The sequence below is a fragment of the Streptomyces albospinus genome, from assembly GCF_014648695.1.
Taxonomy (GTDB): domain Bacteria; phylum Actinomycetota; class Actinomycetes; order Streptomycetales; family Streptomycetaceae; genus Streptomyces; species Streptomyces albospinus.
This window is the reverse complement of the sequence record NZ_BMRP01000005.1, coordinates 63,369-118,463: the sequence shown is the minus strand read 5'-3', so window position 1 is coordinate 118,463 and position 55,095 is coordinate 63,369. Positions and strand designations below refer to the sequence as shown.

Sequence of the window (55,095 nt, the reverse complement as noted above, 5' to 3'; positions counted from 1 at the left end):
GCCCAGCAGGACGCCGCCGTCGTTCCGGATGACCGTGCCAGCGCGCCGAGTGGTCCGGCGCGGGCACGGCGCCGCGCGGCAGCCGCCGCCTGGCAGGCGGTCCTGATCATCGACCACGGCTCCGACCACCAGGCCGCAGCCCTCATCGCGGCGGCCGGTGAAGTCCTTGACGCCCTCGCCAAAACCTCCGCCGCCCACACCCGCAAGCAACTCCAAGAGGCGGCACGCGCTTTCGAGCGCGCCTCCCGCTCCCACGTACAGGCCGAGCGCGGCCACGACCGGGCCCTGCGCCAGACCGCCCGCGACCTCGTCTACAGCGGGCCTGCCCTGGGGCGCGGCGAGGACGGCGCCACCACCGCCATGGTGATCGACATGGTCGCCTTCCTGGTGATCGCCGCGGCCCATTGGCACGGCAAGAAGAACCACGCCCAGCAGGCCGCTGCCGCCCGCCAGGCCGCCGAACACCTGCGCGCGGCCTACCAGTCCGCAGCTCAGCACCCGATGGCCGTCCTGCGCCACCGTGGCCGCCGCCTCTCCCAACCGCTGCAGCGCCGCCAGGCGGCCCACCTGCGCCAGGCGGTTCCGGAGCTGGCCGAGCAGATCCTCACCGAGCCCGGCTGGCACGCGCTCGCCGCCACCCTCGCCGATGTTGAAGCCGCCGGCCACGAGCCTGCCGCCCTGCTGGCCGAGGCCGTCGCACGACGCGAACTCGACACGGCCGAGTCGGTCAGCGACGTCCTGGTCTGGCGGCTGCGGCGCCTGGCCGACCTGCCCGCCGACGGCTCCGTCATGTCCGAGGCCGGCACCGCCACACCGCAGAGCGCCGAGCGGCCGAAGCGGACCTCCCCAGGGCGCAACACCCCTCCCAGGAAGGCGAGATGATTCCCGATTGTGCAAGTTGCAGCAGGTCAGGGACCTGGGGCACTGTCCGTGTGGCCGATGAACGACGAAGAGGGGGACATATGTTTCGACGCCGCGCGGACCGCGAGTTCCATGACGCCCAGCTCGCCGGCCAGGCGATGCTGCAGATGCACGCGAACTGGCCGGCGCCCGACCTCACCGCCCCGGCCGCCGAGCCCGCGGCTCCCGCCCACGGCGGAGGCATCGAGGAGGTGCCCGACTTTCCGCCGCCGGACCTTCGCGTGCCCTCCCGCCACGAGGTCGAGGGACTGATGATGCGCTGGGAGCAGCCGCTCGTCGTCGACGGCGAGGTCCGCGAGTGCCCGCAGTGCGGCGCCTATCGGGACTGGATCGTGTTCAGCATGCGCGACGACACAATCTGGCTGCGCTGCCGCGCCGGCCACAACACCGCCGAGCCGCGTCTGGACCCGGCCTGGTACAACCGCAACTCCGGTCCGGTGGACCACTTCCACCCCACCCTGGACGACGGCCTGCGCCACCTGGGCCACTGACATGCCCCCAGCCCCTCCCCGCCGGCAGCAGATTCGTGTGTCGGCCCCAGTCAGACCGTCCGCTCCGCATACCAGGGGGTTCACTTGCGTCACCACACCACGGCCGCCCTTGTCCTGACCGCACTCACTCTTACCGCCTGCTCCGCCGACCCCTCCGGCACGGTACCGACGGCGTCCTCCTCGCCCCGCGGCGGAAGCGACGCCGCCGTCGCCAAGCCGCTGTCCTCGGCCGCGCTGAGCACGCGGCTCCTGACCGAGAAGGACCTGGGCGAGGGCTACGTACGCACAGCCGAGCACACTCAGCACAACGACGACGTCGCGGTGATCGGCTGCCCCGCCCTCGCCAAGCTCGGAGGGGACGCGGCGACCGGCCAGAGCCTCGACTTCCCGAACAAGGCGAAGGCCGCGTTCATCTACAGCGGCGGCAGCGACTCCGAGGTGGCCGAGGAGCTGTACAGCGACAGCGCGCAGAAGCTGTCCGACGGCGTCGGCCGCATCTTCGAGGCGATGGCCTCCTGCCCGAAGTACCAGGTCGTCTCGGGCAGCACCGCCATCGACATGACCACCCAGGCGACCAGCGCTCCCCAGCTCGGTGAGGAGCGCTGGAGCCAGCTGCTCACCTACTCCACGGGCGGTCAGCGCAGCATCGTCAAGCAAACGGCGATCCGTAACGGCAACGTCCTGGTGATCGTCTCCGGCTCGCCCGGACTCGTGGACGCACATCTGGACAAGGCGTGCGCCAAGGCCGCCGTCTAGCCCACCATCGCCTCAGCTTCGCAGCCAGCACCAGGGTGGGGAGCCGGAACCGAAGGCTGGTGCCGGGCCTGCGCCGCGAGAGAAACGATGGTGTCGCGCAGATTGACCAGACTCTGCAAACGTTCCTCGTGCTCCTCACGAGTTAGAGTGCCGTCGGCGGGCAGGGCGAGCGTTGCCGTGCTCACCGCGGTCAGTGCCGCCTTCAGCGACGCGACGGCCGCCGGGTTCCTCTCCTCCATCTCCCAGCGGGCGCATCGCAGCTGCGCTTCGGCCAGGAGCTTGTAGCGGCGCATCTTCTCCAGGGCGGGCGGCAGCAGGGTCTCGTCAGGGGTGGTCATGCCTGTCACCGTAGAGGGGGTCTGCTCTGCCCTTCCAGTAGATCTCCACACCAGTGCCCGTGATCCGGTACCCACACCAGGTACGCACGGGAGTTGGCGCCACCTGCCAGCAGTACGCCAGGCCGGGCAGATTGGGCCCTTCCTCTAGCTGCCGCCCATACCGCCATACCGAGCGTGATCACAATCTGGGGTTCTCGATGGGCGTTCCACAGAGAATCCCAAGCTCCCATTCGAGGAAGTGAATGGCGGCGTCGACCCGCTCACTGTATTGCCCCGTTCCCTGGCCGCGCGGGCCTCCACGCGGAGACAAGTCCGCACCGGCCTCGGTGAGCAGGGTGTGGACGAAGCCATAGCTCCGGCCGCAAGTGTCCGCCAGAGGCCGGATCGGAACTCCCTGGTCGTATGCCCGAAGCAGAGCGGTGCGCAGGCGCCTTCTGGACTGACCCATGATCGGGATACGGCTGCTAAGCATGATGCCCCTTACTCGCTCGCGTTTGCCTGAGGATCTTGGCGCACGTGAGCCCCCAACGGTTGCGGGGCGGAAGCCCCGACAACCACGTCACTCAATGAGCGGAGCCCGAGCCGAGGGGCGCGGGGAAGGCCCGCGGCGGCTCCGTAAGCCCCAGTTCGGTTCGGTGGCTATGGGGCCAGATCAACTCCGTACCCCGCTGGTCCCCGAGAACGTCCGTGCGCTGGTGCCGAACAGGTGCCTACAGACACATGGGGATGCAGCGGAGTTTCGTGAGTGCTCCGCCCCGGGTACGCGGTAGTGGACCCCGATACCACCCGCCATTCCCCAAGGTCCGTCATGGGCCGATGCCGACGGCTCGCCACGCCGCGAACAGGTCGTCGCGCGCGGAACGAAAGTCGTCATCCCGCTCGGACTTGAGGAGCAGCGTGACGGCCACCGTATGGACTGCGGGAATGTCCAACGACAAGACGGCCAGGACGCGCTCCATGTCGGTAACCACCTCGTCGACACGGCGCGGCGGGAGGAGGCAGTGCATTGCGTAGTCGCGTACGAGGTCCAAGACCTCGGCGGCGTCCTCGTCCGCGTCCCGTGCACGCTGCAAGACGCCCAGGACCTGCCACAGAGCCTCCAGTTGGAATGCCGGCAGGGCCATCAGAAACACGGCGCCGGGGCGAGCGGGTGGCATGTCGGCCCGGATCTGGCCGATGGTGTCAGCCGCTACCCGGAACGGAAGATGCGGCAGGACGTACTTCTCGGGCTCTCCGTAGTCGTCGGCGACCGCCGCTGCGGCCGCAAGAGAGTCGAGGATGTCCTGCGCGTATCGGGCATCGTGGATCCAGGCAGAGTCTCCCGGCAGCACACAAGGGTGATCCGCTCGTTGCTTCGTCACCCGCCTACCCTGCCCGTGCGGAGCACCGGCAGAACTCGCTCAGCGTATTCGACTGCTCCGTCGCCGCGCTGAGCCAACCCCGCCGGCGCCCCGGAAAAGTGAAACAGTTACGAGGCGTAAGGCTGTTCCACCAGCAGTTTGCGCCCTCGTTATCGTGGGGTGGGCGCCGACTCCGAGCGTCTTGGGGACAGGACCGGGCCCAGGCGCCCACGACCTGAGGGGCCGCCGTGCCGCACCGCGACACCGACGATGTTCGGTTCATACTCCTGGTGACCCTGGCGGTCGGAGGTGTGCTCGCCGGTTGGTTCCTGCCGACCCCCGGCTCGTACGTGGCCGTCGTGATGACGACGATCTGTATCGCGGGGATGACGGTGATCCACGCGGATCTGCTTGACAAGATCAAGGAGGAGCGCCGGAAACAGATGCGCCGGGAACTGCGCGAACGCTCCCGGCACGACCCGGATATGTGACCGCCGCACGGGCTGGGAACCCCAGCCCCTCCATCTGATTCATCGCGGCACGCCGTACGGCAAAAACCCGGTGGCCGAGCCATCGAGGCTCGGCCACCGGGCTGGGATGAGCCGGGGCAACTACGGAACGGGCGGCGTGGGCTGGGGCATCACGGCGGCTACGTACGAGGGGCGTTGGATGGCCACCAGGCGGTCGCGGTGCACCCGTACGTCGGCGATCCGGTCGTCGGTCGGCAGGTAGACGACGAGATCCCGGTGGCTTGCCCGGATACGGTCGGCCGCGGCCACGACATGATGCGTCTCGGCGCAATCCGACAGCGAGTAGGCGTCGCCGACTTGCAGAGCGTCGGCGCGGTCGTCGAAGACGTCGAGGTCGCGCTCCTGTCTCTGATGCCACCAGCGGGCGCGTTCACGGGCGCGGGGCAGCGTGTAGGTCTGGCGGGTGACCTCGGCCTCCTGCCAGATGCGTCGGCATGCCGCGCACTCGTGGGAGGCATCGGTGTTGGGCCCGGAGAGCTGCTGCGCGCACCAGGAGGTGCCCACGAGCGGATCACGGCGGTGGCCCGTGACGAGGTTGCCCCGCCCGCTCGCGACCCACAGGACGCTGTCGTCCACATGGCACGGCGTTCCGCTGGGCAGCACCAGCTCGTCGGCGGTGTGGTGGAAGCGGTCGAGGGCGGTGCTGAGTCCGGTGCAGTTGGCGCAGACCCGGCGCGCGGTGGATGCCCGGTCGTCGAGCGGCTTGCCGCAGTAGCCGAGCAGATGTCCTGGGATCGGCCGGTGCGCGGCGGCGCTCTTGCCCGCGCCGGCGGCAGGGCGGGAGTCCGGCTCGCCGCTGGGGTGCGGCGCCGTGGTGAGGATGAGCCAGACGCGTGTGCAGCTCTGGCACAGGGTGTGGGCCGTGTTCTCTCCGATGGGCTGAAGGTCGGGCGAGCGCGTGGCGCACGCGGTCAGCGGCTGGGCGCCATTGAGCAGGACGCCGTAGTGGGCGGTGCCGTTCGTACGGCCGATGGCGAGCCGGACCATGGGTAGGGGCAAGGGACCTCCGTGAGGTAGGCGGCGGGGAGAAGGCGGTCAGGCGCGTACGGCGCACAGGCCGTCGTGGTCGGTGGTGAGGGCGCAGCCGTCCTCGCAGGGGTGACCTGCGCGAGCCTGGGTGGTGTCGGCCCGCTCGTGACAGCTGATGCACCAGGCGGGCGAGGGGGCAAGGTCGCGGTTGCGGGCGAGGAAGCCGGCGGAGCCGCAGCGCTCGCAGCACTGCGCGCCGGGAGAAGGGGATGTGTTCGTGACGTGCACCTCTTCCAGGGCTGAGGCGGGAACGCGGCCCGCGGAGGGCAGGGCCCGGCCGGTGTTGCCGGCCGGGCCCCGGCGTCAGCCGCGGTGGACGATCGTGAGGCGGTCTTCCGCGCTGTGCGGCAGCCGGTGGCGTGCCACCGGGACCGGGGAGGCGAGCGAGGCAGCGAACGCGGCGACCAGCTCGTTGGGGACGCTCGGGCTGAAGTTCGCGCACCACAGGTAGGGGGCGCCGAAGGTGGGTTCGGCCCATGCCTGCCAGCCCATCAGGTCCTCCCGCAGGTCGGCATCCGCGATCAGGTCCGGCAGCATCTCGAGCGAGACGTGCGAGGCGAAGCCCGGGTCCGTGGCGGCGGTGCGGGGGCGGTCCACGTCACGGATCCAGCCCTGCGCGCTGAGCGCTGCCACCACTGCCTCGGGCTCCTCGAAGCCGGTGTCGGGCACCGCGCTGGCGTCGAGCGCGACGAGGAAGTCGTGCAGTGCCTCGTGCGGTACGCCGGTGGTGAAGTAGGCGTTCCACTGCACCAGGGCGCTGCTGGCGTCCGGGCGGGCGGAGATCTGCAGGGCCGCCCGCAGTCCGCCGAGTGTGAACGGGCTGCTGGCCAGGATCCATTCGGCGCCGCGCAGCTCGTCCGGGCTCACGTACAGCAGGGTGTCGCGGGAGGTCGGCCACATGCGCCAGCCCAGACCGGTGAGGGTGTCGCCGATCCGCTCGGCGAGGACGTCGTCGTCGCCGGCCAGATGGCGCGGGGTGACCCAGTTCACCGGGTGAGGCGAGAGGGGGGAGGAGGAGTCAGAGCGATGGTGCGGGTGCAGGGGCGCCTCCGTGGGCTCGGGGGTGGTTCACTGCCCGCCGCCGGGGCGGGTGCCGCGCCGGCGGCGCGGCGGGGCCTCGGTCGGTTCGTGCCAGGCCAGTGCGACCGCGACGTGGGGCAGGAGGGGGCCGAACTGTTCGGCCTCGTCCTCGTCCGGCTCGGTGAGGAACAGCACGGGACGGTCCTTCTCGTCGCGGGCACCGGCAACGGGGCCCGCACGGTGGGCCATCGGGAAGTCGGGGTTGAGGGCGAGCTGCACGACGGCATCGCGGTCGCACGCCGACAGCTGGTCGAGCAGGTCACCGACGGTCGGCTCGGGCAGCGTGCCGAGCGACTCGGTGTCCTTGGCCTCGGCGATGAACACCACCGGCCGGCCGGCGTCGTCACGGGTGGGGACCACGCCGCCCAGGCGGCGGGCCGTACGGGCGAAGGGGTTGATCCACAGGCGGACCACCACGTCGCGGTCGCTGGCGGACAGGCTCTCCAGCAGCTCGCCGACGCTCAGCTCCGGGGCCAAGGCGTTCTCCTTGCAGTAACGGGCGCCCCAGCAGGGGTCGAGGGAAGGGTACGTGCCGGACGTGAGCAACAGATCCGAGCCGCGCGGTGACAGTGGTTCACAGCGGCCGGGAAGTGGCCAGCACGCGCTGGACCGTGGCCGCGACGATCTCCGCCGGCGTTTCCGTGTCGAAGCGGATCCGGTAGCCGGGGACCTTGGCGGTGCCGGTGACGGCGAGCGTCCAGCCGTCGCCGTCGGTGCCGGGGCGCCCCAGCGGGAACCATCCGAGGTAGAAGCGGCCGTCCTTGCTGCTGACGTGGACATCGGCCCGGTCGTCCACGACGAGGTGGAAGAACTCCGCCTTGAACAAGTCAGTGACCATCGTCGGCTGGCCGGGACCCAGCTGCCACGAACGCAGCCGCAGGGCCTCGGCGGTGGTGGAGAATCCGGGCGTGGACGCGTCCACGGTCACAAGCATCACCTCTCTGACCTGGCACTTCGGGGAAGGTCGTCTACGTTGACATGCCCCTGGCGGCTTCCACCAGTCCTTTCGCGATCTTTCCTGTCTGCCCCCGGCGAACTACCGAATCCGGCTGCCGCAGGGCACCCGACAGACGGTCGAGCAGCCGCCTATGCGCGGGCCGTCGCCGCCCAGGCGGCCCCGAGTTCCACGAGCCTGCGGCGGAGCTGGCCTCGCTGCTCCTCCAGGACCAGGGAGGTGGGCGACAAGACAAAGACATTGTCGCGGTAGGGGAGGAACCCGATCCGTTCCCAGCCCTTGGCAATCTTGGCTGTGACGCGGTCCCATTCCGCTTCGTTCCGCAGCCGGTCCGCGCCCAGGTCTGAGACTCCGGGCGCGCACGCCACGGCCCGGCACCCGGGCATCAGCCGGAAGATGGCTTCGGCGGCCAGGATCACACCCAGGCCGTGGCCTCTCCATTCCTCATGCAGGGCGACGCGGTCCATGACGAGCAGGGCAGAGCCGCTGTACTCCAGCAGCTCGCCAACCTCGTCCGCGTAATAGCCCGTGCCGGGATCAAGGAGGACGCGTGCGATCTCGTAGAGGTCCTCCGATTCCTCTGCCATGGCCGCGTACGCGTTGCGCCCACGATCAAGGTGCACGCGGAAGAAGGTCATCGAACCCGCAACGTGGTCGCCTGCGGCGTACGCCGGGCAGTCTCCTGCCTCGCACGCGCCCGTTTCCGTCAAGCAACGGCTGTCGTCGTGTACCCCACGGCGATGGAGGATCTCCACGCTCCACCTTTCCAGCGTGTCCGCGTCAAGGGTGTCGCTGAGCGTGTCGGAGTAGGCGATACGCAGGTGCAGCTCGGATGGGTCACCGGGGAGCGGCGAGTACTCGATCACCGCGGCAGCCTAACTACCCGGAGGGCCGGAGCGGCTCGACGTGACACAGCAAATCGAACGCACGTAGGCGCGCAGGTCAGACGACATGGGCGTTACTGCCCGCCGGACCCTGCGTTCGCCGAGAGCTGGGAGGACGGGATGCAGTGCCTCTGCACCCTCCGAACCGTCGAGGTCATGAGGTCTGGTGTCTTCCCAGGTCGGCGGTGCGGTTCAGCGGTGACCGATGACGGAGTAAATCAGGAGTTGCACCGCGCCGCTGGCGAGTGCCGTGCACGCCCCTCCGATCATCTTCATGGTGAGGACCCGTCGATATCGGCGGGTCCGGGAACGGTACTGATCGGGGACGGACGGCTTGGAGTCGGGGTGCATGGAAGGCTCCGTTGCTGAGATGGGTCAGGACGTGCGGGAGCACTCCGCAGGGCCTGGCCGCCAAGCTTCTGGCCTGCGGGATTGATCCCGTTTCCGACGCTAGACCGCGTCCACCCCTTGTGTCCGCCGCCAACGGCCCCACGCTGCTGCGGAGTTGGTGTAATTTCTGAGCGTGGAACGCCCTTGGGAGCAGGTGCACGGGCCGGGCACCTTGGATGACCTGCTGGAAGATGCGCGCGAGGCTGGCTACGAGATCAGCAGGCGAACGATCCACGACTGGATCTCGCTTGGGCTGCTCGACAATCCTCAGCGGCGCGGGGCCGGCCGCGGATCCCGGCCGGGGCTGCACTCGACGAACCAACGCAAGTTGTTCCTCCTCCTGCTGAGCAAGCGCGTGGAGATGCCGAAGATCCCGGCGCTGGCCCTGGTGCCATTCGGGATCTGGTTGTGGTGGGGCGAGGAGTGGTTGCCGACCCGGCAGGCGCTCAAGGCATTCCGAACCTGGTTCGGCGATGGGCTGCGCCGCAAACAGGTGTGCGTGGAGGCGGCGCGGGCCACGCTGGAGCAGATCGACCACCCCGCCGCCACCGAAACCGCCCGCAACCGGTTCGTCCGTCTCTTCGCGGAAATGAGCTACCAGGGCGGCACCACCCCTGAGCTCCGGAACGAGCTGGAGGACGCGGCGCGCGCGGTGTTCGAGCCGCCGAGCGTCTTCACGACCAGCAGTCTGGCTCGTGCCGTCGGCCCCGCGAGCATGCCATGGACCCTTGAGATGCTGCTCGACCGGATCGACTCCACCACCAGCGCCATGCAGGCCGTCCGCGACAACAAGGTGGACGAAGAACTGCTGGTCCGCTCTCGGGCCCTCTACCTACAGACCAAGCACTGGTATGAGGATCTGCGCCCAGGTCTTGCCGCGCAAGCAGTCGGCCCCTTCGTGGGTTTGTACCGCGAGCAGAACCTGGACGATCACTTCAACAACATCGGCTACGAAGTGTTTACCGCCATCGCGATGTTGTTGGTCAGCCCAATCGCGCAGGCGCAGTTCCCGCCGAGTGGGTAGGGATCCCTCGGGTCCTGATCGAGTACCCGGCGTCCGACTGCCCCGTCGGCCCGTTCACGGCTCAGTTACTGGCCCTAGGCCAATCAATCGGTGGCACAGGACATCTCCTGCCGGAAACCCGAGAGGGTGTAGCTCGGGACGGCGGCCGCCCCGTACCGTGCCATAGAGCTGACCAGCGAGGGAGCGCCATGCCGAGTACAGAAGCCCAGCAGGACGTCCGCTACCGAGTGGCGGACGGCGCGGAATTCCACCACTCGCAGCCGGGCCACAGTTCGCAGATGCCGATCGAGTGCAGAACTTGCGGGGCCCGCCAGGACCTGACGTTCTTCACCCGCGACGGCAAGGCTTTCCTGGAGTGCCCCCAGGAGCACCAGCAGCAGGACTGGCGCCTGCACCCGGAGAGCGTCCGCCAGGGTGCAGCGCACGCGGTGGACGGGGTGGTCACCAAGATGTTCTTCCCGGTGCGGACCGAGCCGCAGGTGCTGCCCGGATACGAAGACATCATCTGACCCGCCCCCGGACAGCCGGGATCTCAGGGGTAGGCGGTTTCCAGGGACTTGGCAAAGTGGCGGACGGCCCGGCGGGCTTGGCGACGGCGCCCATCTTGTCGAGGAGCACGCTGGCGTGCAGCACGTTGGCCTCCCGGTCATCCCTACATATCGGCGCTCCAAGGCTCTGCCGCCGACGAAGCCTTCCGGTTGGGTCGTACGTACGCCCCGATCCGCGACGCCGGGCGGCGGCACGCTCGTGCATGAGGCCCCGTGTCGACGCGCGGTCGGCGAGGGGAGAGAGACGGGCGCTCTGGAAGCCCTGGACGCTCTGATGCGTCCCGGCGCGAAAGCCTGCCACGACTGTGCCGCCACCGAAGTCCTGCTCCCCGCCATGGAGTTGGGTCAGGGGTACGGCTAGCCGCCACGTTGCGCGCGGCGTGACCTGCCGCTTTGGGGAACGAGGGCCTGCGATGCCTCGCTGGACATGACGAAGCCCCCCGAAAGCGCGAGGATTCCGGGGGGCCGGGTTCGAGAGGGTGTGTCGTTAGCTCTCGGCGGAGCCGTCGTGATCGGCGTCGTCCGTGCGGCGTCGGCGAGTCACGAGGAGAGCGCCTCCGCCGGCGGCGAGGAGGAGGCCGGCGCCGCCGAGCAGCCACGGGGTGGCGTCAGCGCCGGTGTGAGCGAGGGAGCCTTCCGGGGTGGGCGCGGTGGTGCTGGAGGCGGTTTCGTCGGGGGTCGGTGTGGCGGAGGCCGGGGTGGATGCCGACGGCTTGGTGTCCGGGGTCGGCTTCTGTGTGGGGGTGACCGGTGGCGTGGTGGGCGGCTTCGTCGGCGGGATGGTGGGCGTCGGGGTCGGCTCTTCCTTCTTGGTGTCGGCGACGGTGACGGTCTCCGGAGCGCCGGGCTTCGCCGTGAAGTCCTTCGGCTTGGCGTCGAGCTGGTAGCCCTCGGGCGCCTTGGTCTCGGTGGCGGTGTACTTGGTGCCGTTGCGGGAGGAGACCGGGAGCTTGGCCTTGGCGATGCCGTCCTTGCCGGTGGTCAGGGTGACCGGGTCGCCGCCGGTGGCGGGGGTGATGTTGATGACCGCGCCCGCCAGGGGCTGGCCGGTGGCCTTGTCGGTCTTCTTGACGGTCACCTCGGCGGGCTTGAACGGGTCGATAACCGTGAGCGGGGTGCCGTTGCCCGGGGTGACGATGACGTCCTGATCGGGGACGACGTCGTGGATCTGGGTGCCGCTGGAGGTCTCCTTGAGCCGGTAGACGCCGGCCTCCAGGCCCTTGAAGACGAGCGTGCCCTCCGCGTCGGTCTTTCCGTTGGCGACCTCCTTGCCGGTGCTGTCCAGCAGGCTGAAGGAGGCGCCGGCGAGGAGGTCACCGCCGGTGTCCTTCTTGAGGATCTGGACGCCACCGGTCTCGGTCATGTTCCGCAGGACCGGCGAGGTTGGGGTCGGCTCGGGAGCGTGGGCCACGGCCGCCGGGGCCGAGGCCAGGGTGCCGGTCACGGCGGCAACGGTGAGGGCCGCAACGGGCAGGTAGCGAGAGGAACGAGTGCGCAAGTAGGAACTCTCCAGGAACGGGGCAGGACTGCCCAGGGGCGAAAGGTGAGGGGTGATCAGCGGGTCCGGCCGAGGCCGGGAAGCGCAGGACGGGAGGCGACCGGGGTGGAGGCAGGCTCCTGCTTGGCCGGGGCGGTCGCCGCGACGTACAGGTGGCGGCGGGTGTGGACCGGGATGTCCTTCGCCGTGCGGCTCACCGGCTCCGTGGAGACCAGCGAGGCGGTGAAAGCCGCGACCAACGTGGTGGGCGTGCCCTGAGAGAACCGTGCCCGCCAGTACGGCTCGCTCGGGTCTCCGCCCCAGGCCGACCAGGTAGGCGAGTCGGAGTGAAGGTTGGTGGCGTAGCGGTGCTGTACGACACCGAGCCCGTCGGGGGCATGGAAGAACTGGCGGCCGTCGGTCTTGACCTGGTGGCTCCAGCCGCGGGTGAGCAGCGGCATGTACGCCTCCTGCGACGAGGTGTCGTCCTCGAACAGCCGGTCCTGGTCGCTGTGGCGGTCTTCGAGGTAGAGGTCGAGCAGTTCGGTGTGGACGTCGTGCAGCAGCTCGACCGGCGTGGTGACGTCGAAGGAGATCTGCCAGGCCGCGGGGCCGAACGGAGCGCGGTTGGCCGTGACCGTCCACCTCCCCTTGCCGCGGCTCACGGCATCGGGGACCAGGGTGGTGAACAGCCGCAGGCAGGGGCTGGTGGCGAGAGCCTCGCCATCGTCGGCCTGGTGCACGGACCAGTCCTCGGGGAAGGGCCAGACCGTACGGAGGTCGACGGGTCCGGGGCCGGCCAGGTGGCGGGGCAGGACCTTGACGTGCTGGTCGGGGGCGAGGGCCATGAAGGGGTCGGTCGACATGCGGCGGCTCCTCAGCGGCGGCGGGCGGGCAGGGCGGCAGCGGGCACGGCCGGTGGGAGCGTGGTGGTGCTCCAGCGGGGGACGCTGCGCGTACCGAGCGCGGGCGGGCGGCGCCGGGCGGCGGTGGTCTGCTGGACGTCGAGCGGGGTGGGCGCGGGCGGCTTCGGTGGCTCGACGGGGGTGAGCTGGGCGAGTTGGGCGAGCCGGGGGCTCAGGTCCGCCTGGTAGCGGGCGATGGGGGCCGGTGCGACGAAGGAGGCGGCCATGGCGGCGATCAGGTGCTTCGGGGTGCGTGCGGTGAAGTTCGCCTCCGCGCGGAAGACCCTGCGTTTGTCAGGTCCGGCCCACAGCGTCACCACTTCGGCATCGGGATCGCTGCTGACGACGTCGATGCTCGCGCCGGCCATCTGGTCCGGGGAGACGATTTCGACCGAGCCGTACGCGAGCGGTCTGCGTTCCCAGCCCGCGTCGAGCAGCGGCTGGACCGCGTCGGTCCAGTAGTACGAGCGGTTCGCCAGGAAGCTGTCGCTGTCCTCATCCCACTCGTCGGCCAGGGCATGGACGAAGTCGCGGACGATCTCGGGCGGCATCTTGTCGCTGATGCTCGCCGTCCAACGGGATGCGGAGACGGCGTCCTCGGCGGCGCTGATCTTCCACACATCGAAGTCGTCGCCAAACCAGCCAATCTTGATGCGGTGGTCTGGGGAGGTGATGAGGAACTGGCACGGTCTGTCGCCCAGGTCGTGGTGTGGCCACTCTTTGACGGACTCAAAGCGCATGGGGTCGACATGGCCGAGGCCAGCGAGATAGCGCGGGGAGACGTAGACATCTCCCTCGATCGGGGTGGGGTCGGTCATCGGTACATCCGTCGGGGTCAGGGGGAGGTCAGCGGGCGGCTGCCGGGCGCACCGTAGGCGTGGCCGGCCTCGGCAGGGCTGGGGTCGTGGACAGGTGCGGTGGCGCAGGGGCGGGGGCGAGTTCGGCCAGGACGTGGCGCTTGAGGGCGCCGCGCTGGTCGGCGTTCAGGACGGATGTGTCCAGTTGGCCGGGGCTGGTCTCGAAGGGCCGCAGCCGGTGGCGGATGTAGTCGTAGGAGGCGGGCTGCTCGTCGGCCAGGCGGTTAAGGGCCTGGCCGAAGACGCGGCGGTGGGCGGCATGGTCGGGCTCGTCCTGCTCGCGCCGGGTGATGGTCTGGGCGTACTGGCGGGCGACGCGGGTGTTCTCGGCGGTGCGCTGGTGGACGGCGACGAGGAAGCGGCGGGCGTTCAGGACGGCAAAGGCGGCCTGGCGGGGCATGGCGTCCAGGTCGGTGGTGAGCGGGCCGAGCAGCGTGGGGCTGGTGGCCCCGGCCAGCGGGGTGGTCATCTCGGCCAGTTCGTCCAGCGCGGTGCGCCAGCGGCGCAGCAGCAGCGGGTGGCGCAGTGCGACGTTGCGCTCGTCCTGCTCGCGCGCATCGGCGGCGACGGTGTTGCGGAAGGCGAGGGGGCTCTTGGCGAGCAGGTCACGGATGGCCGGGGTCATGGTGGAAAACAGGTAGCCCTCGCTCGCACCCTTTTCGACGGCGTCGAACACATCGGCCGGGCCGGGCCGCTCGGTGCGCGGCTCGAGCTGGGCCGAGGCGTACTCCTGGGCGAGGAGTTGCTCGAAGCGGTCCGGGTAGGCGCTGCGCAGCCAGCGGCGGGCCGTGGCGGCGGAGTCGGTGTCCACCTGGTGTCCGGCGGAGGCGCGGTGTTCGGTGCGGCGCCGGTCGGCTTCCTCGGCGCGGGCCTGGGCCAGCGCGGTACGGATCTGCTGGAGCTGGCGCCCGGTGCGTCCGGCCCGCGGGTCCCCGGTCCAGGTCATGCGTTCGCAGGCGACCTGCATCTCGCCCTCGGCCCAGCGCAGCGCGTCGACGAGGTTGTCGCGGAAGTGCGGTCCGTGCAGCAGCTTGCGGGAGCTGCGGGGCAGGTGTCCGGTCGCGTCCGCGATGGCGGCCGTGACCAGATTGCGGAAGCTGTCCTGCAGGAGCGGCTGAAGTTGCGCGGCGCCCATGTGAGCGATGTCGTTCAGGCGCAGGGAGCGCCGCTCGGAGGAGGAAGTACGGGAGGGCTGGGGCATGGCGGTGGTTCCTGTTCAGCGGCCGGGCTCGGGGCGGGTGCGCGGGTTACGCCGCAGACGTGGACGGCTGGGGTGCGATGGCGAGGGTGAGGTGCCCGAGGGCCTCGTCGGCGCGCGTCTGGGCGACGTCGGCCGTGGGCCCGGTGGTGATCAGGAAGCCGGCGCGGGCGCTGAACATGTCGCCGTCGGGCGGCAGGATGACCGTGTCGCCGACCGTGCGCTGGAAGGCGACCCGCTCCAGCCACGGTGTGCGGGCGGCGAAGCCGGCATCGAGGTGGCAGTGGGTCAGGGTGCCGGAGGCGCTCGGGTACAGCAGTCGGATCGCGGCGGCGCTGCGGCGGGTGCGGGTGAGGTCGGGGGCCTGGCCGCAGGCGGTGTCGGCGGCGGCGCGGGCCAGGTCGACGCCGGTGGCGAGCTGGACGAGGTGGCCGATCATGTCGCCGCCGATGCGGGCGTTGACCTCGATCAGGCGGGGGCGGCCGTTCACGAGGCGCATCTCGACGTGACTCACGCCGTCGGTGATGCCGAGCGCCTTGATGGCGGCGGTGGCGACGGACGCGACCTGGTCGAGCAGGGGGTCGGCGGCGTCCACGCTGTGGGCGACTTCCTCGAAGTACGGCTCGGCGCCGAGGGTCTTGCGGGTGATAGCGACGGCGGTGGTGTGGCCGTGGTGGGTGACGCATTCGACGGAGACCTCGGGGCCGTCGAGGTACTCCTCCACCAGCACCTTGGTGCTTTCGATGCCGTCGCGGGCGCCGGCGGCGGCGAACGCGAAACCATCGGGGAGTTCTTCGGCGCGGTCGACGCGGATGACGCCGATGCTGCCCGCGCGGGCGGCGGGCTTGAGCACGATGGGGTAGCCGATCGCTTCGGCGGCGAGCGCCGCCTCCAGCAGGGAGCGGGCGGTCATCGAGGCGGCCGAGGGCACGCCGTGGCGGGCGAACAACGTACGGGCTGTGGCCTTGTTGCGGGCGGCCTCCATCACCTCCGGGCTGTTCGACGGCAGGCCGAGGCGCCGTGCCAGGCGCGCGGTCTGGACGAGATACCACTCGGTCCAGGTCACCGCTCCGGCCAGTTCGTGCCGCTCGGCCAGGGCCTGGCCGGCGGTGGCCAGTGCCTGGGCGTCGGCGGGATCGGCGATCTCGAAGTCGGTGATGAACTCCCGCTCCCAGGTGGGCGCGGCGGGAGTGATCAGGACGACGTCGTAGCGCGCGGCGACCGCTTCGAGACAGTAACCGCGGTATGTCTCGGCTTCTGGGTCGGTGGTGGAAACGACGAGGATGGTGGGCAAGGAATCTCCAAGAGGGCATAGATAAGGGGCAGTTCAGGCACGGCGGTGGTGGTTCAGGGGGTGCGTCGGCGGCGCAGCTCGAAGGCGGAGGCCCACTCGGGGTGGTCTTCGATCAACTTCCGCGCGAACAAGGCGGTGTAGTTGTTGTTGAGTCCGCGCAGCCCCTGCGGGAGGTGCCAGCGCAGGGCCTCGAACAGTTCCTTGAGCCCGATGCGGGTGGCGCCGGCGGCCAGCCGCTCGGCCGTCAGCTTCTCCAGGGCCCGGTAGACGTAGGGGTGCGCGGCGTCGAAGGCGAGGAACTGGTCGGTGATCGTGGGCCTGGATCCCGCGCGGAAGGAGGGGCGGGCGACCGGTATGACGGCCTGGGCGGCGGGCGTGGGCATCGGGTGGATCTCCAGGAGAGCGGACGGCAGGGGTGGAATCAGGCGAGGCGGGCGCGTAGAACGGGGAGGGTGCGCAGCCGGGCGAAGGCAGTGAGCAGGCCGAGGGCCTGCAGCACCGCGCAGCCGGTGATCACATGGCCGAGCAGGGCGGGCGGCACCGTGGCGACCAGGACGCCGGCCAGCGGGAACGGGATCAGGAGCAGCAGGATCGTCATCGAGAGGGTGGCGCCGAACACCGGCGCGGGGATGAGGTGGGAGCGCAGGGTGCGCAGCACCACCGTCATGCCGCCCTCTCCGGCCATGAGCACCGCGATCAGCACGAGGTAGGCGGTGTAGGTGTGGGTGAGGGAGACGGCCAGGCAGGCGCAGGCCGCGACGGATGCGGAGAGCGCGCCGACGGGCCACAGGCCCCAGCGGTCGATCGCGCGGCGGCACACCGCGACCGTGAGCAGGGAGGCGACGGCGGCCACCGACCAGATCAGGCCCACATCCGCGCTGGAGTATCCGAACTCCTTCACCACGATCACGGGCGCTGCGGCCTGGAGCAGGCCGACCGCCAAGTTGGACAAGGTCAGTCCGCAGACCAGCCAGCCCAGCGCGGGCAGCGCGCGCAGGGTCGTCCATCCGGTGCGCAGCCCCGCAAGGACGGGGAGCGGCGTCTCGGTCGTGGTGGTGTACTGCCGGGGGGCGAGGGCGCACGCCAGGAGCGAGAAGACGGCGATCGTGACCAGCATCCCGGCGGCCCCGGCCCGTTCCAGCAGCAGGCCGGCGACGGCCGGTCCGGCCAGGGTGCCGACCTGGTCGATGCCCAGGAGCACCGACTGCACGCGGTGGGCGCGCTCGCCGGCCTGACGGCTGGCGATGCCGCCCGCCGTCTCGGCGGCGATGTACGAGAACTCCGTGAGCACGCCGGTCGAGGCGGCGAGCAGCATGACGGCGACCGTGGCGGGCAGCCCGGCCTCCATCTGCGGCAGCGCGAGGGCGGCGGCCACGACCACCGCGGCCCGCAGGGCCGAGGCCGTGCGCAGAACGCGGGTGGTGCCGTGGCGGTCGACCATCGCTCCGGCGACGGCGAACGCGCCCAGGCGCGGCACCCACTCCAGCGCGAACGCCAATCCGGTCAGGGACGCGGAGTTGGTGATGGCGAGCACCAGCAACGGGATGCCGTACGTCGTCATCGCAAAGGCGCCGGCATCCATGCTGCGGGGCAGGTAGATGCTGCGCAGCAGGGTGGGGACCGGCCGGCGGGCATGCCGGGGTCCGACACTCGATCTCACGCAGCGGGCTCCCACTCATCCACCACGAGGGAGGAGTGGAGGGCCGTGTGGTGCAGGACGTACGCATGCGCCTTCAGCCAGGCGGCCAGTACGCTCTGCGGGCCGTCGAGCGCGGCGATGGCCTCACGGTCGAGGACCGCGCCCCTGGGGACCAGCAGTCCGCTCGCGTCGCCGATGCGGTCGGCTGCGTGGGCGAGAGCAGGAGCGTGGCCGAGCAGGTCGAGCGTGTGCTGGACCCGGGTGACGAAGTCACTGGCCACCGTGGGGAATTGGTGGGCGCGGGCCCAGCGGGCGGCCGTGTCGTACACCTCGGCCAGATCTTCGCCGCTGTCGGTGAGCCGGTAGCGGACTCGTTCGTGCTCATCGCCGTAGAGGAGGCCGAACTCGCGGGCCCGGTCGATGGCGTGGCGCAGCTGGGGCGCGCCCAGGTCATCGAAGGCGCTCTGCAGGCTGCCGCGGCGACGGCTGATGGGGCCGTTGTCGTCGATCTCGGTGACCAGGCGGATCAGTCCGGGCAGCGACAGCGCCCTGATCGCGCGGCGCGCCTGCGGGTGACCGGTAGTGGTGAGGCGGGTCATCGGCGCGGCCCCCCGGCCTGCGGAAGAGCGATGGGACGCACCGGTATCTGGTGCGAGAACAGGTCGCCACCCTTCCAGGCCGTGCCCGGCGTGGCCGCAGGCTGCGCGGACAGGGCCGGGGGCGCGGAGGCGGGCGCGGGAGCAGCGGGTGCCGGGATGCGGGGCTGGGTGGTCAGCCACGGTCCGGACGTCGCCTGCTTCGCCGCCGGGGCCGGGGCCGGGCCCCACAGCGGATGAGCGGCGGCGTCGGCGAGCGGACGGCCGCTGGCCCAGGCGCTCAGAGCCCGGTAGACGGGAGCGAGCGCCTGGCCGGTGGCCGTCAGCTCGTAGGCGCGGCCGTCCTTGCGGACCAGACCGTCGGAGACCAGACGGTCCACCTGGGGATAGACGTTGCTGAGCCGGTAGCCCGGCATCGCCGCGGCGGACAGCGCCTTGGCACTGGAGGCGCCGCGGGCCTTGAGCGCCCACAGGATCGACGTGGCGTGACGGGGCCCGATCAGCGCGAGGGCGTCCTCGATGTTCTGGGCGGGCGCGACCGTGGTGAGGCGTTCCAGCTTCCCGGTGTCCTTGTTCTTCACCAGGGGCTTTTCCAGGTGTGTCTCGCCCCAGGCGGCGATCACGGTCAGGACGGGCATCAGGTCGGCGCCCCGTGCGGTCAGGCCGTAGGTGACGTGGCCCCGGGCGACTTCGGTGCGCTCGGCCAGCCCGGCGTCGGCGAGGCGGCGCAGCTTGGGGTGGAGCGTGCCGTCATTCAGCCAGGGCAGGCGCGGCTTGATCTCCGCGTAGCGCAGGGGCTGGGCGGACAGCGTCATCAGGACCCACACGTTCCACAGCGGGGTGATCATCTCCAGCGACTCGGTGACGCGGGCGACGTCGACCTGGGTGGAGCGGGGCAGACCGGTGGTGGCCAAGGGGGTAACTCCTAGGGCGGGACGGGCGGATCAGCGGGTGCGGGTGACAGCGGGCGCCGGAGCGGAGGCCGGTGGGGCGGGGGCCGCCGACGGCGGGGAGGGTGTGGCGGGGACGCGGTGCAGGCCGGCGAGGACGGCGCTGATGGTCTTGGCGTGGGCGTCCCGGGCGGCGACGGATTCGGCGATCCGGCGGGTGCAGTCGAGCAGGTGGCCTGCTTCGAACTTGCCGATCTCCCGCTCTGGGTGGGCGAGTTCACGCAGCCGCTGGAGCTGGAAGGCGATGTTGCGCTCGGCGAGCTGCAGGTCGGTGTGGCTGCTGGTCAGGGCGGCGAGCATGGTGCCGCGGGGGTGGGTGTCGGCGTGGGCTTCGAGCGCGGCGATCGGCTGGCCGTACAGGTCCTCGATGCGTTCGGCGATGGTCTGGGAGGTGGTGTGGGGCAATCAGGGGGCTTTCACGGTCGCCGGGCCCGCGCCGCCCCGGCACGCGCAGGTGCCGGGGCGGGCGGGAGCGTGGTGGTGAGCTTGGGGCCGGCGAGCTGCACCGGCCGTTCGGGGCGTACTGCGGGCGGCGGCATGGTGCGCAGCAGCCCGGTCAGCGCGGTGGCGTATCCGTCGCGGGCAGCGAGGGCCGCCTCCATCCACTGCGCGTCGAACCGCAGGTCGTCGGCGGACAGTTCACCCATGTAGCGGTCGGCGGCCGTGGCGTCGTGGATGCGTTCGCGGACCCGGGCGACCTGTTCCTCGGCCACGGCCAGCCAGGAGCGCAGCTCCAGGGCACGCGTCAGGGCGGCGGACGCCTCGGGGCTGGTGGCCTGCGCGTACAGCTCGCTCAGCGAGGCGCCGAACGCGCGGACCAGGGCCTCGTCCTGGCTGGTGGGCTTATGTACGACGCTCACCGCACCGCTCCTCGCACCGGAACGGACGGCGTTGGCGCGCTCGGCGCCGGTGCGGTCTGCAGGGCCGGGCTGCGCCGGGGGGCCGCTTCGGCTCCCCGCCAGGCTCCCGGGCCCCTGCGGCCCAGGGAGTTCGGGTCGGTGTAGTGGCGCACCACCATCGCCCGCCCGTCGCGGACCGCCACGGCGGCATTGACCTGGTGGGCCAGGGCCATGACCGGGTCGTCCAGCACGTCACCAGGCGCGCTGTCGAGGGCTGCGACGAGGGCGTCCTCGGCCCTGTTCAGTACCTCCTGGGCCTCGGCGAGCATCCCGTACCACTTCACGACGACGGTGGCGTCGTCGTTGGCGTGCGGGGCGGCGGCCACCGCCCGGCGCAGGTCGGCCAGCGGCATCTGGAAGCGGATCTCGATCTGCTGGGTGATGACGCCCATCACGTCGTCGGCGTCGTCAGGCACAGCACGGCTCCTTTCCTCGGAAATACGTAGGGCGGGTCAACGGCGCGGCTTCGCTGTTCAGCGGCGAAGCGGGAGAAATGCGCTGCCGGTTCGGTGAATTCGCTTGGCCGGGCGGCTAGTCGAGACACATGTAGACGTCGCGGTAGACATAGGAGCCGGAGACCCAGCCCTTTACGCCCGTGCTCGTGTCGGTGATGTAGTGCCAGTTGCCGCTGGTCTTGTGGACCGTGAAGCGGTGGCTTCGGTAGAGCACGCCGACGGCGGTGGACTTCGTGCTCGCCTGGGAGCGGATCGTGACCGCCTGCGTGTGCACGGCCCACGGTCCGGGCCGGTCACACGCGCGGCTGGCCGGCGCGGAAGCCGGCGCCTGGGCCGGTGCCGCGCTCGCGGACGTGGCACCGACGAGCGGCAGAGTGAGTGCGCCGAGAACGGCGGCAGAGATGGCTATGCGGGGTGAGCGCATGAGGAATTGACCTCCAGGGAAGAGGGAAAGGGACGCGGAAACACGCCCGCGGCTGGCGCCGGGCGGGCAGTGGTTCAAGAGTCCGGAGAATCCCCGGTTTTGCTAACCGGGGATGTGCTGCTATGTTTCGCCCTCCGCCGGGCGTCGGCACCTCGCAGAGTCCTCCCGAAGGAGACCGGGCGCGGGGCGAATTCGGCTCCGCTATCAGCGAGTTGGGCCAGTGCGCGGAACAGGGGGCGCGGGAAGACCGGGCATCGCGGACGGTGCGCTGCGGCGGGTCGCGGTCTGGGCGGTCGGCAGGGGGACGTCGTCGCCGGACCAGTGGGCCTGCCACCAGGCGGTGGCCTGCTCGTAGGTCGCAAAGCCGCCTTCGCGCAGGGTGTGCGTCCCGTGCTCCGTGTCGACCTCTTCCAGCAGCACCCGGAAGCGCAGCGGCGCGTTCTCGTCGATGGCGGCCAGGAGCACCGTGATCTGCATGCGGTCTGGGTCGTCGTCCGAGGTGCAGCTGGTGACCAGGGCGAAGTGATCGCCGTCCGAGGTGAGGCGGTCCTCCAGCACCCTGGTGGCCTCGTCGGCGGGATCGGTGCCCGTGTCCGGGCGCAGGGCGATGGCGTCCTTCGGGCAGCCGCGGGCGATCAGCCAGCTCTGCGCCATGGGCACCAAGGGCAGCTGCTCGTGCTGGAAGCGGAAGGTGCGGGCCTTAACGTCGCGCTGCAGGTGGAGGGCCACCAGCTGCGGCTCGCCGGGGATGCCCCAGGTCACCGCGCCGTTGTGCAGGACGTAGTAGCTGTGCCGCTGGTCGTCGGTGTGGTGCTCGGCGAGCACGGTGAGTTCGGTTGCTTCGATGTCGATGTGCTGCCAGAACTGCTCGGCGACACGGTCGTTGACGGCGTCGTAGCCGTCGAGGCGGAAGTCTGGGGATGAGGGCATAGGGGCTTTCGGGGGTGGGGTGCACGCGGGGCGGTGCGGGTTCAGCGGCGGGCTGGAGCAGCCGCAGGCCAGGTGCCGGGCCGGGGCACGGGAGCGGCTCCCGGTGCTGTGGGCGGGCGCGGGGCGGTCAGGGCCGCGCGGCCGGTGTCGGTCAGCGTGACGGGCTGGCCTGCCGTGACCGGGTGGGAGGTGTCGCGGACCACCAGGCGGTCCTCTTCCAGACGTTGCAGCTGGCTGTAGGGGATGCGGGTGCCGGAGGCGGTGACGACGTACAGCTGCTGCGTGAGCAGGTTCTGGTGGAGCTTGGCTCCCTGGGTGATGGCGAGCAGCGCGGCGATGTCGGGCGCCGGCAGGTTCGGCACATCGCGCGGAACGTTGTGCCGGGCGGCGGCCTCGACCGGCTTGAGCGCGGCGACGGCCTGTGCCTGCCGCTCGTCCCGGGTACGAGCCGCGTCCTCCAGCAGGCCGACGGTCCGCTCGATGCGCTCGAACAGCGCGCCATCGACCGGGTACTCGCCGGAGGAGAGGCTGTTGAGCTGGGAGCGGTAGAAGGTCACGTTGGTCTCAGCCTGGACAAGGGCACGGTGGGCATCGACCAGGCGTGTGTGCGGTTCGTCGAGCAGGTGGCGGTCGCGGTGCTGCCACAGTCGGTCGACGCTGTGGCCCACGGCCGCCTCGATGCGGTGATCAAGCTGGGTCAGTGACTTCCTGACCGGGGCATTGCGGGGCATGGAGAAGTTCCTTGGGGTGGGGCGAGGACCGGTGTGCGAGGCCGCTCACGCCGAGCTGTAGGCGCACGTCGAGGTGCGCTCCGTGCCGCGTTTCGCGGACGGGGCCAAGGCGCCGGAGCAGGGCGAGCATCGGGCGGCTGGATGCCTCGGTGTAGGTGCTCAGGGTGTGGGCGCCCCGGGCGTGGGCGTACTGGGCGGCGTGCCGGGCCAGCGCGGTGCCGATGCCGCGGCGCTGATGGGCGTCGGCGACTTGGAGCCCGAGGTCGAAGACACCCGCCTCCCGGCTGACGGGACCGGCGCAGACCAGCGCGAGCGGCTCGCCGCCGGCACCGATACCCAGCCAGCAGTCGGCGTGTGCCAGCAGCTGGCCCAGGGTGCGGTGCGGCAGGTGCGTACGGCCCCAGCGGAGCAGCAAGTGCGCGGGGGAACAGCGCTGGTGGAAGGCGTCGACGAGCGGGACGTCCTCGGCCCCAACGCGGCGAAGGGCCGTGAGGGCGGGGTGCCTCAACAGGAGCAGTCGGGCAGCGCGGCCGTATGCGGGTTCTCCTGCGGGATGGTGAGTCCGGCGAGGGCGGCCGTGAGGTCGTCGAGGCCGGAGGGGAAGTGGGTCGTCAAAGAGTGCGGCCCTTCAGGGGCGGGGACAGGGCGGGGCGGGGAAGACCAGGCACCGCGTACGGCGGCGGGCCCGGCTTGGGGACTTCGCGGCGCGCCTCCAGCTGCGGCGAGCGGGAGCGGGCGGCGTGGGCGAGCGCGCTGGTGGGGCGGCGGGTGATGCCCAGGCGTTGGCGGGCGACGTTGTACACCTCGTGGCGGTCGCGCGGGCGGACGGCCACCACATGGATCTCGGCGCGGTGCGCCGAGGTGGGCGGGGCCGGGCGCTGGGCGTAGACGATGCGCCAGGCTTTTCGGCTGTCGACGTACAGCTTGCGGTAGTCGGCGAGTTCGCCGAGCAGCTTGGGGCCGAACTGCTGGGCGTTGACGACGTCCTGGAGCTGGGCGAGGGCCAGGTCGCGGATGTCGCCGGGGGCCGCCAGGAGGTCGGTCAGGGCGCGCGGGTCGAAGGAGAGGCCGAAGGCGGGCCGGTGCTCGGACCCGCTCATGCGCCGGCCTGGTCCGGCTCGCCGGGCTCCGGCTGGTCCGCGGAGGCGGCGCGCGCGGAGCGGGTGGAGGAGGCGGGGCCGGGCAGCAGGCGGTGCGCGTCGCGGTCGGGGTCGGTCTGGCAGGCCGAGAGCGGTCCGCCCGCCGCCCGTACGTGGGCCAGGCAGTGGGTGAGGAAGTCACGGTGCCACACGAACATGCCGCTGGGCCCGGCTTCGGGGTCTTTGTGCTGCTGGTAGGCCATCCACAGGGCGTGGAGCCAGCCGACGACGTCGTCGTGTTCCTGCCACTGCTTGCACCACGGGGCCGCGGTGGTGACCTCGGCGCCGTAGATACGGATGAGGTAGCCATCCACCCAGTCGGAGAGCGCGTCCAGCTCGTCCTCGAACTCATCGCCCTCCAGTTCCAGGATCGGGCGCGGCTCGGGCGGCGCCTGCATCGGCGCTCCGGGCATCCCGGGCAGGCTGGGCAGGCCGAACGCCGCGAAGGGCGAGGGGTCCGGAGGGGCGGAGAGGCTGTCGAGCTGGCGGGCCTGCTCGGCCTGCTGCTCCATGAGCTTGCGGACGGTGGCCTCGACGCTCTCCAGATTCGAGTCCGGAAGCCGGACAGGTTCCATTTCCCCGTCGTCGGGGAGGTCTATGGATTCGGGCACGAAAGGGGTCTCCTTGAAGCCGCGGCCGATGGCGTGTGAATGACGGCTCCACGATCCGGAGAATCCCCGGTTTCGCTAACCGGGGATCCGGTGCTATATCGCATCGCGCGGCACGGGGAAAGGCGGACCAAGTTCGCCATTGCCCCGTGCCGGGCGGCGGGGAACTTCTAGGCGGACAGGACGAAGTCGTCCTGGGAGAGGGTCTGTTGCACGGTCTGGGTCAGCCGGTCGGCGGCCACCTCGGCGTACTCGCGGGTCTTCTCCACCCCGATGAACGAGCGGCCTTCCAGCAGGGCCGCGACCCCGGTGGACCCGGATCCGGCGGTGAAGTCCAGGACGGTCCCCTGCTCCGGGCAGATCTTGACCAGCTCCCGCATCACCTCCACCGGCTTCTGCGTGATGTGCTGGCGGTTCCTGCCCGACGGCTGCGACGCGGAGTAGAGGCCGGGCAGGTAGACCGGGTTCCGGGAGCCGTCGATGGCGCCCTTCGAGCCCCAGATGATGAACTCGCAGTTCTGGGTGAAACGGCCCTTCTGTGGCCTGGCCTGCGGCTTGTGCCAGGCCAGCACGCCGCGCCACAGCCAGCCGGCCGCCTGCAGCGCGTCCGTCGTCGTCGGCATCTGGCGCCAGTCGGTGAACAAAAGCGCGGTGCCGCCGGGCTTGGTCATCCGGTGCGCCTCGGTCATGATCTGGGTGAGCCAGAACCCGTAAGAGCGCTGGTCCATGTTCTCGCCGGTGAAGTCCGGCAGGGCATGCTGCGCATCGGCCGAGGTGTACTTCTGCTTCGCGCTGCGGCTGGTGCGCTCCTTGGCCGTCCGCCCGCCGGAGTTGTACGGCGGGTCGGTGATGACGGAGTCCACGCAGTGGTCCGGCAGCGTGGAAAGCACGCTCAGCGCGTCGCCCTGGTGCAGGGAAAAAGGCAAAGGGAAACCCCAATTCGGTTCGGGTGAAGGTAGTTGAATCACTCCGGCTCGCACACGAAACCCGGCAGACCAGGCGCGGGCATGACGATGCCCACGGTCCGCGATGCGGGGTGTGAGAGGGAGGAGCCCAAACTGTAGGACACGATTCCCGGTGGAGCGGTGCCGCTGAGCGAAATTCCCGTGGAATTGTTTTCTGACGGAGCGTTATGCCGCCCACCGGGGATCTGCACTTACTGTTTTGGAGCCCGGCAGCAACCGCCGACGGCCCCTTCTCCGCCCCGCCCTCACGAACCGAGGTCCACCATGCCCGGCTCCACCTGAACCTGATCAGCGCACGCAGAAGCGAGGTGCAACTCGCCGCATGCGCTGGGCCCTGAATTACCCGCCACCGGCCGCCGCGGCCTTCCCCAAGTACGCCCGCGCGGACGGGACTTCACCCTTCAAGGACGCCCTCGTGACACCCCCCTACCCTCCCCTGCCTGAAACTCCGCCGCCGGGAGGCGTGCCGGATTGAAGGCGATAGCCGCCGGCATCGGCGTCGTCTTCCTCTCCCCCCTGCTGCTCGCGGGCACGGCCATGATGGTGGCCGCCGCCTCCAGCGAAGCCGCCGAAACCACCAGCTCCTTCAGCAACTGCCTGCACGACGTCGACACGGACGCCGTCACCAAGCAGGTGACGAAGATCCTCGATGGCGCGTCCGGCAAGGACGTGAAGGTCGAGGGCCTGACCCTGCCCGCCGAGCAGGTCCCCAACGCCCAGACCATCGTCGCCACCGGCATCTCGCTCGACGTGCCCCAGCGCGGGCAGATCGTCGCGCTCGCCACCGCGATGCAGGAATCACGCCTGCGCAACCTCGGCTCCGGCGACCGCGACAGCCTCGGACTCTTCCAGCAGCGGCCCAGCCAAGGCTGGGGCACCGCCCAACAGATCCGCGACCCGGTCTACGCCAGCGAGCGGTTCTACAAGGCGTTGCTGCAGGTCAAGGGCTGGCAGCAGATGACCGTCACCCAGGCCGCCCAGGCCGTGCAGGCATCAGGCTTCCCGGACGCGTACGCGCAGTGGGAGCCGCTGGCCACCGCCCTGCAGAAAGCCATCGCCGCCACGTTCCCCGGCGGGGAGAAGGGCAAGCCCGCCAAGGACGGCGACAAGCCCAAGGACAGTAAGACCCCGGCGTCCGGCTGCGGTCCGGCCGAGGACGGATCCTCCTACGGGCGCATCCCCGAGGGCAGCGTGCCCAAGGGCTACACCATCCCGAAAGACGCCGACCCCAAGGCGCGGAAGGCCATCGACTGGGCGATGCACCAGCTCGGCACGCTGTACCAGTGGGGCGGCAGCTGCACCGCCGCGCACGGCCCCGATCCGATGGGCCGCTGCGACTGCAGCAGCCTGATGCAGCAGGCATACGCCACGGCCGGCATCAAGCTGACCCGCACCACGTACACGCAGGTCAATGAAGGCAAGGCCGTCTCGCCCGACAAGCTGCAGCCCGGCGACCTGATCTTCAGCCGCGGCACGGCTGCCGTACCCGAACACGTCGGGATGTTCATGGGGGCGGGCCTCGTCATCGAGGCCCCGAAGACCGGCAAACCGGTACGCATCACCCCATTGAAGGACTGGGCGATTCTCGCCGTCCGCCGCGTCATCTGACGCCGTCCTCCGCCCGGGACCCCCGCATCGCGCGGGCCGGACCGGCCCCTCTCGGCGCCGCTCGCGCCGCTCCCCCCCTTCCTCTCTTCCCTCTTTCGCCGGGCCGTATCCGGCCTGCGCACGCAAGGAGTCCCGCCACACCCATGCCCATACCTCTCGCAGACCGTGTCATCCCACTCGCCTACGACCCCGGCATCTCTCCCCAGGGCGGTGGCCTGCCCGGACTGAGCGTGCTGAAGAACGTCGTCAACTCGATCAACATGTTCGGGATCATCGCCGTCGTCGGGGCCCTGGCCGTCTCGCTCGGCGTGTGGGCCTGGGGCCACCACACCGGCGGCCACCAGGCAGAAGCCAACGGCAAGAAGGGCGCCATCGTCGCCGCGGGCGCAGCCCTCGGCTTGGGCGCGGCCAACGGCATTGTCGCGTTCTTCTCGGCCCTGGGGTCGCAGGTCCACTGATGAAACGCTTCCCCTCCTTCTCCCTGTCCTCCTACGGCGTCGGCTGGTCGGCCAACCGCCGCATCGCCATCGTCGCGATCAGCCTCACCGTCCTGCTCGCGCTGGCCGCCGGCGTCGCCTTCTTCACCGGAGGCGGCAACGGCGGTGGCCACTCCGAGTCCGGCTCGCCGTCGGCTGCGAACAGCACCGGCCCTGGGGAAACCGCCCCGAAGCCCGGCACTCAGGGGACGGGGTTGGTGCCCAAGCCGCCGCAGGTCGCCGAGCCCGTCGCCTACGCCAAGGCCGCAGCCGAGATGCTCTGGTCCTACGACACCCGCAACACGACCCGTGACCAGCAGCTCGCCGGCATGAGCGCGTGGCTGACCAAGGAATCCACGTACGCCGACTGGACATCGGTCACCGCTCAGGTACCGGATCCGACCCTGTGGTCGCGCATGGCCGACAACGACCAGCACGCCAGCGCGACGGTCACCGAAGGCCACTTCCCCTCCGCGTTCAAGGCGGCCCTGGCCGAGGACCCCTCCGCGATCACCAAGGCGTACATCTACGTCGTCACCGTCAACGGCAAGCAGCAGATCGCCTGGAAGTCCGGCGGCCAAGGGGCCGAGGACCGTGCCGTGACCCTAGCCGTCCAGTGCCGCCCCAGCCACGACTGCACCCTGGCCGCCATCGCCCCGACCGTCACGCAGTGACCCGCGCCTGAAACCAGAAAGGAGGCCAACTCCCCGTGGGTTTCTGTGACATCCCCCTCGCCGACAAGGTGTGCGGCATCGCCGGCGCCGCCAAGGGTGCCGTCGACTTCGCCAGCGATCCCGGCAAGGTCATCGGCGACTGGATGGCCAAGTCCTCCGGCGAACTCGCCGCCACCGCAGCCGACTTGGCCGCCAAGGCCGTCAACGCCACCACCCGCGTCGATTTGAATGCGGGCTGGTTCCGCGACAACTACGCGATGCTGCTGCCGATCGGCCTGGTGCTCCTGGTCGCGACGTTCTGCGCCCAGCTGGTGCGCGCCGCGATCCGCCGCGACGGCGAGGCCCTCACCCAAGCCTTCACCGGCACCGCATCCGGCGTGATCTTCGCCTTCAGCGCCATCGCCCTGACCACCGTCGCCATCGAAGTCGTCGACGCCCTGTCCGACGGGCTGTTCAAGGCGTCGCACCTGTCGATCGAATCAGCCGTGCGGCGCATCGTGAAGGTCTCCCAGATCCCGGCACTCGCCGGACTGGGCTGGCTCGTGGCCGTCTTCGCAGCCATCGGAGCCGCCATCGGAGCGTTCATGTACTGGTGCGTGATGATGGTCCGCAAGGTCGGCATCCTCGTCATGGTCACCCTGGCGGTGTTCGCCGGTGCCGGCGGCGGCTGGGAAGTCGCCCGCCGCTGGCGCCGCGGCTGGATCGAAGCCACCGCCACCCTCGTCGTCAGCAAACTGCTGATGACCGTGATCTTCGTACTCGGCATCGCCGCCATGGGCAAGACCGAGGCCAAGGACGGACTCGGAGCACTCGCCGACGTCATGTCCGGCATCGTGGTCATGATCTTGGTGTTGCTGTGCCCGTACGCGACGTTCAAGTTCGTGCACTGGGCCGCTGAAGGCACTGACGGAGAATCGATTCACCGCGCCGGTGGTGCCGGAGCTCAGCTCGCCAAGCAGCACGGTGAGCGCGCCGGCCGCAAGGCCGCCACGATGGCGGCCACCGCCGGAACCGGCGGCGCGGCAGCCGGAGCGGGCGCCGCCCCGCAAGGGCCGGACTCGGTGCCCGGCGGCGGCTTCCCCGGCGACGTTGCCGCCAACCCCACCGGCGGCGGCCAGGACTCCGGCAGCTCCGGCGGCTCCTCTGGTGGCCAGGGCATGAAGGACGGTCTGGAGAAGGCCGTTCAGCCTCCGCCGACGAGCACCCGCGATGACACCGGCGGCCAGTTCGGCGGCGGTCCCGGCCAGGGCGGACCCGGCTCAGGCTCGGGATCCCCGTCCGGCGGCGGGTTCATGTCGAACCCGGCAGGCTCCACCACGCCTCCGCCGCAGGGCGCGCCCCCGGCGCCGAACTCTGCTTCCTCATCCGGTGCCAGCGGCGCCGGAGCGCCTCCTCCGCCGCCTCCGCCCACCGGTATCTGACCCCATCCCTTCGCGCCGGAGCGGCACGCACCACGCCCCCGTGTGTGCCGCTCCGGCCCCGCCCGCGCACCACCGGAACGGCCCTTGTCTCAACTCTCGATCACCCCCCTCACGGTCAAATTCCCCCACAGGTCGAAGCGCGGCATCCTGCTCGGCCTCACCCTTCCCCAACTGATCCTTGTCTCCTGCGCGTTGGCGCTGCTCCTGGCCACCGTCGTCAGCACCGGGCTGCTCGGCGCCATCGCGCTCACCCCGCTGTGGGCCGCGGTCGCCGCCCTGGTCGCCATCCGCCGAGGCGGCCGGTCCCTGATCGACTGGGCGCCGATCGTCGTCCGTTTCGCCCGGCGCCGCCGCAGCGGGCAGACTCTGTGGCTCGCCCGGCCGGTCACCCGCCCGCGCCACGACGGCACCCTCCACCTGCCCGGCACCGCCGCCTCCCTGCGTGTCGTCACCCCCTCGGACTCGGCCAACGGCGCCGCCGCGGTCCACGATCCGCACCACCAGACCCTGACCGCCGTCGCCCGCGTCTCCAGCAGAGCCTTCGCCCTGCTCGACCCCGCCACCCAGAACCACAACGTCAGCGGGTGGGGAAGGGCGTTGGCGGGCATCGCGCGGACCGGGCACGTCGCCACCGTGCAGGTCCTGGAGCGCACCGTGCCCGACAGCGGTGACACCCTTGCCCGCCACTGGGCCCAGCAGGGACGCCCCCAGACCCCGGTCGCCGGGCAGGTGTACTCCGACCTGGTCGCCTCCGCCGGCCCGGCCGCCGCACCGCACGAGGCGTACCTGGCCATCTCCCTGGACCTCAAGGCCGCCAAGCGCCTCATCTCCCAGGCCGGAGGCGGCTTCCCCGGAGCGTTCACGGTGATGGAGCAGACCACCAGCGCCATCGCCCAGGCCGCCCGCAGCGCCGGGCTGATGGTCACCGGCTGGCTGACCGCACGCGAGATAGCCGCCGTCATCCGCACCGCCTACGACCCCAAGGCGCTCTCCGCTCTGCAGCAGTGGTCGGAGAGCGGGCGCGCCGAGGCCGACCCCGCTGCCGCCGGGCCCGTCGTCCAGGTCGAGGAGTACGACCGCGTGGCCACCGACTCCGCCCGGCACACGACCTACTGGGTCGAGGACTGGCCGAGGACGGAGACCGGCGCCGGATTCCTCCACGGGCTGATGTTCACCGCCGGGGTACGGCGCAGCCTGTCCCTTATATATGTGCCTCAGGGGCTCGAGTCGGCGATGCGTGATGTCCAGCGCAAGAAGGCCGCGATCATCTCGGATGCCGCCGAGCGCTCGCGGCGCGGGCAGGTCGACTCCGAGGCCGACAGCGTCGAGTACGCCGACGTCAAGACCCGCGAGCGCCAGCTGATCGCCGGGCACGCGGACGTCGCGCTGACCGGCCTGCTCACCGTCTCCGCCGAGACCGACGCCCTGCTCGATGCCGCGTGCGCGCAGATCGAGACCGCCGCCGTCACCGCCCAAGTCGACCTGAGGCGCTTGATCTTCCAGCAGCCCGACGCCTTCACCCTCGGCGCCCTCCCACTCGCCCGGACCGCGCTGTGACGCCCCGCCCCCGCCCGGGGTACCTGTTCGACGAACTCCGCAGTCTGCTTGCCCCGGTGCAGGAACTCCAGCGGCGCCACCAGCAGCGGCTGGACGCCCACCGCACCGAGGGCGGGGAGGTGTTCGAGGACCAGTACGCCGCGTACGACGACGCCCGTCTTGAGACAGCCATCGAGGCCAGCGACGCCCTGGACACCCTCGTGGCGCAGCTCGAACTGCTGGTCGCCGACCCGCCGCGCCGGGCCTTCACCCTCGCTCTGCGCGGCCCCGGCGCCGACGAGGGCAACCTACCGTGGCTCTTCGTCGTCAACGGCGACGACCTGGACGACGCCTACCAGAAGCTGAGTCAACTGCCCTCCTTCCACCTGTGGTTGGAAGACGTACGCCGCCCCGGCACGTCCCGCCATGGCGAGGAAGACCTCCTCGCCGACCAGAGCCACCCCGGCGTGCGCGGGCCCGGGACGTATATCGACCTGCGCCGTGAGCAGGCTCGCGTCCTGGCCAGGCGCGCGCCGGCGCGCAGCCCTCTTGTGCCTCCCGCACCGCCCCCGTCAGCGCCTGGCCGCGCCCGCTGACCGACCCCAGCCCCTGCCGCCAGGCACGAAGGACCCCTCTTTGACCACTCCCTCTCCCGTCGCCGACGCCCACCCGTATCTGCGGGCCGCCAGTGCCGGCGTCCGACACCACACCCGCGCGCTGTCTCCCCGTGGACAGGCTGGTCCCGTTCCTGCGGACCGCGCCCACCTCGACGTACTGCACTCCCATCTGATCGCGCTGCACCAGCTGCTGGACCAGCTCTCCGCCTCGACCAGGCCCCCGCATCCGGCGGCCGGGCGGCACCTGGCCAGCGCGGGCACCTGGCTGTGGCAGGCCAGCGCCGCCGTCCATGACGCCTTCCACCTCGTGCCGCCCGTCCACGAACCGGCCACGGATGACGCGGAGTGCCATCCCGAGCGGCTCCCCGAAGGCCCTCCGGTGCTGACCATCTGCCAGCGCCATCTCGCCGCCGGACACCTTGTGCGCCGCACCACCACCCCCAGCGACCTGGGTCGCCCCGCGCGCGGCCACGCCACCGCTTGTGTCCAGTAACTCCCGTCACCTGGACGGCACTTACCCGCACTTGTTCACGGGCTCCACGTCGCCCGCCGTCATCTGAAAGCCGCTCCGCCATGACCCACCGGCCCGCCCGGCGCGCCCGCCGCGCCTCGGCCTCTCCGCTGTTCACCCCGCACGGCACCGACCGCGCCAGCCGCAAGGCCGCACGCCGCCAACTCGCCGAGGCCGCCGCCAAGGCACGCGCCGAAGCCGCCCAGCACCCGTCCGGCGCCGAGCCGGCCGGACAGGAGATGCCACCTGCCCTCTTCCCGCCCCACGGCCGCCCCGGCCCCGCTTCGGCACGCGGCGGCAAGCTCAAACTGCCCGCGCACCGCATGACCACCGCGACCGTCGCGGGCGCCTACCCCTTCCTCGCCGAGGGCGGACTCGGCGCCGAAGGCATCTACATCGGCCGCGACATGCACGCCGAAGCCTCCTTCTGCTTCGACCCCTTCGCCCTGTACGGCCGCATCGAAGGCTTCACGAACCCCAACGTCCTGTTGGCCGGTGTGATCGGCCAGGGCAAGAGCGCCCTGGCGAAGAGTTTCGCCCTGCGCTCCGTGGCCTTCGGCTACCGCGTCTACGTGCCGTGCGACCCCAAGGGCGAATGGACCCCGGTGGCCGCCGCACTCGGCGGCACCTCCATCGCCCTCGGCCCCGGATTGCCGGGCAAGCTCAACCCCCTGGACGCGGCCCCCCGCCCGCCGTCGATCTCGGAGACGGACTGGGCCAGCGAGATCCGCAAGCGCCGCCTGCTGCTGCTCGGCTCGCTGGCCCGCACCGTCCTCGGGCGCGACCTGCTGCCGATGGAACACACCGGCCTCGACGTCGCCCTCGACGCCGTCGTCACCCGCGCCGCCGCCGCCAAACACACCCCGCTGCTCGGCGACATCGCCACCATGCTCAACAGCCCCGACGAACTCGACGCCGCCGGCGGCCTGATGTCCGGACGCCTCGGGGAAGCCGCCCGCGACCTCGCCCACGCCATGCGCCGCCTGGTCCACGGCGACCTCGCCGGCATGTTCGACGCCCCCTCCACCGTGATCTTCGACCCGAACTCGCCGATGCTCACCATCGACCTGTCCCGGCTCGGCGGCTCCGGCGACGACACCGCCCTCGTCCTCGCCATGACCTGCGCCTCCGCCTGGATGGAATCCGCGCTCACCGACCCGAACGGCGGCCGGCGCTGGATCGTCTACGACGAAGCCTGGCGCCTCATGCGCCACCCCGGCCTCCTCCAGCGCATGCAGTCCCAGTGGAAACTCAGCCGCGGCCTGGGCATCGCCAACCTGATGGTCATCCACCGGCTGTCCGACCTGCTCACCGCCGGCGACGCCGGATCCCGCGGACGCGCCCTCGCCGAGGGCCTGCTCGCCGACTGCTCCACCCGCATCATCTACCGCCAGGAAACCGACCAACTCCACGCCGCAGCAGCCCTCCTGGGGCTCACGTCCGTGGAAAGCGACGCAATCTCCCACCTCAACCGCGGACGCGGCCTGTGGAAGGTCGCCGGCCGGTCCTTCATCGTCCAGCACCTCCTGCACCCCGCGGAGCTGGCGCTGTTCGACACCGATGCCCGCATGCACTGAAAGGGGAGCGAAGGCTTCGTGAAGCACGACATCGAACGGATGCTGATACCCCACAGCGACACCGTTCACATGATCGAGGAACTGCAGAAGTTGGCGCCCCGGCTCAAGGACGCCGCCCACCAGCTGGAGTTGCTCGACGGCACGGGCCACGTACCGGCTTCGCCGGACTTCTCCGTGCTCATCCACCATGCTGAGACCGCCCAGGTTCTCGCCCGCGACGTCGTCCACCTGACGTCTGGATTCGCCAAGACCCCGCACAGCACGAACCGGGCGGGGAGCGCTGTCCTCTCGCATCTGGCGACGGCAGCCACGATGTCCTGTTCCGCAGCCCCGCTGTTCGCCGAGACCGCGGAGATCGCCCTGGCCCTACCCCGGTCGCATGGGACCTCGGACAGGCAGCGGCGGGAAGGGCGCATGGTGATCCACCACGCCACGGCCCGCGCCTATCTGCGGCGTGCCTCGGAGTCCCTCGACAGTGCGGTCAAGGAGCTGAACGAGCACCTCGGCCTTCACCGCTTCTTTCCCTCGTCCATGCGGCAGGGCGCCACACCGCCACCGCCACCGTCCATGCCGAATCCACGCACCCGGTAGCGGAACACCTCGCAGACGAAGGGCTCCCCATGAATGATCTTTCCGCGAGCTCGCGTCCAACGGCGGCTCCCGGCTCCCACATGGTCATCGATGCCCTCGGTATCCCTCCGCGCCGCCTCGACCGGCTCCACACACCCGGCAGCGCCGAAGACATCGTCGCGCAGCTCGTGGCCATGGCCGCAAAGCACCTGGACCACCTCAACAAGGAACTCGTTGCCCAGGCCCAGCAAGGCGCCGACAACCTCACCCGCGTCGCCGCCGGGAAGACGATGGTCAACTCGCTCGGCATCCTGCAGAACAGCGCCACCCAGATCGACATCCTGGCAGCACGACGCGCCGACGCAGTGGATCGCCTCAAGGAACTGATCCACGCCTACCGGCACGTTGCCCCTCCCGCCGGCGCCGTCCCCCCTCACGCACACCAGCCCATCACCGCCCCGGCTCAGGCGCCTGCCACGCCCGTGGCATCCGCCCGTCCCGCTCGCGCTCGGTGACAGCGCCCCGTCGCACACGACCTCAAGGAGCCCATGCCCCCGCCTCGCACCGATCTGTCCGCGTTCGCCGCCGCGCTCGCCTCTCACCTCCCCGGCACCTGGACGAGCGGTTACCGCCAACACTCCGCCTACGGTGACCAGTTCCCCCTCGACGAGAAGGTCTGGGACGTCGGCCACGTCCACTGGGCCGTCGGCGTATTCATCCTCGGCCACGACGCCCATCTCCACGGGCCCGACGGACAGCAGTTGTGCGTCATCGACCGGCCGCTGCACCTCGACCAGTTCCTCGTCTCTCCCCTCAAACCCGAGGACGGCGTCAAGCCGCACCACTTCGTCGGCGTAGAGGAGCCCAACGGCATCAAGGTCGGCAACGACCCGCTCCGTGCTGCCGCCGCAGTCACCCGCCGTGTCCTGCCCCGCTACCAGGACGCCCTGGCCGCCGTGCGCCACAGCGCACGGGTACAGCCGGATCCGCCCCTGCGGCCAGCCCCGCCCGAGGTCGACCAGGTCCTCACGCTGACCCGGTACGCCGACGGCGCGCTCGGCGCGCCGTACCCGACGGTCCCGGCCGAGGCTCGTGACGCGCTCTACATCCACGGCTTCCAGTACCACCCCCACCAAGGCGCCTTCCTGCTGCCCGCCGCATACGGCCCGATCGGCCAGGCGCTGCGCTTCCAGGCCGTCGCGCAGCAACTCGCCGCCCGAGGTATCGGCGTCAACCTCCGGCACAGTCCGCCACCGCCCGTCGCAGGGCCGACGCTGAACACCCGCGCCGCACTGCCGGGCTCGACGCCCGTCGCCCACCGCCGCTAGACCCGCGCCGGGCCTCGCGCCCCGCCCCCTGCTTTGAGGAGATCCCACCTGTCCACGTCCTCCGCCATGCCCGTGGTCCCCGCCACGGCGGGCCTCACCACCCCCACCGACCCCAACGGCCGTTATCCGTACGGCCGTCAGGTGCTCGCGCTCACTGACCAGCTCAACGGCGCGACGTCGTACGAGCACGCCGCTGCCCTGACCGACCAGGTCTTGGAGCCGACCGATGGCCTGCTGGAGCGGCTGGCCGAGTTCTTCGAAGCGGCAGCCGAGAAGGCCAAGGAGTCCGACCACGACGACGGGTTCGACCTCCACTACGACCTGGATGACGCCGCGGCCACCTTGCGCGGGCTCGGTGAAGACCTGCACGTCGCCGTCGACCGCATGCGCGCCCTGGCTCCCCGCGCCTCCGCGCGACAGGCCACCAAAGCGACCGCCGCGGGCTCGAACATCGGGCTGCCGACGGCGGTGCTCCCCACTCCTGGCCGCACCCGGTGACGGTGCCCGAGCCGCCCGGTCCGCTCGCCGGCCTGGACCAGGCAGCGCACCTGCACGCGCTGGCCGACCGCATCCACCATGCCGCCGACGACCTGCCAGCCCCGGAGTCCGCTCACTCGCTCGCCAGTCTCAGCGAGGAGGTAGAAGACCAAGTCCACGTCATCGCGGGCATCTTCGCCTCACTCGCACATGAAGTCGCCGTCCACGGCCGGGCGGTGAAGCGGTATCCCAGCACGGCAGACCCTCTTGCCCAGCGCAAGGTCGCCCTGATGACGCGGGCGGCCGATCCTCTCGGCTGGGCGCTGGCCAAGCTGGGCGAAGCCGTCGCCCAGATCGGCCACCTCCAGGAAATCAGCGCCGGCCCCCGGTCCCCGGAACGGGCCAAGGCCATCAGCAGCGCACGCGGAACCCTCGACAACCGGCTCGCCAGCGCGCACCGGCACCTGACCGACGCGGCCAGCAACCTGAACCGGGACGCCGACCGGCTCGTCGCGGCGGCAGCCGGCACACGCCGTGCCCCACATTCCGCGCCCGCTCTCCCCAACCGGCCCCCTGCCGCACTGCCCGCGCCCCCTCCTGTGTCCCCGACCCCCTCCCCGACCCTCCGCTGACCTGTACAGAAGCTGCATGATGCCCCGCTGGGGGGGGGCAGCTTCGCGCCCGCGTCACCGCGCAGGGGAGGGCGGAACATAGCGGGCAATCCCCGGTTAGCAAAACCGGGGATTGCCCGGACCCTAGAGGCGGATCACCCACCCCCCTTTTTCTCAGGAGCCCCTCATCCGCCGCCCCCTCCACCGATTCCCCCTCGCCATCGCCACGGCCTGCGTGGCCCTGGCCGCGACCGCCTGCAGCAGCGGCAGCCCCGAGGCCGAGAAAACCGCTCCGTCCGCGAGCGCCGACCAGCCGCGGGAGCTGCCGCCCGCGCTGACCAAGCAGCAGGCCCTCGCCGAGATCGACCGGTATTCGGCGGTCAACAACAAGGCCAACAGCGACAACAACCGCGACCTGCTCGACACCGTCGAGGACGGCCCGGCGTATGCCATGTCGGTCTCCGAGTACAAGGAGTCCGAGGGCCTGGCCCAGTCCGAGCGCAAGGCGTACGAGCCGTGGGCGTACGACACGCAGAACGCCCAGCTGTACATCCCGCGGCTCGCCCCCGGCCAGCCGCGCTGGTTCGCCGCCGCGCTCTCCGGAACCAAGGGCAAGGCCCCCAGCCGGCTCGCCGTCTTCGCCGAACAGCCGCAGCACAAGCGGTGGGAGATGGTCTCCGTCGCCGATCTGTACGGCACGGACCTGCCCAAGGTCGCCCTGGACGCCGACGGATACGCCACCGCCGTCGCGGCCAACGACAACAAGGACCTGGCCGCGGGAGCCGACCTGCTCCGCAGCGGCATCCTGGACAACTTCGCCACCGGCGGCCAGAACTCCGGGAAGAAGACCTTCACCGAGAGCAAGGCGAGCAGCCAGCAGGTCAAGGTCCACGACGAGACCGTCACCCAGTACGGCAGCCAGGGCACCAGCACGTTCGCCGGCGCCACCAACCGCTACCGCGACGCGTACGCGCTGAAGACTTCCGACGGCGGTGCGCTGGTCTTCTTCTCCCACACCCACACCCAGACCGACGCGGTCGCCCGCTCCGGGCTGCAGCTCAACCCCGGCAAGGACGACCGGGCTTGGCTGCATGACATCCCGCGCCGCTCCATCCAGTACACGTTCGTCTGCAACGACGCCGCCACCGTCCCCGCGAAGGCCGCGCCCTCCACGCTCCTGGCCTACACCTGTGCCCGCACCGACGCCTCCGGTCCGCCCGTGGACTCCGCGTCCCTGCCCCGCGTGTAGCGCACGCCGTCCACCCCCCCCACCTGGAACTGCCCTTGCCCGATCCTGACTTCGAGCTGTACGACAACGTCGGCCGCGACGCCGACCAGATCGCCGCCGCCCGCTACGGCATCGCCACCGACCGCGACCTGCTGCGCTGGGCGAAGCGGGATGCCGAGCCCTTCCTGGGCGAGCACCCGCTGCCGGCCGCGCCCCTGCCGGGCCCGGACCTCGCCCCGTATCACGACGCACTCGCCGCCGCCGAGACACCCGCGCAGGCCAGCGCCGTCACCCAGCACCTCCTGGACGCTGCCGAACCCGTGCTCCAGGCGGTCAGCGACTACCTTCTGGCCGCGGCCCGATGGCGCCGCCAGAACCGCGGAGCGGAGCCAGAGTCCCCGCCCAAGATGCTGATGGCAGCAGCCAGCCGCAGCCTGGACGTGCTGGCCCTCGCGCACACGGCCGACCTGGCCATCCTGCGCGCCGCCTACGACCCGTCGCCGGCCCCGAAGCCGCAGGCCAATGCCCCGGCCAGCACGGCGCCTGCTCTCCCTCCGGCTCCGCCGAAAGCCCCTCCCGGGCCGGCCCCCAGCCGGTAGCCCGCGCTCCTTCGAGGTCCCTTGTCCACCAGCTCCTGCATCGCCCGCCCCACCGCCACCGGATACACCGGTATCTACGTCCACTTCGACGGCGCCCCCAGCGGTCGCCTGCCGCTGCTCCTGGCCGCCTACCAGCACCGCTTCGCCCGTGACGTCGAGGCCATGAGCGTTCACCTCATCGACCAGGTGGCCATCGCCTGGGACGAGCTGGGCACCGATCTCCTCGACGGCGCCCCCACGTCGCTATTCAAGGCGCTTACTGGCGGGGAGAGATGGCCCAGCCGCGAGATGGACGACGTCATCACCTCCGACGGCTCCCCGCTCGAACGCGAGGTCATCACCGAGGCCAACTCCGACTCTTTGTCCTGGGGTTATGTCCTGCATCCCGTCGGGATCGAGGTCATCAGCCTGTACGCGGCCGACCGCGGACCGATCGTCGGCTGGAACACCGACCCGCGCACACGGTTCAGCGACCATCCCTCCCTGTGGCATCCCGGGCAACCGGTGCCCGCCACCCGACCGCCGCGCACCGCGCCGCCCCTCGCCACGCCGGCCCCCACCTCAACGGCCGCACGGCCCGCCACCCACCGCTGACTTCGCACCCTTCGTCTCTGGAGAACGTCCTGTCCTCGCACTCCCGTCCCGACATCACGGTCGTCATCGCCACCCGGCTGCGGCCCGAACGCCTGGGCTACCTCGCCGAACTGCACGCCAGCCTGATGCGGCAGACCGTGCCCTGGGAGGCTGTCCTCGTCCTCGACGGGGCCGACCCCGCGCTGCTGCCCGAACCGCTGGCAGCCGATGCCCGCATCCGCGTGGTCGAACTGCCCCGCCCGGTCGGTGCTGCCGCCGCCCGCAACCTGGGCCTGCGCACCGTCCGCACCCCCCTGGTGTGCTACATGGACGACGACGATCTCGCGCCCGAGGACAGTCTCGCCATCCGGCACCAGCGGATCACCGAGACCGGGCTGGGCTGGGTGGCGGGGTGGAGCGCCGACCTGCACGCGGACGGCTCCACCACGATCTGGCGCTGCCCGACGCCCCCCGGCGTGCACCAGCCCGGTGACGTGACCGGGTACTGGACCAGCCCCGAGGCCCAGATCCCGCTCGGCCAGACCATGCTGCTGGCCCGGACCGACCTCGTCGTCGCGGCGGGCGGACACGGTGGGCTCACCGTCGGGGAAGACTTTTTGATGGTCAACGGCGTGACCAACCTCTCCGCGGGCGAACTGCTGCCGCACGTCGTCTATTTCTATCGGCAGCATGATCACCAGATGAGTGCTGGCGGCGCCGGCGCCTACCGGGATCTTCGGGGTCCTTCGCGCGAGTTCGCCTTCCGGCACGGCCGTGCGCTGCGCTCCGCGCTGCGGCACGCACGAACGCGCGGGCAGGAGCTGGTGTCCTGATGGCTGCCGGCGTCACCCAGGCGACCCTGGACTACCTCGCCCGGCGGCTCAATGAGATCGCCGCCCAGCTGCCCACCAGCCGCGCGGCGGTGGACCCGGCGGCGCTCACCGACGACATCGCCCTGCTCGCCCACCACCTCACCTACGCCAGCGAACGGGTGCAGGAACGCTTCGCTCAACATGAGACGGTCCACCTCCCCGAGCGCCACACCCTCATGCGGCTCGCCGAGGCGATGACCGCCGTCACCGGCGCCATGGGCCACCTGACCGAGGCCCTGGACTGTGTGGCCACCGGCTTCTACCGCCAGGCCATCCCCGGGGTGGAGACCTCGCACCTGCGAGGTGACTCCAAGACGCTGCGGATCATCGCGGCCGAGAAGTGCAGCACGGCCCGGACCCAGCTGATCGCCACCGCCGCGCGGCTCCACACCGAGACCGGCGGCAGAGCCAAACAGCCCCGGCTGGCCACGGCCCCGGTGGCACTTCCGCCCGTGCAACTCCCGTCCCCCGCGGTCCCCGTGTCGCGGACTGCGCGCTGACCACCTGGACCCCATGCCGCCCATACCCCCCACTCAGATCATCCTCAGCACCAGTCGCACCCACGGGCTCGTCGCCATCCCCTACGGCGAGGAGCACCGCCGAGCCGCCCGCGTTCTGGAAGAAGCCGGGTTCCAGCGGATCCCCGGCGGCGCCTTCACCGCGCCGCTGGCCGACTGGCCGGCCACCCGCCAGATGGCCAGTGCCCTGGTGCACCGTGCCCACGAGCACGGCGCGACCATCACCACCAGCCCCCGGCCCTACCTCGCGGATTTCGGCGAGGGCCTCGCCGCCCGGCTGCCCGGCACCTGGACCGCGAAGCTGGAGGTCCACTACCACCCCGTGGTGCAAGAGGACCTCATCGGCTCGCTGTGGGACAGCGGAGACCTCCTCCAGGCTCTCCTGCACGACCACGTTCCCAGTGCGGTCGTCCTCAAGAACTCGGTGGGCACCGAGCTGCTGCTCATCGAGCGCCCCGGGCACAGCGCCGGATACCTCTTGGGGGCCTTCGCCACCGAGGAGTACGACGCCAACTGGGAGGAGCCGAACGCTCCACGCAGCATCGTGCTGCCCGCCGAACCGGGCCGGGCCGCACACGTCGTCGCCACCACGTTCCTGCCCGAGTACAGCCGCTGTCTGCACAACCGTCGCCTAGACACGGTCCTGACCGCACTGGAGCGCATCCGGTCGGAGCACGAGACGCTGCAGGCGATCAAGGAGTCCGGTCGCTACAGCGACGGTGTGCCGCTCGCCGACTCCCGGATGATTCCCGAGATGGAGCGCACGTTCGGCGACTATGCCTGGCTCTCTTTCCGTGACGTTCTCGAGCACGGCCCTGTCCTGCTCAGCCGGTGCCGCCCCGCCCGCAGCCTCTGGCCCCAGGACGCCGCCGCGCTGGAGCGTCTGCGCACGGCGCTCGCCGACAGCCAGGAAATCCGGGCCGAGGACAAGGCTCTGAGCGGCGTCCTGTTCTCGGTCGAGGGGTGGAAGCAGGCCCGCAGCCGCTTCGGTCTCGCCGCCCTGCCCGCGATGGAGACCTGGCTCGCCGACAGCAAGGTGTTCGAGCGCCAGGCCCGTGCCGCCGTCCCCGGCGGACCGATGGCGCTGTCGGCACCGAGTCCGCACCTGCTCACCGCCCGCCCGGCACCTCCCGCTCTGTCCCGGTCGTCGGCGGCGCACCGCTGACCCCCGCAGAAAGGATCCGCCTTCTGTCCGACCACTTCCACTTCGCCGTCCACCCCGAACACGGCTTCGTCGCCGCCCCCACGGCCTCCGTCACCCCGCACCTGGCCGAGTGGTTCCTCGTCCGCGAGCAGTTCGAGCCCGTCCCCGACCTGCCGGGCCTGTACCGGATCACCCAACCGGAACAGGACGGCCAGCGCCGCACCCGCCAGGCCGTCCAGGATCTGCGCCGACACGGTTTTGCCGTGCAGGCCGACTACTCCCTCGACCCCGCGCTCACCCCCGCGCCCGCCCGCCCGTACGTCCGCAACGGGCTATTGGAGCGCCGCCAGCGCATCGCCCAGGCCGCTACGGTCACCTCGCCGCAGCGCGCCCCCGCGCTGTCCACCGCCCCGGCACGGCCCTCGGCGCAACCGGCCGCGGTCCCCGTCGCCCAACACGCCCAGGGCCCAGAGCCGGGACGGGGGCGGTGAGCACCGAGCCCATCCGCATCGCCCGCAAACGCGGCGGCGAAGTCGAAGTCGACGGTCCCGTCGACGAGTTCGCCGCCCAGATCCTCGACCGTGCGGGCTTCATCTTCCGCCCGACCCTGCGCGGCGTGTGGATCCGGCTGCACTTCGACACCGGCCAGGAGAACGAGAACCGGCAGGCCACCTATGCCGCCCAGATGCTCAGCGCCGCGGGCTACCAGGTCGACCTCGATCCGAACCTGCTGCCCGCCGCCGGGCACCGCTCGCCGGTGAACGGGTGGCCGCCGCGCACCGGAGCGGTGATGCCGCAGCCCGCCTCCCACTCCGCGCAGCAGCGCCGACACTGACCCTCCACCTCAAGAAGGACCATGCCCACCCCTTCCGCCGACATCACGCTGTACCTCAGCGCCCGCGACAAGATCATTGCCCTGCCGAGCGGGACCCGCCGCCGGTGGGCCGAGACCGCCCTGGACCTGGCCGGCTTCGCCCAGAGCCACGACCAGATCCACACCCTGTCCCTGGATGACCAGGCTCAAGCACGTCAAGCGCTCACGCATCTCCACCAAGCCGCCCGCGACTGCCAGGTGACCGTCGCCACCCACCCCCGCCCCTACCTCGGCGACATCGCCGAGGCGATCGTGGCGGCGCTGCCCGGTCACTGGATGGCAACCGTTGAGCCTTTGCGTCGACGGCAGGACCAGCACAACCTGCGGGAGTTCCTGTGGGAGGCGGGCAGTCTCTACGACCTCCTGGAGAGGAACCGGCTGGGCTTCGCAGCGATCCTCCGTGACGGCGGCGGCACCGAGCTGCTGCTGATCGAACGGCCCTCGGACGGCTTGTACATGGTCGGCGCCCTGACCCCGAGTCCTGACCACGTCCAGGTGACAATGTCGGCTCCGCGCAGCGTCATCGCGTCCGACGCCCGACTCGCCGCCCGGTTCGTCCACGCTCGTCTGCTGCCCGACTACGAGCGGGCCGTCCACCTCTCGCGGCTGTACGAAGCGGAGGAGGACCTGCGCTGGGCTCAGGAGCATGAACCCGAGAGGTACGACACCGCGGACCTGGGGGCGGCGCTGTACCGGTTCCGCGCCCACGCCACCGCGTTCATCGCCACCCTGCGCGCCAACACGCCGCTCTCGGCCGAGCAGGACGCCTTCCTCGATCGTGTGGAGGACGGCCTGAGTCTCGACGCACTGGACGACCCGGATCCCGAGGCCCTCGCCGATGCGGGGGCGGTGTGGCTCGTCGACGGCGAGGAGCTGATCGAGATGGCCCGCGCCGCCACACCCCCCGCGTCCGGCACCCCGGCCAAACCCAAGGCGCTGCCCACTGCCGTGCCACCCCCGCCGGCCATGGCCGCAACCGCCCCCGGCCTGCGCCGCTGAACCCTGTCCCGGAGCACCTCATCACCGACACTCGCACCGAATCCCTCGCCTCCGCTCTCGACGAACTGCACACCTTCCAGACGCAGTTCGCCCTGATCCACACGCGCTACGAGCGCTCCTGGTCCCAAGCAGTGGCCGCAGATGCCTCACAGGCCGCAGCAGTCATTGCGCAGGGCCGGCGTCGAGAAGGCGCCGAGGCGTTCGAGCACCATGTGGCGCCGCACGCGAACACGCTGCTGACCGCGGCGCGCAGCGCCGTCGACGCCATGCCGCCGGCTCGACACCATGCCGCCTGGCGCGAGCTGATCGACGACATGGCTCACGCCACAGGCCAGATCCACCGCATCCGGTCCACGCCCACCGGCCAGCCCGAGCCCGATGCCTCCCGAGTCCGTCACCTCCAGCTGTGGCCCTATGTCCTGGCCTGGGCCGAGCGCTCGTTCATCATCAGCGACCTCGCTGGACAGCACCGCCCCACCAGCCCGCCGCTGACACGCGAGGAACAGCAGCTCTGGACGCACCGGGCGCAAGCGGGCTGGCGGCGCGGCGACTTGGATGTTGACGACGTCTGGTACAGCGCCGACACCGAGCTGATCACCCTGGCCCACCTCGTCGAGTACGGCGAGCAGACCGTGGTGGTGCTGGCGGGTGAACTCGGCAGCGAGCAGATGCGGGTCCTCGGCCACTACGACACCGTGGCCAAGGCAGTCGACGCGTCCCCACCCCCGGTCCCCGCAGGCGTCCTCACCCCGGACGTCGCGCCCTTCGCGCCCCAGGCTCCATCAGCGGAGGCACCGGTCGCCAGGCTGGTCCGGCAGGTCGACGAGGCACGGCACACCGAGGACGTCTACATGGCGCTGCTCGACGCCGTGGACGACTCCGGCTTCTCCCGCGGTCCGCTGCCCCGCCTGGTCGAACTCCTCGACCGGGCGGCGGCGTTCACGGACGCGCTGGAGACGAAGCAGGGGCAGCGCTCCGCTGCCCGCCTGTCCGTCCTCGCGAGGCAGCTGGGCGCGCTGAGAGAGGAAATCGAGTCCGCCGCCGAGGGCCTCGGGGCCGGCGTTCTGCCACCTCACCGCACGCCGCGCCCCGTGTTCCACGTCCTTCCCGCACCTCCGGCACCTGCACCGCCCGCCGGACCGGCCGCGCCTCACACCCCCGGCGCTGCCCGCCGCCGCTAGCACCCCCGCGCCGGGGTGCCTCACCTCAGAAAGCACGCGTTGACCTCCACTACCGGCTCCGGCCCGCTGCTCGCGCAACGCCACGTCGCCCGCCTGCTGTTCGGCACGCTGATCGGCCGCCTTCCCAACGGCATGGCACCGGTCGCGATCCTCCTCCTCGTTACCCACCAGGGCGGATCACTGAAGACGGGCGGGCTGCTGTGCGCGCTGTACGGACTGACCTCGGCCGTCGGGCAGCCGGTGTTGGGCCGCATGGTCGACCGGCGCGGGCAGAGCCTGGTGACCGCCACCGCGGTCCTGCTCACCACGGTCTGCCTGCTCGCCCTGTCGGTGGTGGAGGCCGCCGCCCGTCCCGGCACCGCGGCCGGGCTCGTCGCGCTCGCCGGGCTGAGCACCCCGCCGCTGGAGGCAGGACTGCGGGCTCTGTGGCCCGTGGTCCTGCCCGACGAGGCGCAGCGCCGGGCCGCGCTCGCGCTCGACACCGGCGCCCAGGGGCTGATCTACGTCACCGGGCCCCCGCTGGTCGCCGTGCTGTCCACGACGACCACCCCGCGCACCGCGCTGGTGGTGAGCGCCGCGCTCGGGCTGCTCGGTGCCGCCGTGGTGCTGAGCGCCGCGCCGTCGCGCCGCTGGCGCCCCGCCCCCGCGGCCCACCGCACCGGGGCGCTCGGCCCCCTCGCCCACCCGGGGCTGCGGTGGCTGTTCGTCGCGGTGAGCGGCGTGGGCGCTGCCCTGGGAGCGATGAACGTGTGGGCAGTCTCGCTCGCCGACGACCTCGGGTTGGACCTGCTGTCCGGGCTGGTCCCCGCCGCGCTGTCCACCGGCAGTCTCGTCGGCGGGTTCCTGTACGGGCGGTGTGCCTGGCCCGGCACCCTCGCCAGGCAACTCATCGCGGCAGCAGCGCTGTTCGCCGCCGGATGGCTGCCCCTGATGGCGGTCGCCGGCCCTGCCTCCGCGGTCGCGCTGACGGCAGTGCCGGGGCTGCTGCTCACCGCTGTGATCACCTCCGCGTTCCTCACCGTGGACGCCCTCGCCCCGGCCGGCACCACCACCGAGGCGTACGCCTGGCTGATCGCCGCCGTCGGCACCGGCCAGGCCGCAGGGACTGCCCTGGCCGGAACGCTCGCCGAGCACCCCCACCTCGGTGCGGCCCTGCCCGCCGCCGGCGCCGTACTCACCCTGATCGTGCTGCTCGCCGCCCATCGCGACCTCGCCGTCCCCGGTTCCACCGCCCGCCGCCGGGGCCGGCACCGCCGCACACCGGCTCACGCCGCCCGCTGAACACCCGCTACTCGCAAGGAGATTCACCCATGGCTGTCCGAACGTCCTATGAAGTTGTCCACACCTGTGGGCACACCGTGACCCGCAATCTGTCCGACCGCCCCGCCGACAAGCGGGCCGCCTTCGCCCGCTGGCTCGCTTCCAAGGAGTGCACCGACTGCTGGAAGGCCGCCCGCGAAGGCGACAGCGCGAGCACGGAGGAATGGCTCGCTGCCCGCCGCGCCGCCGAACAGCAGGCGGCTGCCGACTGGGCCGCCCAGTTCGACATGCCCGTACTCGAAGGCCCCGAAAAGGCTCTGGAGTGGGGCGAACGCTCCCGCCACAGCCTGGTCACCGCGGCCTACACCTCGTTGGTCACCGAAGGCACCTGGGACGAGGCGGACTGGGCCGCCCTCGAAGAGAAGATCCGCACGATCACCCGCGCCGGGTGGTGGATCGACCAGCGTGACGCTGAGGGCACTGATCTTCCCGAGCTTCTCGACGCCGCCACCGAGGCCGATCGCGGCACGGAGAACCCGTTCCGCTAAGGCTCCGGTGAACTCTTCGGGGCAGGCGAGGGATGCCTTATACCCGACGATCCCCGGTTAGCAAAACCGGGGATCGTCCGGACCATTGTCCTTCCACCGCCGCCCGTGCCGTTCGTGGAAGGACTCCCTCGTGCCCCAAGCTGTTCGCCCTCCCTACGTTCCCGCCGACATCCTCACGCCCAAGCGGGACATGACCCATGGCCACTTTCGGCCCGGCGACCAGGTCGTCATCCTCAAGGGCGTGGCCGGCGGGGAGCTGTGGGGCGATGCCATGACGGTGGTGACCCCGTCCTGGCACACGCCCACCGAAGAGGACGGCTGGCGCCTGCGCGACCCCAACGGCGGGCAGCAGACCTTCGTCACCGCCCACCCCCGCTACCTGGTCCATCTCTCGCGGCGCTGCCCCGACTGTCTGATCTACCTGCGCGCCCTGGAGGACTACCTGATCCCGAAGTTCGCCGACGCGGGCACCGTGATCGACTGCGGGTGGTACTCCACCACGGCGCTGAACCAGGTCGTGCACATCGCGGATGCCCGGGGCGGCCGGTGATCCCGTACATCCACGAGGCGGAGTTCTTCCCCTCCATTCCGCTGTCCGCGGCGCTGGACCGTCCGGTCGTCGAACAGGACGTGCTGGGTGATCTCGTGGTGGCCAGCGCGCCCCTGGACTCCAGCGTCGCCGAGGGCGGGCCCAAGGAGTGGATGTTCGCCGACTGGGAGGAGTACCTCCTCAGGCCGCGCGATCTCCACCCCTACGCTGCCGGGCCGAACATCAACGATCCCGAGATCTTCCATATGGCGGTCCGGCTGCACCCTACCGACCGGGACCTGCGCCCGCCGGAATGGGCGGAGATCGCCCAGCGGCTGACCCGCGTCGCCGGCCTCGCACCCGCCGGGGATGAACATGCCTGCCGCTGGGTCGCGGTGCAGGCCCGCCCCGGCCGACTCGACGTGGTCGCCAACCTCATCCGCGGCGACGGCGCCTGGGCTCGGCAGCCCTCCCCGCTGGCCCGGACGCTCATGGAAGAGTGCCGACGTATCGAGGCCGATCTGGGCCTGATGCCCGCCCAGCCCCACGGGGGGCGCCCGCTGACCGCTCATCTCCCGGCCCAACGCCCGGCGCTGCCACGGACGGTGGCGGATCAGTCCCCGCCCGCGGTGGCTGCGCAACTCGCCACGCTGATGTGCCAGCTCGCCGACGAGACCAACGGGCCGATCGCCTCGGTGCGCGGCCTGGTCGAGCAGTTCGCCCACCGGCTGGGGGAGCTGCCCCACGCCTACGGGCCCGACGCGGCCCGCCGGCTGGAGTGGATCGCCCGGCGTCTGCACGGCATCCAGCAGGACCTGGAAGCCACCGCCGTGGATCTCCCCGGAGCAGGCCAGCGCGCCGCCCTGGTCTCCGTCACACCGCCGGCACCTCACTCGGCGCCCGCGCGCCGCTCCCGCTGACCACCCCGGAGAAAGCACTGTCCTTGGCCCTAGCCGACCGCTACCTGACCCTGCAACGCGACGTGCACTCCGGCGAAGTCCTCGCCCGCGGCGGCGACCCGGAAGCGCACAGCATCCTTGAGCGCACCGGCTTCGTACCCGTCGTCCGCGTACACGAGCACTACCACCGGCTGCCCACCGGCCTCGACGAGGCCGAGGAGGAACGTCTCGCCACCCGGGCCGTGGCCCGGTTGCGCGCCGTCCGGTACGACGTCGACTGCGACACGGCGTTCGAGACCGAACTGCGCGAGGCGCACTACCTCCCGCTCGGTGCCTTGGTCGCTCATCAGGCCGAACGCATCCGGCAGGCGACCACCACCGAGGAGGTCGCGGACGCGCTGACCGAACTCACCGCCGCCCATGACGGTGTCCTGGCCGCCCTCGACGACGTCCTTGCGGCAACGACCGACTTCCATCTGGGCCTTGGCGGAGCGGCCGACATCGCCACCGCCGGGCGGCTGCGCTACCTCGCCGAAGAACGCTTGAACGTCATCCGCGCCGACCTCGCCGGTGTGCGCGCCGACCTCGCCGACCGGCACGAGCCACACCCGCAGCGCAGCGTGTGCAGCTCCGAAGTCGGCCCCCACGAGCGCGAAGCCTCCGCCGTCTGCGGCTGCCCGCCCCCGCCCCGGACCACCACCACGCCCAGCCCGCCGCCCGCACTCCCGGCCCCCGCCGGACGGCGGCGCTGACCCCCATCCCCGAGGAATCCATGCACGACCACGACACCGCCCCCGATCTCGCGTCCTTCGCCATCGCCCTCGCCGACGAACTCCCCGGCAACTGGACCAGCGAGCACCAGACGCATACGCAGTACCCCGACCAGTTCGCCCGCGCCGAACACGTCTGGGACATGAACCTTCTCGCGCACGCGATTGCCGAGCACGTCCTGGACCAGGACGCCGTCCTCACCCGCGACGACGGCGCCCGCCTGTACGTCATCGCGCGCCCCCGCAGCGGCGAGGAGTTCCTCGTCGGCGCCGTCGCTCCAGCCGATATCCCCGCGGAAGCCTTCCGCGCCGTACGCGAGCCCGACGGCATCGCCGTCCCCGACGACCCGGCCCAGGCCGCCGCGGACATCACCACCGACCTGCTGCCCCGCTACGACAAGGCCCTCGCCCAGGTCCACGACCATGCTGCCCGTCTCACCCCGGCCGCGCCCCCGGAGCTTGTGGTGATCACGCTGGCTGGCCGGGACTTCCACGTCACCAAGCCCGAGCGGGCGGATGCCGCCCAGATCCTCGCCGACAACGGGTGCGTCTACGACCCGGACCAGGACGCGTTCGTGCTGTCCGGCAAGGACACCGCCGCACAGGCCCAGGCAATCCAGCGCGCGGCAGCGCAGCTGGACCGGCTCGGCATCGGCGTCAGCGTGCGCCTCCCGCAGGCCAAGCCCGCCCTGGAGACCGCCCCCGTCACGGCCACGTCCAAGTCGCCTGCCCGGCGGCGATAGCCCCATCAGAAGGGAGAAGCCCCGCCCGTGGGCAACAGAGCCGACGACTACGGCAGCGATGTCGAGATCTACCGCAAGCCCCTGACCAACACGATCTACGCCGAGACCCCCACCGGTGCGCCCGAGCAGCTCCTGGCCCTGCTCGACGCCCTCGGCCTGGAACGCAAGACCACGGTGACGGCCGGCCCCGCCTACGTCTGGCACGAAGTCCCCGGCCACCTCAGCGAGGACGAGCGGAAGCAGGCCGCCACCCGGGCCATCCCCTCCCTGCTCCTGGCCGGATACGTGGTCAACATCCCCGACGACCTCTTCGACCCCACCGCCTACCAGGAAGCAGTCGCCGACATCCGCAACCACCGCCACCCCACCGCCACACCTCCGGCCGGCGCCCGGCCCACGCCCAAGGCCCCCGGGCGCGCCAACTCCGCCCGACGGTGAACCACAACGCCCCGGAGCCCCCATCCCTGACGCTCGCCGACGAGTGCGACGTCGACGTACTTCGGCGGCACCGCCTACCCATCCGCCCGCACCGCAAAGCGACCGTCGCCACCAGCCCCAGCCCCTGCGACACCGCCCTCCGCCAGAGGCCACCCTCCCGTCGCTCCCCCTGACCATCCTGTTCGGCCGGCCCCTGCACAGAGGCCGGCCCCGCCACCCGAGAGAGACCGCACATCCCCGCACTCGACCGCACGCCCCCACCCATCACCGCCGCGCGAAAGCCGCGCCTGGCCGCAGCCCTGTTCCGCCACTACCTGCGCGCCGTCGCCGTCGGCAGCGCGGAGCGCCCCATCCCTCTGGCCGGCGCCCGCCCCGAAGCCACCCTCAGCGAAGCCCGTCGCCTCGGCTGACCACTCCTCGCCCTCGCCCCCAGGAAGCCCATGACCGACCAGTTCAACTTCGCCGCAGACCTCGCCAAGGACATCGCCTTTCGCTTGAGGGCCCTGAACGAGTGCCTCACCGAGGCCACCCCGCGCCAGGCGTCCGAGATCCTCAGCGAGGTCCTCGACATCGAAAACGGGCTCCTGACCGGGGTGACGCACCTGGTGGAGACTGGCTCCCGGTTCGCCCAGAGCCAGGCCCACCGAGGGATGCTCCCGCCCGTGGTGTGGCTCGCGATGGGCCGGGCCGCCAACGAACTCCACAGCGTCGGCATGGATCTTGACGAGCACGCCGACGCCATCAAACAGCTCGGGACACCGCCCACCACGGCAAGCACCCTGCCGCCCACCCCTGTCGCCTCCGCCATGGTCGTCAGGAGGAGCCGGTGAAACAGCAGCAGTGGACCGGCTGGGGCCCCGGCGCCCAGCAAGCCGAGCAGCACTACCTGGTCGAGCCTCGCTACCTCGCCGGCGGTGGCGACATCCGCTACGTCAGCGAGTTCCTGCGCGCCTCCGGCTGGAATGACAAGTCCAGGACCGGCGGGCCGCTGGTCTTCGACAGCCCGGACAAGGCGGTCCGCATCGGATACGACCCGCACGTCCAGCCCGGCGGCTGGACGATCTCCGGGAAGGCCGCTCCCGGCCAGGAAGCGTGGCACGCGACCTTCACCCGCCAGGTGCCCGTGGAGATCGTCGCCGGGTTCACCGACGCGCTCACCCGCCCCCGCTCCGCGCACGCGCCCAACGTGTGGGCTCCCCTGCAGGAACAGCGCTGGAAGACCGAGCAGGGACAGCACGTCACCGCCATGAGCCCCGACGGCGGCGCCTGGATGCAGTTCCACCAGTCCAAGCCCGGCGAGGCGCTGTGGTGGGCCGGGGCCCGCAACGAGCACGGCCGGGTCTGGGACGCCTCCTTCACCGCCTCCACGCCGATGCACCTCGTCCAGGCGTTCAGCACCGCGCTGGCCGACCCGCAGCAGGTCATGCGCCCGCGCGGGCATGTGCCGCCCTCCACCCACATCCGCACCACCTCCGTGTCGGTGCGGCCCGAGGAGCTGTCCGCCTGGCAGCAGGCCCGCATCCGAGCCGCCCGCGCCGCCACCTGGGCCCGCAACTCCTGGGCCACCACCCGGCCCCGACGCCAGGCCCCCGCCGCCGGCCCGTACGCCCAGGCAGGCGGCCGGGCCCGCCGCTGAACATCCCCGCCCATTCCCGAACGAAAGCCCATCACCCTTGCCCCAGCACGCCGAACTCCTTCCCAGCGATGTTGAAGCCATCACCACCGGGCTGCTCCGCCTGAGCCAGCAGATCGACCGGGCCGAATGCCCCGCAGACATCGCCGAGGTCCTGGCCCCGATCGTCGACCGCCACGACGGAGTCCTCCGCCGCCTCACGCAGATCTTCGAAGCGGTCGGCGACATCTGCAACGACTTCGTCCTCCAGGACCGCTACGCCTCCGAGCTGCAGGGCGAGAGCGACGATGCGTTCGACACCTTGAGGAACCTGCTGAACCAGGTCAACGACCTCGATGCGCAGTTCCGCACCTTCGCCCCGCACGTCACCCGCACCCCCCGGGGCCACCGCCCGGCCCCGGCCGCCCAGAGCTCCGCATCCCACGACACGCCCCAGGCCCCTAGCGGCATGCGGATCCGTCAGGCCGTCGACACCCTCGCAGACCTCGCGGCCTACCTCCGTGAGCATCCCCCGCTCGACGACGTGCTGCCGCTGCTGGCCCGGCTGCTCAACGAGGACCGCGGCGTCCCGATCGTGCTCGGCAGCATCCTGCGCTGCACCGAGCACCTCCTCGGCCAGCAGTCCGCGCTCCCCGTCAGCGACGAAACCCGCCTGGCCATGGAAGCCTTCCGAGAGGCCGCCCAGGAGGCCACCGACTGGCACGTTTTGCACTGGGACGTACAGCGGCTGCGTGCGCAGTCCGGCACTCCGGGGCGATGACCGACCCCTACCTCCACACCCGCGCCAACTCCCCGCACGGCACCATCTGGTTCGAGACCCAGCCCCGCTATCTGGCCGGGCGCGGTGATCCCCGGCACATCACCCAGGCACTGCGGGCAGCGGGCTGGGTGAACCGCTCCGACCCTGACTTCCCCCACGTCCTGCTGGTCAGCCCCGACTACCGACACAGCGTGGTGCTGGAGCCCGACCCCGAGCCCTACGGGGCATGGTGGCGTATCCGTGGCCAGGAAGAAGACGGTCGGCGCTGGTACACCGAGTTCGGCGCGCACACCCCCGTGGAGATCCTCGCCCACCTCACCGACGCGCTGCTCCAGCCCGCCCCGGAGCAGACGCCGCCGGTCTGGTCGCCGCTGACCGCGGCGGGCTGGTCCTACGAGCGCGACGAACACGGCAATGAGATCGCCCGCCACCCCGACGGCATCCTCAGCCTGGAGCGGTGGTCGGTCGAGCCGGGGGAGACCTTCCACTGGCGGGCTCAGGCCGCCGTGCCCAACGGCGGCGGTGGCTTTCGCCGCATCTGGCACGCCTACCTCGACGAGCAGATGCCTCCCCACCTGATCGCCGCATTCACCGGGGCCCTGGCCGACGCCGAGCCCGTGCAGCGCGGCATGTACGACGTGCCGCACTCCCACCTGGTCACCCAGGAGCAGCGCGGCCCGCAGGGCGAGCAGCTCGCCGCTTCGCACGAGGTGCGGCTCAAGGCGGTGCGTGCCGCCGCGCGCAAGGCCCGCCGCACGGCCGCGCTCACCACGGCCGCACCGGCCGCTCCCGCCGCCGGCCGGGCCCGCTGAACGAGCCGGGCGGCGCTCCCGCCCGGCTCACCGCCCGCCCCTGTTCCTTCATCCCTGTGAGAGCGTTCTTGTCCCCAACTGCCCCCGCCCCCGATGAGATCCACCGCGAGCGCCTGCACCAGCTCGCCGCCTTCCTGCGCGAGAGCGAGCAGATCCTCGCCGACTTCGACGCCTGGCGAGAGGAGCACAGTGACCTCGACGGCTGGCCCCTCGACGACGACGAGCACAGCCGTCATGCCGTCAAACGCGACGCGGACACCTGGCGGTCCTTCAACCGCGTCCGCTCCTTCGCCAAGGACCTGCTGGCCACCGCCGAGGTCCAGGTGCAGCAGCTCAACCCTGCGCACCTCCAGTCCCGTTGGCCCTGGCAGCTGGGCGTCCTCGATGACGCCCTCAAGCAGCTCGCCACGCTGCAGCAGCAATGGTTCAAAGCCCGTGACGCGCTGCCCCCGACCGCCCGTCTGGGCAGCTTCGCGTACGACGACGCGCTCGCCGAGCGCAACGAGGAAGCCTGGTCCTACCTCGACGACTGGTCCACCCACGGCAAGGCTCTCCTCGAAATCCAGGCCGCCGCCCAGAACCACCCGCTCCGCCCACCGGCCCTGACCTCGGCCACGACGCACGTACGCCCTGCGGCTCCCGCCGCGGCGCCGTCTTCGGCGGCCCGGAGGTGACCGGCGTGCCGTACGACATCGACGTGGTCCTGGTCGCGCCCTGCTACCTCGCCGGCCCCGGCGACCCGGCCTGGGTCACCGTCCCGCTCCACCGCGCATGCCACTGGAGCACCGCCGAGGACCCCCTGGTGCCCCGGGTCATCCTGACCAGCCCCGACCAGCTCGCCCAGCTGCGCATCGCCCCCGACCCGGACCCGGCCGAGCCGTGGTGGACCCTGCGCCACGCACACCACGGTGACCGGCGGGCCTGGTCGATGACCTTCGACGCCCACACGCCGGTCGAGATCATCGCCGCGGTCACCGACGCCCTCACCGCCCCCAGCCCACGGCCGATGGCATCGGGCGACCCGTACGAGACGCTGCGCGCGGCAGGCTGGCACGCTCCCCGCCACCACGACGGTCACACCTCCCCCCAGGGCATGACCGCACCGGACGGCCTGGCCCGCGTCGACCGCACCCTCCACGAAGACGGCCGCACCGCCAGCTGGATCGTCGAGACCTCCGTCCACCACCTCCCCTCCATCTGGCGCGCGTACGTGGACGGCGACACCCCGCCCCACCTGGTCTCGGCGCTCTTCGGCGCGCTGGCCGACAAGACGCCCCTGGTCCGGGAACCGCACCGCGTGCCCCACCTGGCCGCCACCCACGGTCGCACCAGCCCCGGACAGATCAGCGCCGAGACCTTCGCCTTCGCGCTGGAACGCCGCACCACCGCCCTCGCACAGCGGCGCACCCCGCCGCCGGCCGCTGCGCCCGCCTCGCCGCACGTGCCCAAGCCGCGCCGGCCCCGCTGACCAGCCAGCAACCAACTCCCCTTCTGGAACCGCCCTCTTGCCCCAGCCCTCCTCCGCCAAGTCCACCGACGCGACCGACATCGTCTTCAAGGTCCTTCTTGGGGCGCTCGCCGTCGGTGTTCCCCTGTCCAACCTCGCCTGGCTCGGCGGACAGATCACCGCCTGGGCCACCGACTCCGGGCCCGGCGCCCCCTACCAGCCCGTTCAAGCCCTCCTGCACCCCGAACAGCTCTGGCCCGACCTGGGAGAAACGTCCCTCCTCTTCGGCACCCGCGTCCTGCCCGGCGCCGTCCTGCTCGCCCTCGCTATCACCGCCGCCATGCTCTACAAGCGGCACAAGGGCACCAGTGGCGGGCGCAAGAAGCGCATCGACGGCATGGCCAAGCACACGGACATCGAGCCGCTGATGGCCAAGGCCATCACCGCCAAAGCCCGCTCGCTGCGCCCGAGCCTGAAAGACGCCAAGCACATCGACGCCCGCGACACCG

72 protein-coding genes (2 of these 72 running past the window's edge) are annotated in these 55,095 nt (G+C 71.4%); 44 read left to right on the top strand and 28 right to left on the bottom strand.

All coding sequences use genetic code 11. The features are described from left to right. From IEZ17_RS09855 to IEZ17_RS09845, 3 genes are all read left to right on the top strand, one after another. Positions 1-882 carry the 3' portion of a relaxase family protein gene (locus IEZ17_RS09855; RefSeq protein ID WP_189298593.1) on the top strand. Its footprint begins 840 nt before the window's first position, so the window shows 882 of its 1,722 coding nt (coding positions 841-1,722); its start codon lies off the left edge, out of view; its stop codon occupies positions 880-882. 80 nt (positions 883-962) lie between these two features. Continuing rightward, positions 963-1,412 (top strand): hypothetical protein, encoded by a 450-nt coding sequence (locus IEZ17_RS09850; RefSeq protein WP_229852113.1) that lies wholly within the window; start codon positions 963-965, stop codon positions 1,410-1,412. Between the two features lie 84 nt (positions 1,413-1,496). Then, positions 1,497-2,168, top strand: coding sequence for a hypothetical protein (locus tag IEZ17_RS09845; protein ID WP_189298591.1), 672 nt, complete (start codon positions 1,497-1,499; stop codon positions 2,166-2,168). Here IEZ17_RS09845 and IEZ17_RS09840 read toward each other — a convergent pair. The 3 genes from IEZ17_RS09840 to IEZ17_RS09835 all read right to left on the bottom strand — a co-directional run bounded on the left by IEZ17_RS09840 (position 2,165) and on the right by IEZ17_RS09835 (position 3,837). Further along, positions 2,165-2,506, bottom strand: a complete 342-nt coding sequence (locus tag IEZ17_RS09840) for a hypothetical protein (protein ID WP_189298589.1) — start codon at positions 2,504-2,506, stop codon at positions 2,165-2,167. The two genes, IEZ17_RS09845 and IEZ17_RS09840, sit on opposite strands and share 4 nt — an antisense overlap. Before the next feature lie 178 nt (positions 2,507-2,684). Beyond that, positions 2,685-2,954 carry a helix-turn-helix domain-containing protein gene (locus IEZ17_RS42195; protein ID WP_229852132.1) on the bottom strand — a complete coding sequence of 90 codons (270 nt, stop codon included), beginning with the start codon at positions 2,952-2,954 and terminating at the stop codon, positions 2,685-2,687. Positions 2,955-3,312: 358 nt separating this feature from the next. After that, positions 3,313-3,837 (bottom strand): hypothetical protein, encoded by a 525-nt coding sequence (locus IEZ17_RS09835; protein WP_189298587.1) that lies wholly within the window; start codon positions 3,835-3,837, stop codon positions 3,313-3,315. 257 nt (positions 3,838-4,094) lie between these two features. Between IEZ17_RS09835 and IEZ17_RS09830 the strand changes: the two genes are divergently transcribed. Beyond that, a complete protein-coding gene (locus IEZ17_RS09830; RefSeq protein WP_189298585.1) occupies positions 4,095-4,337 on the top strand; it encodes a hypothetical protein in 243 nt (80 codons plus the stop codon). Between the two features lie 120 nt (positions 4,338-4,457). On the opposite strand, the gene IEZ17_RS09825 is transcribed toward IEZ17_RS09830, so the two are convergent. The 6 genes from IEZ17_RS09825 to IEZ17_RS09800 form a co-directional block, all read right to left on the bottom strand. Next, positions 4,458-5,375: a hypothetical protein gene (locus tag IEZ17_RS09825; RefSeq protein ID WP_189298584.1), complete on the bottom strand. Its 918-nt coding sequence runs from the start codon at positions 5,373-5,375 to the stop codon at positions 4,458-4,460. Positions 5,376-5,411: 36 nt separating this feature from the next. After that, positions 5,412-5,633 carry a hypothetical protein gene (locus IEZ17_RS09820; RefSeq protein ID WP_189298583.1) on the bottom strand — a complete coding sequence of 74 codons (222 nt, stop codon included), beginning with the start codon at positions 5,631-5,633 and terminating at the stop codon, positions 5,412-5,414. A 75-nt stretch (positions 5,634-5,708) separates the two neighbouring features. After that, complete coding sequence (locus tag IEZ17_RS09815) at positions 5,709-6,395, bottom strand: SPDY domain-containing protein (RefSeq protein WP_189298582.1); 687 nt, start codon at positions 6,393-6,395, stop codon at positions 5,709-5,711. Positions 6,396-6,473: 78 nt separating this feature from the next. After that, entirely contained in the window at positions 6,474-6,962 is a 489-nt protein-coding gene (locus tag IEZ17_RS44145; protein ID WP_308427618.1) for a hypothetical protein, read from the bottom strand. A 97-nt stretch (positions 6,963-7,059) separates the two neighbouring features. Continuing rightward, positions 7,060-7,419, bottom strand: a complete 360-nt coding sequence (locus IEZ17_RS09805) for an SPDY domain-containing protein (protein WP_373299775.1) — start codon at positions 7,417-7,419, stop codon at positions 7,060-7,062. Between the two features lie 152 nt (positions 7,420-7,571). Then, a complete protein-coding gene (locus tag IEZ17_RS09800; protein WP_189298580.1) occupies positions 7,572-8,306 on the bottom strand; it encodes a hypothetical protein in 735 nt (244 codons plus the stop codon). A gap of 541 nt (positions 8,307-8,847) precedes the next feature. Between IEZ17_RS09800 and IEZ17_RS09795 the strand changes: the two genes are divergently transcribed. The 3 genes from IEZ17_RS09795 (at position 8,848) to IEZ17_RS44405 (ending at position 10,647) form a co-directional block, all read left to right on the top strand. Then, positions 8,848-9,738, top strand: coding sequence for a hypothetical protein (locus tag IEZ17_RS09795; RefSeq protein WP_189298579.1), 891 nt, complete (start codon positions 8,848-8,850; stop codon positions 9,736-9,738). A 188-nt stretch (positions 9,739-9,926) separates the two neighbouring features. Then, positions 9,927-10,247 (top strand): hypothetical protein, encoded by a 321-nt coding sequence (locus IEZ17_RS09790; RefSeq protein ID WP_189298578.1) that lies wholly within the window; start codon positions 9,927-9,929, stop codon positions 10,245-10,247. Continuing rightward, a complete protein-coding gene (locus IEZ17_RS44405; RefSeq protein WP_373299774.1) occupies positions 10,153-10,647 on the top strand; it encodes a DUF6233 domain-containing protein in 495 nt (164 codons plus the stop codon). Before IEZ17_RS09790 ends, IEZ17_RS44405 begins: the two co-directional genes overlap by 95 nt. A 126-nt stretch (positions 10,648-10,773) precedes the next feature. On the opposite strand, the gene IEZ17_RS09785 is transcribed toward IEZ17_RS44405, so the two are convergent. The 19 genes from IEZ17_RS09785 to IEZ17_RS09695 form a co-directional block, all read right to left on the bottom strand. Continuing rightward, positions 10,774-11,730 carry an MSCRAMM family protein gene (locus tag IEZ17_RS09785; protein WP_229852112.1) on the bottom strand — a complete coding sequence of 319 codons (957 nt, stop codon included), beginning with the start codon at positions 11,728-11,730 and terminating at the stop codon, positions 10,774-10,776. Positions 11,731-11,840: 110 nt separating this feature from the next. Then, positions 11,841-12,629, bottom strand: coding sequence for an SPDY domain-containing protein (locus IEZ17_RS09780; protein ID WP_189298576.1), 789 nt, complete (start codon positions 12,627-12,629; stop codon positions 11,841-11,843). 11 nt (positions 12,630-12,640) lie between these two features. Beyond that, positions 12,641-13,486, bottom strand: a complete 846-nt coding sequence (locus tag IEZ17_RS09775; protein WP_189298574.1) for an SPDY domain-containing protein — start codon at positions 13,484-13,486, stop codon at positions 12,641-12,643. A gap of 28 nt (positions 13,487-13,514) precedes the next feature. Then, the gene (locus IEZ17_RS09770; RefSeq protein WP_189298573.1) at positions 13,515-14,726 is read right to left on the bottom strand and encodes a hypothetical protein; all 1,212 of its coding nucleotides are present in this window, start codon (positions 14,724-14,726) and stop codon (positions 13,515-13,517) included. Between the two features lie 46 nt (positions 14,727-14,772). Further along, a complete protein-coding gene (locus tag IEZ17_RS09765; RefSeq protein ID WP_189298846.1) occupies positions 14,773-16,008 on the bottom strand; it encodes an ATP-grasp domain-containing protein in 1,236 nt (411 codons plus the stop codon). A 62-nt stretch (positions 16,009-16,070) separates the two neighbouring features. Beyond that, complete coding sequence (locus tag IEZ17_RS09760) at positions 16,071-16,400, bottom strand: hypothetical protein (RefSeq protein WP_189298572.1); 330 nt, start codon at positions 16,398-16,400, stop codon at positions 16,071-16,073. 38 nt (positions 16,401-16,438) lie between these two features. Next, entirely contained in the window at positions 16,439-17,677 is a 1,239-nt protein-coding gene (locus IEZ17_RS09755; RefSeq protein ID WP_189298570.1) for an MFS transporter, read from the bottom strand. Next, on the bottom strand, positions 17,674-18,255 hold the full coding sequence (locus IEZ17_RS42190; RefSeq protein ID WP_229852111.1) for a hypothetical protein: 582 nt from the start codon (positions 18,253-18,255) through the stop codon (positions 17,674-17,676). Before IEZ17_RS42190 ends, IEZ17_RS09755 begins: the two co-directional genes overlap by 4 nt. Beyond that, a complete protein-coding gene (locus IEZ17_RS09745) occupies positions 18,252-19,166 on the bottom strand; it encodes a winged helix-turn-helix transcriptional regulator (protein WP_189298568.1) in 915 nt (304 codons plus the stop codon). Before IEZ17_RS09745 ends, IEZ17_RS42190 begins: the two co-directional genes overlap by 4 nt. A 30-nt stretch (positions 19,167-19,196) precedes the next feature. Further along, positions 19,197-19,607 carry a hypothetical protein gene (locus IEZ17_RS09740; protein WP_189298566.1) on the bottom strand — a complete coding sequence of 137 codons (411 nt, stop codon included), beginning with the start codon at positions 19,605-19,607 and terminating at the stop codon, positions 19,197-19,199. A gap of 11 nt (positions 19,608-19,618) precedes the next feature. Continuing rightward, positions 19,619-20,062: a hypothetical protein gene (locus IEZ17_RS09735; protein ID WP_189298564.1), complete on the bottom strand. Its 444-nt coding sequence runs from the start codon at positions 20,060-20,062 to the stop codon at positions 19,619-19,621. Then, a complete protein-coding gene (locus IEZ17_RS09730) occupies positions 20,059-20,517 on the bottom strand; it encodes a hypothetical protein (RefSeq protein ID WP_189298562.1) in 459 nt (152 codons plus the stop codon). The genes IEZ17_RS09735 and IEZ17_RS09730 overlap by 4 nt, the downstream gene beginning before the upstream one ends. Before the next feature lie 115 nt (positions 20,518-20,632). After that, the gene (locus tag IEZ17_RS09725) at positions 20,633-20,980 is read right to left on the bottom strand and encodes an SH3 domain-containing protein (RefSeq protein ID WP_189298560.1); all 348 of its coding nucleotides are present in this window, start codon (positions 20,978-20,980) and stop codon (positions 20,633-20,635) included. A 204-nt stretch (positions 20,981-21,184) separates the two neighbouring features. Continuing rightward, on the bottom strand, positions 21,185-21,910 hold the full coding sequence (locus tag IEZ17_RS09720; RefSeq protein WP_229852110.1) for a hypothetical protein: 726 nt from the start codon (positions 21,908-21,910) through the stop codon (positions 21,185-21,187). Positions 21,911-21,951: 41 nt separating this feature from the next. After that, the gene (locus tag IEZ17_RS09715; RefSeq protein WP_189298558.1) at positions 21,952-22,641 is read right to left on the bottom strand and encodes a hypothetical protein; all 690 of its coding nucleotides are present in this window, start codon (positions 22,639-22,641) and stop codon (positions 21,952-21,954) included. After that, positions 22,598-23,149 carry a GNAT family N-acetyltransferase gene (locus tag IEZ17_RS09710; protein ID WP_189298557.1) on the bottom strand — a complete coding sequence of 184 codons (552 nt, stop codon included), beginning with the start codon at positions 23,147-23,149 and terminating at the stop codon, positions 22,598-22,600. Before IEZ17_RS09710 ends, IEZ17_RS09715 begins: the two co-directional genes overlap by 44 nt. A 103-nt stretch (positions 23,150-23,252) precedes the next feature. After that, positions 23,253-23,741 carry a hypothetical protein gene (locus IEZ17_RS09705; protein WP_189298555.1) on the bottom strand — a complete coding sequence of 163 codons (489 nt, stop codon included), beginning with the start codon at positions 23,739-23,741 and terminating at the stop codon, positions 23,253-23,255. Further along, the gene (locus tag IEZ17_RS09700) at positions 23,738-24,355 is read right to left on the bottom strand and encodes a DUF4913 domain-containing protein (RefSeq protein WP_189298844.1); all 618 of its coding nucleotides are present in this window, start codon (positions 24,353-24,355) and stop codon (positions 23,738-23,740) included. Before IEZ17_RS09700 ends, IEZ17_RS09705 begins: the two co-directional genes overlap by 4 nt. A 203-nt stretch (positions 24,356-24,558) precedes the next feature. Further along, the gene (locus IEZ17_RS09695) at positions 24,559-25,314 is read right to left on the bottom strand and encodes a DNA-methyltransferase (protein WP_189298553.1); all 756 of its coding nucleotides are present in this window, start codon (positions 25,312-25,314) and stop codon (positions 24,559-24,561) included. 510 nt (positions 25,315-25,824) lie between these two features. On the opposite strand from IEZ17_RS09695, the gene IEZ17_RS09690 reads away from it, so the two are divergent. The 37 genes from IEZ17_RS09690 to IEZ17_RS09510 all read left to right on the top strand — a co-directional run. Continuing rightward, entirely contained in the window at positions 25,825-26,961 is a 1,137-nt protein-coding gene (locus tag IEZ17_RS09690; RefSeq protein WP_189298551.1) for a C40 family peptidase, read from the top strand. Positions 26,962-27,104: 143 nt separating this feature from the next. Continuing rightward, positions 27,105-27,419 carry a DUF6112 family protein gene (locus IEZ17_RS09685; protein ID WP_189298549.1) on the top strand — a complete coding sequence of 105 codons (315 nt, stop codon included), beginning with the start codon at positions 27,105-27,107 and terminating at the stop codon, positions 27,417-27,419. After that, complete coding sequence (locus IEZ17_RS09680) at positions 27,416-28,111, top strand: hypothetical protein (RefSeq protein WP_189298843.1); 696 nt, start codon at positions 27,416-27,418, stop codon at positions 28,109-28,111. The genes IEZ17_RS09685 and IEZ17_RS09680 overlap by 4 nt, the downstream gene beginning before the upstream one ends. Positions 28,112-28,146: 35 nt before the next feature. After that, entirely contained in the window at positions 28,147-29,532 is a 1,386-nt protein-coding gene (locus IEZ17_RS09675; protein WP_189298547.1) for an SCO6881 family protein, read from the top strand. Positions 29,533-29,616: 84 nt separating this feature from the next. Next, positions 29,617-31,089, top strand: a complete 1,473-nt coding sequence (locus IEZ17_RS09670; protein ID WP_189298545.1) for an SCO6880 family protein — start codon at positions 29,617-29,619, stop codon at positions 31,087-31,089. Further along, the gene (locus tag IEZ17_RS09665; RefSeq protein WP_189298543.1) at positions 31,086-31,664 is read left to right on the top strand and encodes a hypothetical protein; all 579 of its coding nucleotides are present in this window, start codon (positions 31,086-31,088) and stop codon (positions 31,662-31,664) included. Before IEZ17_RS09670 ends, IEZ17_RS09665 begins: the two co-directional genes overlap by 4 nt. Before the next feature lie 40 nt (positions 31,665-31,704). Next, on the top strand, positions 31,705-32,178 hold the full coding sequence (locus IEZ17_RS09660; RefSeq protein WP_189298541.1) for a DUF6238 family protein: 474 nt from the start codon (positions 31,705-31,707) through the stop codon (positions 32,176-32,178). 80 nt (positions 32,179-32,258) lie between these two features. Continuing rightward, positions 32,259-33,773: a putative type IV secretion/conjugal transfer ATPase gene (locus IEZ17_RS09655; protein WP_189298539.1), complete on the top strand. Its 1,515-nt coding sequence runs from the start codon at positions 32,259-32,261 to the stop codon at positions 33,771-33,773. Between the two features lie 18 nt (positions 33,774-33,791). Beyond that, a complete protein-coding gene (locus IEZ17_RS09650) occupies positions 33,792-34,364 on the top strand; it encodes a hypothetical protein (protein ID WP_189298537.1) in 573 nt (190 codons plus the stop codon). Positions 34,365-34,444: 80 nt separating this feature from the next. Then, positions 34,445-34,858, top strand: coding sequence for a hypothetical protein (locus IEZ17_RS09645; RefSeq protein WP_229852109.1), 414 nt, complete (start codon positions 34,445-34,447; stop codon positions 34,856-34,858). A 33-nt stretch (positions 34,859-34,891) separates the two neighbouring features. Continuing rightward, a complete protein-coding gene (locus IEZ17_RS09640; protein ID WP_189298533.1) occupies positions 34,892-35,671 on the top strand; it encodes a hypothetical protein in 780 nt (259 codons plus the stop codon). 66 nt (positions 35,672-35,737) lie between these two features. Continuing rightward, on the top strand, positions 35,738-36,169 hold the full coding sequence (locus IEZ17_RS09635) for a hypothetical protein (RefSeq protein ID WP_189298532.1): 432 nt from the start codon (positions 35,738-35,740) through the stop codon (positions 36,167-36,169). 2 nt (positions 36,170-36,171) lie between these two features. After that, positions 36,172-36,780, top strand: coding sequence for a hypothetical protein (locus tag IEZ17_RS09630; protein ID WP_189298530.1), 609 nt, complete (start codon positions 36,172-36,174; stop codon positions 36,778-36,780). A 214-nt stretch (positions 36,781-36,994) separates the two neighbouring features. After that, positions 36,995-38,008: a DUF8094 domain-containing protein gene (locus IEZ17_RS09625; RefSeq protein WP_229852108.1), complete on the top strand. Its 1,014-nt coding sequence runs from the start codon at positions 36,995-36,997 to the stop codon at positions 38,006-38,008. A 35-nt stretch (positions 38,009-38,043) separates the two neighbouring features. Further along, a complete protein-coding gene (locus IEZ17_RS09620; RefSeq protein ID WP_229852107.1) occupies positions 38,044-38,586 on the top strand; it encodes a hypothetical protein in 543 nt (180 codons plus the stop codon). Positions 38,587-38,607: 21 nt separating this feature from the next. Then, complete coding sequence (locus IEZ17_RS09615; protein ID WP_229852106.1) at positions 38,608-39,180, top strand: hypothetical protein; 573 nt, start codon at positions 38,608-38,610, stop codon at positions 39,178-39,180. Then, positions 39,072-39,992 carry a glycosyltransferase family 2 protein gene (locus tag IEZ17_RS09610; protein ID WP_308427617.1) on the top strand — a complete coding sequence of 307 codons (921 nt, stop codon included), beginning with the start codon at positions 39,072-39,074 and terminating at the stop codon, positions 39,990-39,992. The genes IEZ17_RS09615 and IEZ17_RS09610 overlap by 109 nt, the downstream gene beginning before the upstream one ends. Then, positions 39,992-40,531: a hypothetical protein gene (locus tag IEZ17_RS09605; RefSeq protein ID WP_189298528.1), complete on the top strand. Its 540-nt coding sequence runs from the start codon at positions 39,992-39,994 to the stop codon at positions 40,529-40,531. The genes IEZ17_RS09610 and IEZ17_RS09605 overlap by 1 nt, the downstream gene beginning before the upstream one ends. A gap of 13 nt (positions 40,532-40,544) precedes the next feature. Beyond that, entirely contained in the window at positions 40,545-41,714 is a 1,170-nt protein-coding gene (locus IEZ17_RS09600; protein WP_189298526.1) for a hypothetical protein, read from the top strand. A gap of 242 nt (positions 41,715-41,956) precedes the next feature. Next, positions 41,957-42,184: a hypothetical protein gene (locus IEZ17_RS09595; RefSeq protein WP_189298524.1), complete on the top strand. Its 228-nt coding sequence runs from the start codon at positions 41,957-41,959 to the stop codon at positions 42,182-42,184. Continuing rightward, on the top strand, positions 42,181-42,528 hold the full coding sequence (locus tag IEZ17_RS09590; protein WP_189298522.1) for a hypothetical protein: 348 nt from the start codon (positions 42,181-42,183) through the stop codon (positions 42,526-42,528). Before IEZ17_RS09595 ends, IEZ17_RS09590 begins: the two co-directional genes overlap by 4 nt. Before the next feature lie 21 nt (positions 42,529-42,549). Continuing rightward, positions 42,550-43,566 (top strand): hypothetical protein, encoded by a 1,017-nt coding sequence (locus tag IEZ17_RS09585; RefSeq protein ID WP_189298520.1) that lies wholly within the window; start codon positions 42,550-42,552, stop codon positions 43,564-43,566. Between the two features lie 131 nt (positions 43,567-43,697). After that, complete coding sequence (locus IEZ17_RS09580; protein ID WP_189298518.1) at positions 43,698-44,747, top strand: hypothetical protein; 1,050 nt, start codon at positions 43,698-43,700, stop codon at positions 44,745-44,747. Positions 44,748-44,786: 39 nt separating this feature from the next. Then, positions 44,787-46,028 (top strand): MFS transporter, encoded by a 1,242-nt coding sequence (locus IEZ17_RS09575; RefSeq protein WP_189298516.1) that lies wholly within the window; start codon positions 44,787-44,789, stop codon positions 46,026-46,028. A 29-nt stretch (positions 46,029-46,057) separates the two neighbouring features. Beyond that, positions 46,058-46,555 (top strand): hypothetical protein, encoded by a 498-nt coding sequence (locus IEZ17_RS09570; protein WP_189298514.1) that lies wholly within the window; start codon positions 46,058-46,060, stop codon positions 46,553-46,555. A 190-nt stretch (positions 46,556-46,745) separates the two neighbouring features. After that, entirely contained in the window at positions 46,746-47,105 is a 360-nt protein-coding gene (locus IEZ17_RS09565; RefSeq protein WP_229852130.1) for a hypothetical protein, read from the top strand. Beyond that, positions 47,102-48,004 carry a relaxase/mobilization nuclease gene (locus IEZ17_RS09560; RefSeq protein WP_189298510.1) on the top strand — a complete coding sequence of 301 codons (903 nt, stop codon included), beginning with the start codon at positions 47,102-47,104 and terminating at the stop codon, positions 48,002-48,004. The genes IEZ17_RS09565 and IEZ17_RS09560 overlap by 4 nt, the downstream gene beginning before the upstream one ends. Positions 48,005-48,027: 23 nt before the next feature. Continuing rightward, the gene (locus IEZ17_RS09555; protein WP_189298508.1) at positions 48,028-48,735 is read left to right on the top strand and encodes a hypothetical protein; all 708 of its coding nucleotides are present in this window, start codon (positions 48,028-48,030) and stop codon (positions 48,733-48,735) included. 20 nt (positions 48,736-48,755) lie between these two features. Continuing rightward, on the top strand, positions 48,756-49,496 hold the full coding sequence (locus tag IEZ17_RS09550) for a hypothetical protein (RefSeq protein ID WP_189298506.1): 741 nt from the start codon (positions 48,756-48,758) through the stop codon (positions 49,494-49,496). 27 nt (positions 49,497-49,523) lie between these two features. Continuing rightward, entirely contained in the window at positions 49,524-49,934 is a 411-nt protein-coding gene (locus IEZ17_RS09545) for a hypothetical protein (RefSeq protein ID WP_189298505.1), read from the top strand. Between the two features lie 440 nt (positions 49,935-50,374). Further along, the gene (locus tag IEZ17_RS09540; protein WP_189298503.1) at positions 50,375-50,764 is read left to right on the top strand and encodes a hypothetical protein; all 390 of its coding nucleotides are present in this window, start codon (positions 50,375-50,377) and stop codon (positions 50,762-50,764) included. Next, the gene (locus tag IEZ17_RS09535; RefSeq protein ID WP_189298501.1) at positions 50,761-51,570 is read left to right on the top strand and encodes an SPDY domain-containing protein; all 810 of its coding nucleotides are present in this window, start codon (positions 50,761-50,763) and stop codon (positions 51,568-51,570) included. The genes IEZ17_RS09540 and IEZ17_RS09535 overlap by 4 nt, the downstream gene beginning before the upstream one ends. Positions 51,571-51,607: 37 nt before the next feature. Next, entirely contained in the window at positions 51,608-52,327 is a 720-nt protein-coding gene (locus IEZ17_RS42185; RefSeq protein WP_229852105.1) for a hypothetical protein, read from the top strand. Next, entirely contained in the window at positions 52,324-53,139 is an 816-nt protein-coding gene (locus IEZ17_RS09525; RefSeq protein WP_189298499.1) for an SPDY domain-containing protein, read from the top strand. Before IEZ17_RS42185 ends, IEZ17_RS09525 begins: the two co-directional genes overlap by 4 nt. Before the next feature lie 56 nt (positions 53,140-53,195). Next, positions 53,196-53,813, top strand: a complete 618-nt coding sequence (locus IEZ17_RS09520; RefSeq protein WP_189298497.1) for a hypothetical protein — start codon at positions 53,196-53,198, stop codon at positions 53,811-53,813. A 5-nt stretch (positions 53,814-53,818) separates the two neighbouring features. Beyond that, positions 53,819-54,607 carry an SPDY domain-containing protein gene (locus IEZ17_RS09515; protein WP_189298495.1) on the top strand — a complete coding sequence of 263 codons (789 nt, stop codon included), beginning with the start codon at positions 53,819-53,821 and terminating at the stop codon, positions 54,605-54,607. A 37-nt stretch (positions 54,608-54,644) separates the two neighbouring features. Continuing rightward, positions 54,645-55,095: the 5' portion of a type IV secretory system conjugative DNA transfer family protein gene (locus IEZ17_RS09510; RefSeq protein WP_189298493.1), read on the top strand. It continues 1,346 nt past the right edge of the window; only the first 451 of its 1,797 coding nucleotides appear in the window; its start codon is at positions 54,645-54,647; its stop codon lies off the right edge, out of view.

What these genes read in the sequence shown, in the direction of transcription:
- IEZ17_RS09850 (WP_229852113.1), top strand. Translation starts at nt 963, where the DNA reads ATGTTTCGACGCCGCGCGGACCGCGAGTTCCATGACGCCCAGCTCGCC.
- IEZ17_RS09840 (WP_189298589.1), bottom strand. Translation starts at nt 2,506, where the DNA reads ATGACCACCCCTGACGAGACCCTGCTGCCGCCCGCCCTGGAGAAGATG.
- IEZ17_RS42195 (WP_229852132.1), bottom strand. Translation starts at nt 2,954, where the DNA reads ATGGGTCAGTCCAGAAGGCGCCTGCGCACCGCTCTGCTTCGGGCATAC.
- IEZ17_RS09805 (WP_373299775.1), bottom strand. Translation starts at nt 7,419, where the DNA reads ATGCTTGTGACCGTGGACGCGTCCACGCCCGGATTCTCCACCACCGCC.
- IEZ17_RS09790 (WP_189298578.1), top strand. Translation starts at nt 9,927, where the DNA reads ATGCCGAGTACAGAAGCCCAGCAGGACGTCCGCTACCGAGTGGCGGAC.
- IEZ17_RS09780 (WP_189298576.1), bottom strand. Translation starts at nt 12,629, where the DNA reads ATGTCGACCGACCCCTTCATGGCCCTCGCCCCCGACCAGCACGTCAAG.
- IEZ17_RS09775 (WP_189298574.1), bottom strand. Translation starts at nt 13,486, where the DNA reads ATGACCGACCCCACCCCGATCGAGGGAGATGTCTACGTCTCCCCGCGC.
- IEZ17_RS09770 (WP_189298573.1), bottom strand. Translation starts at nt 14,726, where the DNA reads ATGCCCCAGCCCTCCCGTACTTCCTCCTCCGAGCGGCGCTCCCTGCGC.
- IEZ17_RS09760 (WP_189298572.1), bottom strand. Translation starts at nt 16,400, where the DNA reads ATGCCCACGCCCGCCGCCCAGGCCGTCATACCGGTCGCCCGCCCCTCC.
- IEZ17_RS42190 (WP_229852111.1), bottom strand. Translation starts at nt 18,255, where the DNA reads ATGACCCGCCTCACCACTACCGGTCACCCGCAGGCGCGCCGCGCGATC.
- IEZ17_RS09725 (WP_189298560.1), bottom strand. Translation starts at nt 20,980, where the DNA reads ATGCGCTCACCCCGCATAGCCATCTCTGCCGCCGTTCTCGGCGCACTC.
- IEZ17_RS09720 (WP_229852110.1), bottom strand. Translation starts at nt 21,910, where the DNA reads ATGCCCTCATCCCCAGACTTCCGCCTCGACGGCTACGACGCCGTCAAC.
- IEZ17_RS09715 (WP_189298558.1), bottom strand. Translation starts at nt 22,641, where the DNA reads ATGCCCCGCAATGCCCCGGTCAGGAAGTCACTGACCCAGCTTGATCAC.
- IEZ17_RS09705 (WP_189298555.1), bottom strand. Translation starts at nt 23,741, where the DNA reads ATGAGCGGGTCCGAGCACCGGCCCGCCTTCGGCCTCTCCTTCGACCCG.
- IEZ17_RS09700 (WP_189298844.1), bottom strand. Translation starts at nt 24,355, where the DNA reads ATGGAACCTGTCCGGCTTCCGGACTCGAATCTGGAGAGCGTCGAGGCC.
- IEZ17_RS09685 (WP_189298549.1), top strand. Translation starts at nt 27,105, where the DNA reads ATGCCCATACCTCTCGCAGACCGTGTCATCCCACTCGCCTACGACCCC.
- IEZ17_RS09655 (WP_189298539.1), top strand. Translation starts at nt 32,259, where the DNA reads ATGACCCACCGGCCCGCCCGGCGCGCCCGCCGCGCCTCGGCCTCTCCG.
- IEZ17_RS09645 (WP_229852109.1), top strand. Translation starts at nt 34,445, where the DNA reads ATGGTCATCGATGCCCTCGGTATCCCTCCGCGCCGCCTCGACCGGCTC.
- IEZ17_RS09640 (WP_189298533.1), top strand. Translation starts at nt 34,892, where the DNA reads ATGCCCCCGCCTCGCACCGATCTGTCCGCGTTCGCCGCCGCGCTCGCC.
- IEZ17_RS09635 (WP_189298532.1), top strand. Translation starts at nt 35,738, where the DNA reads ATGCCCGTGGTCCCCGCCACGGCGGGCCTCACCACCCCCACCGACCCC.
- IEZ17_RS09605 (WP_189298528.1), top strand. Translation starts at nt 39,992, where the DNA reads ATGGCTGCCGGCGTCACCCAGGCGACCCTGGACTACCTCGCCCGGCGG.
- IEZ17_RS09600 (WP_189298526.1), top strand. Translation starts at nt 40,545, where the DNA reads ATGCCGCCCATACCCCCCACTCAGATCATCCTCAGCACCAGTCGCACC.
- IEZ17_RS09585 (WP_189298520.1), top strand. Translation starts at nt 42,550, where the DNA reads ATGCCCACCCCTTCCGCCGACATCACGCTGTACCTCAGCGCCCGCGAC.
- IEZ17_RS09570 (WP_189298514.1), top strand. Translation starts at nt 46,058, where the DNA reads ATGGCTGTCCGAACGTCCTATGAAGTTGTCCACACCTGTGGGCACACC.
- IEZ17_RS09565 (WP_229852130.1), top strand. Translation starts at nt 46,746, where the DNA reads ATGACCCATGGCCACTTTCGGCCCGGCGACCAGGTCGTCATCCTCAAG.
- IEZ17_RS09550 (WP_189298506.1), top strand. Translation starts at nt 48,756, where the DNA reads ATGCACGACCACGACACCGCCCCCGATCTCGCGTCCTTCGCCATCGCC.
- IEZ17_RS09540 (WP_189298503.1), top strand. Translation starts at nt 50,375, where the DNA reads ATGACCGACCAGTTCAACTTCGCCGCAGACCTCGCCAAGGACATCGCC.
- IEZ17_RS09525 (WP_189298499.1), top strand. Translation starts at nt 52,324, where the DNA reads ATGACCGACCCCTACCTCCACACCCGCGCCAACTCCCCGCACGGCACC.